The organism is Anaeromyxobacter soli, assembly GCF_022808855.1.
Classification (GTDB): Bacteria; Myxococcota; Myxococcia; order Myxococcales; family Anaeromyxobacteraceae; genus Anaeromyxobacter; species Anaeromyxobacter soli.
Genome location: NZ_JAKZLF010000001.1, coordinates 55,498 through 113,168, shown reverse-complemented (window position 1 = coordinate 113,168; position 57,671 = coordinate 55,498). Strand labels below are relative to the sequence as shown.

Annotated in this window: 37 protein-coding genes (2 of these 37 only partly in view); 26 read left to right on the top strand and 11 right to left on the bottom strand. The window is 72.0% G+C overall.

The genetic code is table 11. From position 1 onward, the window contains the following. Window positions 1–1,015, top strand: the 3' portion of a protein-coding gene (locus MLV88_RS00460) for a hypothetical protein (RefSeq protein ID WP_242352473.1). The gene continues 377 nt to the left of window position 1, outside the view; 1,015 of the gene's 1,392 nt are visible here — the last part of the coding sequence; its start codon lies beyond the left edge, outside the window; it ends in the stop codon at window positions 1,013–1,015. Window positions 1,016–1,058: 43 nt separating this feature from the next. On the opposite strand, the gene MLV88_RS00455 is transcribed toward MLV88_RS00460, so the two are convergent. Together MLV88_RS00455 and MLV88_RS00450 are read right to left on the bottom strand one after the other, a co-directional pair. Then, window positions 1,059–2,675 (bottom strand): hypothetical protein, encoded by a 1,617-nt coding sequence (locus MLV88_RS00455; protein ID WP_242352471.1) that lies wholly within the window; start codon window positions 2,673–2,675, stop codon window positions 1,059–1,061. After that, the gene (locus MLV88_RS00450) at window positions 2,672–4,342 is read right to left on the bottom strand and encodes a glycosyltransferase family 39 protein (RefSeq protein ID WP_242352469.1); all 1,671 of its coding nucleotides are present in this window, start codon (window positions 4,340–4,342) and stop codon (window positions 2,672–2,674) included. The genes MLV88_RS00455 and MLV88_RS00450 overlap by 4 nt, the downstream gene beginning before the upstream one ends. A gap of 261 nt (window positions 4,343–4,603) precedes the next feature. On the opposite strand from MLV88_RS00450, the gene MLV88_RS00445 reads away from it, so the two are divergent. The 13 genes from MLV88_RS00445 to MLV88_RS00385 all read left to right on the top strand — a co-directional run bounded on the left by MLV88_RS00445 (window position 4,604) and on the right by MLV88_RS00385 (window position 25,313). After that, complete coding sequence (locus tag MLV88_RS00445; RefSeq protein ID WP_242370770.1) at window positions 4,604–6,298, top strand: tetratricopeptide repeat protein; 1,695 nt, start codon at window positions 4,604–4,606, stop codon at window positions 6,296–6,298. A gap of 329 nt (window positions 6,299–6,627) precedes the next feature. Continuing rightward, on the top strand, window positions 6,628–7,554 hold the full coding sequence (locus MLV88_RS00440) for an NHL repeat-containing protein (RefSeq protein ID WP_242352466.1): 927 nt from the start codon (window positions 6,628–6,630) through the stop codon (window positions 7,552–7,554). Between the two features lie 117 nt (window positions 7,555–7,671). Continuing rightward, complete coding sequence (locus MLV88_RS00435; RefSeq protein ID WP_243336552.1) at window positions 7,672–9,015, top strand: cytochrome C; 1,344 nt, start codon at window positions 7,672–7,674, stop codon at window positions 9,013–9,015. 148 nt (window positions 9,016–9,163) lie between these two features. Next, complete coding sequence (locus MLV88_RS00430; protein WP_242352462.1) at window positions 9,164–10,579, top strand: beta-propeller fold lactonase family protein; 1,416 nt, start codon at window positions 9,164–9,166, stop codon at window positions 10,577–10,579. After that, window positions 10,576–12,774, top strand: a complete 2,199-nt coding sequence (locus MLV88_RS00425; protein WP_242352460.1) for a hypothetical protein — start codon at window positions 10,576–10,578, stop codon at window positions 12,772–12,774. The genes MLV88_RS00430 and MLV88_RS00425 overlap by 4 nt, the downstream gene beginning before the upstream one ends. A gap of 32 nt (window positions 12,775–12,806) precedes the next feature. Then, complete coding sequence (locus tag MLV88_RS00420; protein ID WP_242352458.1) at window positions 12,807–13,391, top strand: GNA1162 family protein; 585 nt, start codon at window positions 12,807–12,809, stop codon at window positions 13,389–13,391. 175 nt (window positions 13,392–13,566) lie between these two features. Further along, window positions 13,567–14,655: a hypothetical protein gene (locus MLV88_RS00415; RefSeq protein ID WP_243336548.1), complete on the top strand. Its 1,089-nt coding sequence runs from the start codon at window positions 13,567–13,569 to the stop codon at window positions 14,653–14,655. Window positions 14,656–14,922: 267 nt separating this feature from the next. Further along, a complete protein-coding gene (locus tag MLV88_RS00410) occupies window positions 14,923–16,752 on the top strand; it encodes a peptidyl-prolyl cis-trans isomerase (RefSeq protein WP_242352454.1) in 1,830 nt (609 codons plus the stop codon). Between the two features lie 32 nt (window positions 16,753–16,784). After that, on the top strand, window positions 16,785–18,734 hold the full coding sequence (locus MLV88_RS00405) for a cytochrome c3 family protein (protein ID WP_242352452.1): 1,950 nt from the start codon (window positions 16,785–16,787) through the stop codon (window positions 18,732–18,734). Window positions 18,735–18,743: 9 nt separating this feature from the next. Then, a complete protein-coding gene (locus tag MLV88_RS00400; protein ID WP_242352450.1) occupies window positions 18,744–20,012 on the top strand; it encodes a cytochrome c3 family protein in 1,269 nt (422 codons plus the stop codon). After that, window positions 20,012–20,926, top strand: a complete 915-nt coding sequence (locus tag MLV88_RS00395; protein ID WP_242352448.1) for an NHL repeat-containing protein — start codon at window positions 20,012–20,014, stop codon at window positions 20,924–20,926. Before MLV88_RS00400 ends, MLV88_RS00395 begins: the two co-directional genes overlap by 1 nt. A gap of 236 nt (window positions 20,927–21,162) precedes the next feature. Then, window positions 21,163–22,941, top strand: a complete 1,779-nt coding sequence (locus MLV88_RS00390) for a fibronectin type III domain-containing protein (protein ID WP_242352446.1) — start codon at window positions 21,163–21,165, stop codon at window positions 22,939–22,941. A 356-nt stretch (window positions 22,942–23,297) separates the two neighbouring features. Continuing rightward, on the top strand, window positions 23,298–25,313 hold the full coding sequence (locus MLV88_RS00385; RefSeq protein WP_242352444.1) for a CxxxxCH/CxxCH domain c-type cytochrome: 2,016 nt from the start codon (window positions 23,298–23,300) through the stop codon (window positions 25,311–25,313). A gap of 722 nt (window positions 25,314–26,035) precedes the next feature. Here MLV88_RS00385 and MLV88_RS00380 read toward each other — a convergent pair. From MLV88_RS00380 to MLV88_RS00355, 6 genes are all read right to left on the bottom strand, one after another. Further along, window positions 26,036–28,843: a CxxxxCH/CxxCH domain c-type cytochrome gene (locus tag MLV88_RS00380; RefSeq protein WP_242352442.1), complete on the bottom strand. Its 2,808-nt coding sequence runs from the start codon at window positions 28,841–28,843 to the stop codon at window positions 26,036–26,038. 170 nt (window positions 28,844–29,013) lie between these two features. Next, window positions 29,014–30,927, bottom strand: coding sequence for a tetratricopeptide repeat protein (locus MLV88_RS00375; RefSeq protein WP_242335395.1), 1,914 nt, complete (start codon window positions 30,925–30,927; stop codon window positions 29,014–29,016). Window positions 30,928–31,149: 222 nt separating this feature from the next. Next, complete coding sequence (locus MLV88_RS00370; RefSeq protein WP_242335392.1) at window positions 31,150–31,572, bottom strand: hypothetical protein; 423 nt, start codon at window positions 31,570–31,572, stop codon at window positions 31,150–31,152. A 36-nt stretch (window positions 31,573–31,608) separates the two neighbouring features. After that, window positions 31,609–32,034, bottom strand: coding sequence for a hypothetical protein (locus MLV88_RS00365; protein ID WP_242335389.1), 426 nt, complete (start codon window positions 32,032–32,034; stop codon window positions 31,609–31,611). A 318-nt stretch (window positions 32,035–32,352) separates the two neighbouring features. Next, on the bottom strand, window positions 32,353–34,056 hold the full coding sequence (locus MLV88_RS00360) for a tetratricopeptide repeat protein (protein WP_242352440.1): 1,704 nt from the start codon (window positions 34,054–34,056) through the stop codon (window positions 32,353–32,355). 123 nt (window positions 34,057–34,179) lie between these two features. Beyond that, window positions 34,180–34,602, bottom strand: a complete 423-nt coding sequence (locus MLV88_RS00355) for a helix-turn-helix domain-containing protein (protein ID WP_242352439.1) — start codon at window positions 34,600–34,602, stop codon at window positions 34,180–34,182. A gap of 351 nt (window positions 34,603–34,953) precedes the next feature. Here MLV88_RS00355 and hemA point away from each other — a divergent pair, with 351 nt between their 5' ends. The 3 genes from hemA to MLV88_RS00340 all read left to right on the top strand — a co-directional run bounded on the left by hemA (window position 34,954) and on the right by MLV88_RS00340 (window position 39,187). Next, window positions 34,954–36,225 (top strand): glutamyl-tRNA reductase, encoded by a 1,272-nt coding sequence (hemA, locus tag MLV88_RS00350; RefSeq protein WP_242335381.1) that lies wholly within the window; start codon window positions 34,954–34,956, stop codon window positions 36,223–36,225. A gap of 80 nt (window positions 36,226–36,305) precedes the next feature. Continuing rightward, a complete protein-coding gene (locus tag MLV88_RS00345; RefSeq protein WP_242352437.1) occupies window positions 36,306–37,811 on the top strand; it encodes a sensor histidine kinase in 1,506 nt (501 codons plus the stop codon). Continuing rightward, window positions 37,808–39,187, top strand: a complete 1,380-nt coding sequence (locus MLV88_RS00340; protein WP_242352435.1) for a sigma-54-dependent transcriptional regulator — start codon at window positions 37,808–37,810, stop codon at window positions 39,185–39,187. Before MLV88_RS00345 ends, MLV88_RS00340 begins: the two co-directional genes overlap by 4 nt. A gap of 27 nt (window positions 39,188–39,214) precedes the next feature. Here MLV88_RS00340 and MLV88_RS24405 read toward each other — a convergent pair whose 3' ends face one another. Further along, window positions 39,215–40,921 (bottom strand): tetratricopeptide repeat protein, encoded by a 1,707-nt coding sequence (locus tag MLV88_RS24405; protein WP_242352434.1) that lies wholly within the window; start codon window positions 40,919–40,921, stop codon window positions 39,215–39,217. A gap of 137 nt (window positions 40,922–41,058) precedes the next feature. After that, window positions 41,059–41,982 carry an RNA polymerase sigma factor RpoH gene (gene rpoH / locus MLV88_RS00330; protein WP_242335372.1) on the bottom strand — a complete coding sequence of 308 codons (924 nt, stop codon included), beginning with the start codon at window positions 41,980–41,982 and terminating at the stop codon, window positions 41,059–41,061. Between the two features lie 300 nt (window positions 41,983–42,282). Between rpoH and MLV88_RS00325 the strand changes: the two genes are divergently transcribed. From MLV88_RS00325 to rplC, 3 genes are all read left to right on the top strand, one after another. Further along, on the top strand, window positions 42,283–43,005 hold the full coding sequence (locus MLV88_RS00325) for a sensor histidine kinase (protein WP_242335369.1): 723 nt from the start codon (window positions 42,283–42,285) through the stop codon (window positions 43,003–43,005). Next, window positions 43,002–43,379: a response regulator gene (locus MLV88_RS00320; protein WP_242335366.1), complete on the top strand. Its 378-nt coding sequence runs from the start codon at window positions 43,002–43,004 to the stop codon at window positions 43,377–43,379. The genes MLV88_RS00325 and MLV88_RS00320 overlap by 4 nt, the downstream gene beginning before the upstream one ends. 152 nt (window positions 43,380–43,531) lie before the next feature. Further along, entirely contained in the window at window positions 43,532–44,242 is a 711-nt protein-coding gene (rplC, locus tag MLV88_RS00315; RefSeq protein ID WP_242335363.1) for a 50S ribosomal protein L3, read from the top strand. 183 nt (window positions 44,243–44,425) lie between these two features. On the opposite strand, the gene typA is transcribed toward rplC, so the two are convergent. Next, the gene (gene typA, locus MLV88_RS00310; protein ID WP_242335361.1) at window positions 44,426–46,279 is read right to left on the bottom strand and encodes a translational GTPase TypA; all 1,854 of its coding nucleotides are present in this window, start codon (window positions 46,277–46,279) and stop codon (window positions 44,426–44,428) included. Window positions 46,280–46,447: 168 nt separating this feature from the next. Here typA and MLV88_RS00305 point away from each other — a divergent pair, with 168 nt between their 5' ends. The 6 genes from MLV88_RS00305 to MLV88_RS00280 all read left to right on the top strand — a co-directional run. Further along, window positions 46,448–49,768 carry a response regulator gene (locus tag MLV88_RS00305; protein WP_243336547.1) on the top strand — a complete coding sequence of 1,107 codons (3,321 nt, stop codon included), beginning with the start codon at window positions 46,448–46,450 and terminating at the stop codon, window positions 49,766–49,768. Next, window positions 49,765–51,567, top strand: coding sequence for a sensor histidine kinase (locus tag MLV88_RS00300; protein ID WP_242335355.1), 1,803 nt, complete (start codon window positions 49,765–49,767; stop codon window positions 51,565–51,567). Before MLV88_RS00305 ends, MLV88_RS00300 begins: the two co-directional genes overlap by 4 nt. A gap of 4 nt (window positions 51,568–51,571) precedes the next feature. Further along, window positions 51,572–52,531, top strand: a complete 960-nt coding sequence (locus MLV88_RS00295) for a hypothetical protein (RefSeq protein ID WP_242335352.1) — start codon at window positions 51,572–51,574, stop codon at window positions 52,529–52,531. Between the two features lie 141 nt (window positions 52,532–52,672). Next, on the top strand, window positions 52,673–54,265 hold the full coding sequence (locus MLV88_RS00290) for a hypothetical protein (RefSeq protein WP_242335350.1): 1,593 nt from the start codon (window positions 52,673–52,675) through the stop codon (window positions 54,263–54,265). Between the two features lie 11 nt (window positions 54,266–54,276). Continuing rightward, on the top strand, window positions 54,277–56,055 hold the full coding sequence (locus tag MLV88_RS00285; protein ID WP_242335348.1) for a hypothetical protein: 1,779 nt from the start codon (window positions 54,277–54,279) through the stop codon (window positions 56,053–56,055). Continuing rightward, window positions 56,052–57,671 carry the 5' end (the start) of a hypothetical protein gene (locus MLV88_RS00280; RefSeq protein ID WP_243336544.1) on the top strand. Its footprint extends 1,815 nt past the window's final position, so only the first 1,620 of its 3,435 coding nucleotides appear in the window; the start codon lies at window positions 56,052–56,054; the stop codon falls past the right edge of the window. The genes MLV88_RS00285 and MLV88_RS00280 overlap by 4 nt, the downstream gene beginning before the upstream one ends.

Genomic DNA, 57,671 nt, shown 5'->3' with positions numbered 1-57,671 from the left:
GACCGCGCGCCGCTTCTGGGAGCAGTTCCTCCGCAAGGACGGGGAGGACCTGGGAGGCCACGCGTTCCTCGCGGCCCTCACCTCGCCCATCCTGCTCTTCGTCGGCTTCGTGTTCGGGCAGTTCGACCTCTTGCCCTCGGCCGCGACCTTCCTCGGCGCCTACCTCGTCGCGACGCGCCGCCCCTTCGTTGGCGTGCTCGCCCTGTTCTTGGGCATCTGGTTCAAGAACTTCCCGGTCGTGTTCCTCGTCGTCCTCCTGCCGGTGCTCGTGACCGAGTTCGGCTGGCGGCGCGCGCTCGCCCCGCTCGCCGTGGGCGCCGCGGTGAGCGCCGCCATCGTGGCGGCCTTCTGGAGCCCGGGGTTCCGGGAGGGCTACCTCGCGTTCCGCAACCACGGGTACGACGCGATCTTCTGGGACGGTCCGGTGCGCACGACGCTGACGGAGTGGCTGCTCGCCGGGCTCCTCGTCGCGAGCGTCTGGATGAGCCTCTTCCGTGGGTTCGCGCTCTGGCAGAAGGTCGCCATCCTGTACGCCGGCAGCGTGGTGTTCCTGCTCGCGCCGCGCTACTGGTTCCCCCAGTACATGGCGTGGGCCGCGCCGGCGCTCGTCCTCTTCGTGCTGGCGGCGCTGCGGCACCGCTCCGCTTTCTTCCCACTCGCCTACGGCGGCCTGAACGCGCTCTACCTCGCCGCGACGTTCGTGCTCTTCCCGGACAACGTCGACACGAACATGTTCCGCGCGCTCGATCCCGCCGTGCCCGGGCTCACGGCGAGGCTCCACCTCGAGGCGCTCGCGGGTCCGCTCTGGACCGCGATCGCGGTGCTGCTGCTCGCCCTCACCGGGTTCTTCGCCGCCGACGTGGCGCTCGACGATCGCCCGGGCCGCCGCCCCGAGCCGGTGCGCCCGCTTCCGCCGAAGCTCCAGCTCACGGCAGTGGCGGTCGCTTCCATCGCGCTCGTGGCGCTGTACGTCGCCGCCCACGTGGCGAACGTGTTCGCGCCGGTCGCGGGCTGAGCCGCCGGCGTGCCGCCGGTCGCCGGGGGACGTCGCTCGTCCGCTAGGGCCTCGCCCCGTCGCGCTCCGACTCCGCAGCACGCGCGCCGGTGTCGGGCTCCGCGCGCGCTCTCTTCCTGTAGAGCCACCAGGGCCCCTCGCGCGCGGCGAGCTCGAGGGGCTCCGTCGCCTCCCGGAACAGGAACCCGCCGGTGTCCTCGAAGGAGCGCGCGAGGAAGTAGTCGTACCAGCCGTCCGTCGCCCAGGTGAACTGGTCGGGCCGGAGGTTGAGCGTCGGAGTCATGGGGGGCTTCGCGCCGGGCCGGTACCGCACCACCTGCGCCGAGGTCTCGGCGAACGAGTACCCGAGCACGCCGCCACGCCTCGCCTGGATCCACGCCCCGAAGTGCAGGTAATAGGGCGCGCCCGGCAGGGCGTCGCTGTACGAGCGCCACGGCAGCGCGACGAGGCGCGGGGCCGGCGGCACCGCGTCCACGATGCGGTCGAAGCCGCGCGCCTCCGCGTCGAACCTCCGGAAGCGGGCGGTCCACACCGACATGCAGGCGAGCGTGAGGAGCACGAGGCCCGCCCGCGCGAGCGCCGTCCTCCTCCCGGGACGCGCCGGGGCGCTCAGCGCGAGGAGCGCGAAGGGCACCATGAACACGGTCAGCCGCTCGTAGATGAACGAGACCGCGAGCGCGTGGTGGGGCAGCGCGAAGTAGAGCGCGAGCACGAGGGCGAGGGGGGCGAGGCGCCCGAGATCCCGCGGCCGCGGCGCCCGCGCGAGGAGAACTAGCGCGGCGAGGGCGAGCGCGATCGTGACGGAGAGGATCCCGGAGGTCTCGCCGTCCCGCAGCACGTCGGGCGCCGTCCCGAAGATCATCCCGGGGAGATCGGTGATCCGCCTCGCGGTGTCGACCCAGATCGTCGCCTCGTCGGCGTGCCTGGAGGCCGCCGCGAGATCGCCCATCCTCGCGCGCGCGATCCAGATCATGAGCGGGACGGGCGCGGCCAGGGGGAGCGAGCGGAGCAGCGCGAGCCGCCAGCCGGGCGCGCGGTGGACGATGACGGCGAGCGCCGCGCATGCGGCCACGGCGAGCGCCATGGCGTGCGCGAAGAACACGAGCACCGTGAGGAGGCCGAGCTCCAGCGCGCGCCGGGGCGAGGGGCTGGAGGAGCTCCGGATCGCCGCCGCGACCAGCGCGACGGCGAGCGGCGCCGCGACCAGGTACGGGAGGAAGCCCCAGTGGAACGAGAAGCTGAACGCCGCGGGGAACGCCGCGAGCGAGGCCCACGGATCCCCGTCCGCTGCCCGGAGGAGGCGAGCGGCGGCGAGGGGAAGCGCGATCACCGCCAGGCTCACGACGAGGTGCAGCGCCGCCGGGATCCCCGCGAGCTCCGCGAGGGCGCGCACGAGGAGCGGCGAGAGCACGTAGGGCGTCGCGAGGTCGAGCCGGACGCGGTCCGCGAATCCCCACCCCGGGTCGCGCAGGTGCATCCACATCGACGCTCCTGCGGCGTGCTGGGGGAGATCGACCATGGGCAGGTAATCGACCGACCAGATCGGGACCAGCGTCGCGATCGCGCACAGCAGGAAGGCGGCCGGGTAGATCGGCTCGACCCGGATGGCTCGCGGCGCGGGCCGCGCGCCGGCGTCTCCTGCGAGCGGCGGCGTTCTCATGGCCCGGCGCGCAGGCGGCCTCGCACGAGCGCCAGCGCCTCCTCGATCTCCGCGTCCGTCCCGCGCGCGATGCGCGACGCCTCCGCGAGGACGTCCGAGGCCTCGGCGAACCGCCCGGCGCGCGCGAGCGCCGCGCCGAGCCAGTAGCGGTAGTCGACGTTCTCCGGATACCGCCGGACGAGCGGCTCGAGCGCGGCGATCCCCTCCAGCGGCGCGTTGGAGACGGTGAGCATCCGGCCCAGGTCGCGCCGGAACTGGCGGTCGGGCCGGAGGGCGTCGGCGGCGTCGCACTCGGCGACGGCGGCCGCGAACCGGCCGGTGCGGAGGAAGAGCAGGCTCCGGGCGCGGTGTCGGGAGGCGGGACCGCGGACGGTGCGCGACGCCTCCTCCAGGTCCGCCACGGCCTCGGGGAGACGGCCGCGCGCGGCGAGCTCCTCCGAGAGCTGCCAGTGCGCCATGAGGCTCTCCGGTGCTGCGCGCACCGCGGCGGCCCAGAGGGTGAGGTCGTCCTGGAACGCCGCCGCGCGCGTGGCGGTGACGACCGCGAGGAGCGCCGCGACCGCGCCCGCTCCGGCGAGCGTGGCGCGGCGGTGGCTCGCCGCGAGCCTCGCGAGACCCGCCGCGGCGAGCGCGACGGGACCCATCAGCGCGACGTACTGCAGGTGGTTCGAGGCGGGGCCGAAGCGCAGGTACGCGATGTCCACGAGCCCGAGGACGGGCAGGAGCATGAGCGCGTGGAAGCCGAGGGCGAGGAGGACGGGCCGACCCCAGCTCGCGCGGCGCGACCACAGCAGCGCGAAGCCGGCCGCGAGGCCTAGGAGGGGCAGGTAGAACGCGGGCGATCCCGCGGCCACGGGCCACTCGGGGTAGACGAACGCGAGGCGAACGGGGAGGAGCGCCCGCTCGAGATACGACACGAGCGCCCAGCCCGCGCCGCCGAGCCGCTCGCCGAGGCCGCGCTCCGGCAGCCACCCGTCGGTCATCGCCCGGACGCGCTGGAACCAGATCGTCGCGAGCCCGGCCGCGAGGGCCACGGCGAAGAACGGGGCCGTGCGCACGAGGTCGCTTCGATCGATCCGGCCGCGCCGGTACCAGGCGAGGAGGAGGAGCACCACCGGCAGCATGACCACGGACGTCTTCGCGAGGAGCGCGAGCGCGAACAGCAGCAGGGCGACCGCAAGCTCGCGCCGGCGTCCCCTCCGCTCGCCGTGAAGCCACGCGAGCGCGCTCCCGAGGAACAGCGGCGCGGAGAGCGTGTTCTTGAGCTCCGAGAGCCAGGCCACCGACTCGACCGTCACCGGGTGGACCGCGAAGAGGAGCCCAGCGAGCCACGCGCCGGGGATCTCGAGCGCGCGCAGCACGCGCCACAGGAGGATCGCAGTCGCGGCGTGGAGGAGGACGTTCGTGAGGTGGTAGCCGAGCGGTGCGCTGCCGAACAGGCGCGCCTCGACCCAGAGGACCGTGTACGTGAGCGGCCAGTAGTCCTTCGCCGCGGCGCTGAACCAGATGTCCGCGAGCGGCCCGCGGACGATGGGTCCGTCGGGGAGGAACTGGTGGTCGTCGAACACGAACCCGGCGCCGAGCGCGGGGAGGTAGGCGAAGAGCGCCGCGATCGCGATGGCGCCCGCCGCCCAGGCCGCGGCGCTGCGGGTGTTCCTCGGGAGCATGAGGGCGCCGAGTATACCGGCAACGGGACGGGTCGATTTTCTCGGGCGCCGCGCGGAGCGGGCTGCCGCTCGACCGCCGGCGAACCCCCGCGACGCGCCTCCGGTGACCCTGTGCGACTCGGTACGCCGCCGCGAGTCGAGAGCGGATCGCGCTCGGAGGCGAGACGCGCTGCGCCTCGTCCGCCCGGTCGCCACGACCTTGGGGTAAGCTGCGCGCCTTCCAAAGGAAGCTGCGGAGCACGCGCAGCGTTCAGGACGAGGATGGCCCGAACCCAGGAGAGCGCTGGCGGTCGTTCGCCGGCGACCGCCGGCGAGCCGAGCGCCGCGCGACCGCCGCATCGCGCCGACGAGCCCTTCACCGCTTCCGCGGCGCGCCGCTGGGCCGTCCCGGCGCTCCTCGTCCTCGCGATCGCGCTGACGTACGGGAACGCGCTCCGCAACGGCTTCGCGTGGGACGACCGGCAGATCATCGTCGAGAACCCCACCGGCCACTCGCTCTCGAACCTGGGCGCCGTGCTGACCGAGTGCGACACGACCGGCGGCTCGACCCCGTACTACCGCCCCTTGAACCGGGCGCTCTATCTGCTCGATTACCAGCTCTTCGGGCTCGGCGCGTGGGGCTACCACCTCGTGAGCGTGCTCTGGCACGCGGCCGCCGCGCTCCTCCTCTTCGTCGCCGCGCGCCGGCTGTTCAGGGCCGAGCTGCCCGCCGCGCTCGCCGCGCTCCTGCTGGCCGTCCACCCCATCCACGCCGAGCCGGTGAACTTCATCTCCGGGCGGAACAACGTGGTGGCCACCGCGTTGGTGCTGGCGGCGCTCGCCGCGTACCTCCGGGCGCGGGACGAGGGGAGGCGAGCGTGGTACGGCGTCTCGCTCGCTGCGTTCTTCATGGGCCTCCTCTGCAAGGAGCCCGCGATCATGCTCCTGCCGCTGCTTGGCGTTTTGGAGGCGCTCTCGGGAGCTCCCTGGCGCGAGGTGGTGAGGAGGCGGGGCCCCATCCTCTCCGCCTTCGCGGGCGTCGCGGCGCTGTACCTGGGGCTCCGCGCGGTCGTCCTGTCCTCGGCGCTGGGCGCGCAGGTGTCCTACACGCGTCCGGGCGAGGTCCTCTCGAACGTCCTCCACATCGTTCCGAAGTACGCGGCGGTGACGCTGTTCCCGCGCGAGCTCACGGCCGTCTACTCGCGCCCGGGGAGCTATTTCTCCCACCCGCTCGCCCTCGTGCTCGCCTGGCTGCTCCTCGCGATCGGGACGTTCGCAGTCCTGCGCCGCAACAGGCTCGTCACCCGGTTCGGCGTGGCCTGGGCGGTCCTCAGCTTCCTGCCGGTGAGCACGATCGTGTGGTTTCCCAGCGCGGAGCTCGCGGAGCGCTACCTGTACCAGCCGCTCGTGGGCGTGTGGCTCGTCCTGGCGGATCAGGCCTGGCGCCTCTGGCAAGCCCGACCGCAGTTGCGGAGGGCGCTCGGGCTCGCGGCGGTCTTCGTGCTCGTCGCGCTCGCGGCACGCACCGTGGCGAGGAACCCCGACTGGCGCGACGACCGGACGCTCTTCGCGAGCGCCGTGCGGGTGGAGCCGGACAACGCCGACGCTCACTTCGCGCTCGGCGACGCCCACGCGCGCGCGGGCGAGCTGGGGCGCGCGAGACACGAGTGGGACGAGGCGCTCCGCCTCGATCCCAGGAACGTGCTCGCGCTCACGAACTTGGGCACCTACTACGCGCAGCGCGGCGACTCGGCGCGCGCGGAGCAGTACTTCAGGCGCGTGCTCGAGGTGGACGAGCGCGACGACGTCGCCCATTTCAACCTCGCCTTGATCGCGGAGCGGGCCGGGCGGGTCGACGAGGCCGTCGCCCATTACCGGCGTTTCGTGGAGACCGAGCGCAGCGGCCGAGCGGAGCTCGTCGCGAAGGTCCGCGAGCGCATCTCCGCCCTCGAGGGCCGTCCCGCGGCAGACCAATAGGTGCGCAGCGCGCCGACGGCGCCCGGCCGCGTGCCCTCGCGTTCGTTCATGGGTCGCGCGCCCCGGCTCGCGCGGCGACCCCTCCCGACGCGAATGTCCTGTTCTCGGGTCCTCCCAGTGCTCCCGGTGCGTGTGCCGGTCACGTGTACGACATCGCCGCACCTCGTCTTCTGCGGTGGCGCTGGGTGTGGCGCATGCCCCAACCACATGTACCGCTGGGTCAAATGGCGCAGCGCACGCTGTCCCCGAGATGTGGGAGACGCGGATCTGCCTGGATTTTGGCGCTTCCTGGCTCGGTATCGCCCTTGCACAGTGGGCTGCCAACGAACATGGCCCGCCTCTCGACCGCCATCCTCGCCGTCTTCCTCGCCGCCTCCGCCCACGCGGACGCGCCGGCGGGCCTGCGGACCCGGTATGGCTACGACCTGTCGAGCCTGAGCGGCCGGATCGCCTCGAGCTGGGCAGCGCTGTCGTACGACCGCGAGAACCGCGAGCTCTTCATGGTCGACCGCTCGCAGGGGATCGTCCACGTCTTCACCGACCTGGGCATCGAGACCTACAGCTTCGGCGACGAGTCCGACATCGGGACCATCATCGGCGCCGTGCCGCTCGAGAGCGGCGAGCTGCTCGTGCTCACGTCGGTCGGCAGGACGTGGGCGCTGTGGCGCTGCAACTTCCGCGGCGAGCCCATCGCCAAGATCGAGATCAAGGGGCTGCCGGAAGGCTTCGCGAAGGACTTCGCCCCGAACGCGCTCCAGCGCGCGGCCGGTCGGACCTTCCTCGCCGACAAGGGCGGGATGAAGGTGCTGGTGACGGACGACGCGGGCGCGACGGTCGCCACGTACGAGCTGCGCGACCTCCTCCAGTTCGACAAGCGCCACCGCGAGGACGCGATGAGCGGCTTCAACGTCGATCGCGACGGGAGCCTCCTCATCACCGTCTCGCCGATGTTCCAGGCCTTCGTGGTGTCGCCCAAGGGCGAGGTGCGGAGGTTCGGGACGCACGGCAGCGTGCCCGGCAGGTTCAACATCGTCGGAGGAATCGCGACGGACGAGAAGGGCAACTACCTCGTCACCGACCTCCTCCGCGCCGTCGTCATGGTCTTCGATCGCGAGTTCGAGTTCCTGGGCGAGTTCGGGTACCGGGGGGACGACCCGGAGAACCTCCTCGGCCCCATGGACCTCGTCGCCGCGAACGGCAAGGTTTTCGTCGCGCAGTCCGGAAACCGAGGAGTGAAGGTCTTCCGGTACGAGTGACCGAAGGTGTTGCAGCAGGAGTTGCAGTGCAGTGAGCAGAAGTGAGTGCAGGGGAGTGGTACCCGCAGCAGTACGGCCCCGTGAAGTCGCAGAGGGCCACAACACAAAGGGGAAACAATGAAGTTCACCAAGTTTGCCGTTGCAGCGGTCGCCGCGCTGAGCTTCTCCAGCGCGTACGCGTTCCACGACGGTGGCGTCGCGACCTGCGACGGCTGCCACACGATGCACAACTCGAAGGGCAACACTGCGATGGCCAAGAAGGGGGCCAGCACGCAGTTCCAGGGCTTCGCCTACCTGCTCCAGGGTAGCGACCAGAGCTCGACGTGCCTCAACTGCCACGCGGCGGCCGACACGGCGCCGAAGAGCTACCACGTCATGACGACGGGCGGCGGCGTGGTCGAGATGACCCCTGGTGGCGACTTCGCGTACCTGACGAAGAGCTACGTCACGACGATCCGCGGCGCGCCGTACACGAACGCCGCTGACAAGCACGGCCACAACGTCATCGCGGCCGACTACACCCTCGGCGCCGACACGAAGCTGACGACGGCCCCGGGCGGCAACTACGACGCGACGAAGCTCTCCTGCATCTCCTGCCACGATCCGCACAGCCGCGCCCGCATCGTCGACGCGGCCGGCACGATCGCCTCCTCCGCGCTCGGCGCGAAGGTCCTGCCGATCGACGGCTCCGGCTCCTACGGCGCCGCCCCGACCGTTGACGCGGCCGTCGGCGTGTACCGCCTCCTCGCCCCCATTGGCTACGTTCCGATGTCGGTCCCGACCGCCACGGCGTTCACGGCCGACCCGCCCATCGCGGTCGCTCCGTCGACCTACAACCGCTCCGAGGCGACGTTCGACACGCGCGTCGCCTACGGCTCGGGCATGTCCGAGTGGTGCGCGAACTGCCACGGCGCGATCCACAACAACGGCATCAACGCCGGTAACACGAAGCTCATCCACCCGGCCGGCAACGGCGCGCTCCTGACGGCGCAGGCGAACGACCTCGCCGGCAACCCGCTCGGCACGACGATCGCGGCCATCTACAACGCGTACAAGGGCTCGGGCGACCTCACCGGCACGCAGGCCACCTCGTACGACTCGATGATCCCCTACGAGGAGGGCTCGGCGAACGTTGCTGCGCTCGCCGCGCACGCGGTCATCGACGGCACGCAGCTCGGCGGCCCGACGACCGGCACGGAGAACGTGATGTGCCTCTCCTGCCACCGCGCGCACGCCACGGCGTTCCCGCAGCTCTCCCGCTGGAACAACAACGCGCCCTTCGTCGCGGTCGACGGTCAGTGGCCGGGCAAGGACGCGGCTGCGGGCACGGAGATGGCGAACGGCGAGTTCAACCAGGGCCTGACGCAGGCCGAGTACGCGGCGGCGATGTACAACCGCCCGGCGACGCGCTACGCCTTCTTCCAGCGCTCGCTCTGCAACAAGTGCCACGCGAAGGACTAGTCAGCTCGCGCAGCACGCTGGTGTAGTATGAGGAGGGGCCGCGCGAGCGGCCCCTCCTTTCTTGTCAGGGCGATTCATTTCGTCGCGGGTGCGAATAGGTCGCCAGTCCGGTTGTTCGCCGAGGGAAGCTCGCGAGATCGGAGCGCGCATGCGAACACGAACCGTCCTCCAGGCCGTGGTCCTCGCGTCGGTGCTCCTCGCCTGCGCCGCCCGGCCACGGGTCGCGGCCCGCGAGCCGCTCTCGGGCGAGGGCGACCTCTTCGTCTACGTGCAGCCGTTCTCCCCGGAGGCGGAGAAGCTCGCCGTCACCGTCCGCTCCGTCGCCGTCGTGACGCAGCAGGGCGAGAGCGTCGCGCTCGAGCTCGTCCGTCCCGTGCTCTCCGGCCGCGATGCCCGCCACCAGCGCCTCTTCGCCCACGGGCGGCTGGCGCCGGGGCAGTACGCCGGGCTCCTCGTGGACGTCTCCGACGCCAGCCTGCGTTCCGACGGCGGGATGTCGAACCTGCTCGTGCCGCAGGCGCCCACGCGAATCGATGCGCGGTTCGACGTCCGGAGCGGTGGTGCGCGAGTCCTCCTGCTGTACCTCAAGCCGGCGGAGGCGATCGAGCGCAACTACGGCTTCACCCCCGCCTTCGCCGTGGCCACCCCCGAGATCCCCGTGACCACCCTCGCCGGCGCCTCGGCGAGCACTGCCTTGAACGACGTGTTCGTCCTCGACAAGAAGGCGCGGCAGGTGGTCGCGGCAGTCCCCACCGGCCGCGAACCTCGCGGGATCGCCCTCGACGAGCGCCAGCGCCGCGCCTACGTCGCGCTCGCCGGCGACGACGAGGTCGCCGTCGTGGACCTCGTCTCGGCGGAGACGCTGTCGCGCGTCCGGCTCAGCGCGGGAGATCGGCCGGGTCAGGTGGCGCTCGCGCAGAACGGCCAGGTGCTGATCGTGCTGAACGAGGGCTCCTACACGGTGAGCTTCGTCGACACCGTCAGCTGGACGGAGCTCGGCCGCACCGTCGTCGGTCCGGAGCCCGAGTGGCTCGTCCTCGATCCTTCTGGAAGGCGCGCCTACGTCCTGAGCCGGCGCACGAACACGATCACCGTGGTGGACACCGTCGCGCGCACGACGCTCACCACGGTTCCGACGGAGCCGGAGCCGCTGCGTGCCACCCTCAACTCCGCCGGGAACCGGCTCTACGTCACGAACGCGAGCTCTCCCTACGTCAGCGTGCTCTCCGTCCCGGACCTCGCGACGTCGGATCGGATCTTCGCCGGGCTCGGGGCGGGCGCGATCCTGGTCGATCGACGGACGGACCTGCTCTACGTCGCGATGCGAGGGGAGCCCCGCATCCAGGTGTTCGATCCTTTCTCGCTCCTGCCGGTCGACACGCTGGAGCTCCCCGGCGCCGCCTCGTGGATGGTCATCGACGACGTCGAGAACACGCTGTTCCTCCTCATGCCCGAGTCCCGCGCGATCGCGGTCCTGGATCTCGCGAGCCGCTCCCTCCTGTCCGTCATCGACGTCGGCGACGATCCCTACGGGCTCGCGATCGCGGGGGCGCGTGGGCGATGAGGTGGCTCTCGCGAGCCGCGCTGGGTGTCCTGCTCGCGGCCTGGGCGACGGCAGGCCGTGGGGACGGGTGGTCGGCCGTCATCGAGGAGCAGTACACGAAGACGGAGTCCACGGTGACGGATCAAGGTGCGGAGGCGCGCACCTCGTCCGTCGACACGGTGCTGCAGCGATATCGGCTCGCGCTGGACAAGTCGTTCTTCCCTTCCTTGAGCCTCGCAGGAGGTGGCCAGTACGAGGACGCCAAGACCTGGCAGGGCGGGATCGGCTCGGCCGACACCTCGTACTCGAGGCTCGCGAGCATCTTCGGACGGCTGAACGTCGGCGGCCCGACGCTGAATGGCCGCGGAAGCTACGACCGCCGGCAGGAATGGGCGCGCACGCTCGATGTGCGCTCGCCAGCCCTGGTCCTCGAGACGCTCGCTTTCGACAGCGCCTGGAGACCGCTCGACCTGCCCCTCATCACGTTCCGGGCGAGCCGCCAGAACTCGTTCGACGTCGATCGGGCGTCCCAGGATTCGAGGAACGACGCGTTCCTCCTGACCGCCTCGTACAAGGCCTCGAAGTCGCTGCTGGTCGGCTACTCCGCGCGGTACGACGACAACGAGGACCGCCTCCACGGCGCCGAGCAGACCGCCGTCGGGCAGACCGGGCGGGTCACGTACGAGGACCGCTGGTTCTCGCGGCGCACGCTCGTGCACCTGACCTACGACGTGCAGTCGACGTTCGCGAACACCACGGTCCGCGACACCGGGGCGGAGATCCCGACTGCGCGGATCCCGCTGGCTGGGCTGTCGCTGGTGGAGAGCTTCCCGACGCCCGAGACCGCGACGCTCGTCCCGAACCCCGCGCTCGTCGACGGAAACACCACCGCGGCAGCGGGGCTCGACATCGGGTTCTCTCCCCGGACGAAGGGCGACTCGAACGCACGCGAGATGGGCGTCGAGCTGCCCACCGTCCCGGCGACCCCGGTCAACACGATCCACGTCTGGGTCAACCAGCCGCTCCCCCAGCTCGTCACGAGCGCGTTTCGCTTCAGCGTGTACCAGAGCGACGACAACGAGCGCTGGACGCCGGTCGCGCTCGTCGGCCCGGTGGTGTTCGGGATCTTCGAGAACCGCTTCGAGCTCCGCATCGAGGAGATCACCGCGAGGTACGTGAAGGTGGTCACCTCTCCCCTCGACCCCGCGGTCACCATCGATCCCAAGTACGCGGACATATTCGTGACCGAGCTACAGTTCTTCCAGACGGTCCCGGCCGAGGCCATCCGTGGGCACAGCAGCTCACTGCTCAACTCGGCCAGCGCGAGCGCGAGGACGGTCTTGCTCCAGTCGCCGAACCTGTCACATGATTTCTCGCTCCAGGTCGCTCGCTCGGACACGAGGACCCCTGGGCGCGACACCTCCGAGAGCCGGCTGGCGCTCACGAACGGGCTGTCGCTCGCCCACAAGCTCGCGCAACCTCTTGCGTTGAACGCACGAATTGCGCGTCAGGATTTTTTCGCTGAGGAGACGCACAGCGGCATCCTGACCTACGGCGCCGGTCTCGCGTACACGCCGCTCCCGGCGATGAGCCACGCGATCAACTATTCCGGCGCCTGGCGGCAGGGCACGACCGGAAATTCGCTCTCGAACGCCCTCACGATGTTCAGCAGGGCGGAGCTCTATCGCGGCGTCAGCGTCTCCGGCAATGGGGGCTACACCCTGTCGCTCCTCGAGCGAGGTCAGCGATCGACCGGGCTCATCGGTGGAGCGACGGCGAGCCTCCGACCTCACCGGGTCTTTCAGCTCTCCGGGGGTTATCGCATTGCGAGGAACTCCACCTCGGGCGGTGGAGTGCCAGCGAGCACGACCACGCTGGAGCAGGCCGATGCGAGCGCCTCGTTCAGTCCCACCGAGGCGCTCTACGCGAGCGCGTCGGTGACGCGGATCATTCGTGGGGCGCGTCCCACCACGCTCGCGACCTTCGGGCTCGGATGGTCGCCCCTGCAGGGCGGAGATCTCACGCTGCACGCGACGTACTCGAAGACCCTCGACACGTCGGCCGAGGCGGTGACCCAGCTCGTCTCGCCGTCCGCGCGCTGGACCATCCGCCCCGGCACCTTCCTCGATCTCGTGTACGTCTTGAGCGACTCGAGCGCGCCGGCGCAGGACGCGATCTCGCACCTGTTCACCGCGAACCTGACGGTGACGCTGTGACGGTGGCCTGCATATTGCACTGGAGCCGCGACATGCTGATCCCGCGCAAGAATGCGTGCACCCTGATCGCGACCCTGCTCGCGATCTCGCTCGTGGCGTGCTCGGGCCCAGGCGCGCGCCGACGCTATCAGAACGCGGAGATGGACTTCGGCTCGGTGCACACGGTGCTCGTGATGCCGTTCTCGAACCTGAGCCGCGACTCGATGGCAGGCGAGCGCGTCCGGGACGTGTTCGTCAACATGCTCCTCGCGAGCGGCTCGATCTACGTCCTCCCGCACGGCGAGGTGATCCGCGGCGCGAGCCGGGTGGGCGTCGTGAATGCCTCGGCTCCCAACGTCGAGGAGGCGGTCAAGCTCGGCGGTCTCCTCAAGGCGGACGCCGTGATCACGGGCGTCGTTCGAGAGTACGGCGAGCTGCGATCCGGAACCGCGTCCTCGAACGTCGTATCGCTCAGCCTGCAGCTCATCGAGACGCAGACCGGGAAGGTCGTCTGGTCCGCCTCCACCACCAAGGGAGGGGTCGGCTTCGGCGCGCGGCTGCTGGGCGGAGGCGGCGCTCCGTTGAACGACGTGACGGAGGAAGCCGTCGATGACCTCCTCAACAAGCTGTTCAAGTAAGGTCGCCCTCGCCTTCCTGGCGCTCGCGGTCTCCGTCGCGTGTGCCGGCTCTCGGGCCGCGGCGCCGTCGCCCGGAGCGGCGCGCGCTGCCGTGATGGGGGCAGATTCAGCTGTCCCGCGGGCGGAGCCCGAGAAGCCGCGAGAGCGGCCGCGCCTCGCCGGCCGGCGCATCGCGGTGCTCCCCATCGAGAACCTCAGCGGCGGCGTCGTCCCAGGAAAGCACCTCCTGAAGCTCCTCTCGCTCGCGGCTGCCCGCGCGGGCGCCGACGTGGTCGAGGGGAATCCCGTCGACGAGTTCCTCTCCCGCCACCGCGTCCGCTTCACGGGGGGCATCGACGCCGCCACCGCGAGCGCCGCCCGCGACGAGCTCGAGGTGGACGCGGTGCTCGTCACCTCGGTGCTGCTCTATCACGCGGGAGCGCCCCCGAAGATCGCCGTCACGATGCGGCTCGTCGCGACGGGAGAACGACCCGAGATCCTGTGGATGGACGGCGCGGTGCTGAGCGGCAACGACGAGCCGGGCCTCCTGGATCTCGGGATCATCTCGAAGATCGAGCGGCTCGAGCGAAACGCGCTCGCGCGGCTCACGGGCTCGCTCGCGGGGTTCCTCTCCGGTCAGGGCTCTCCCGTCACGACGTGCCCGGCGGAGCGCCGCTTCGAGCCCAGGGTCAGCTTTCGCTCGCGCCGCTTCGCGCCCGGCGCGGCCTCCGTCGCGGTGCTCCCGTTCGTGAACCAGACGGAGCGAAGAGGGGCAGGCGAGGCCCTCGCGGTGGAGTTCGTCCGGCACCTGTCGTCGCTCGGGACCGTCACGGTCGCCGAGCCCGGCGTCGTGCGCGACGCGCTCATCCGCTACCGGATCGTCCTCGAGGGCTCGCTCTCGCTGCTCGCGGTGCGCACCGCGACGGAGGTGCTCGGGACCGATCTCGTGCTGACCGGCGTCGTCCGCGAGTACGACGACGTGGGCCCCGTGCCGAAGGCGGACTTCACGGTGACCCTCATCGACACCCGCACCGAGGAGGTGGTCTGGGAGGCGACCTCCGACCACCGCGGTGACGACGACGTCGTGCTCTTCGATCGCGGGCGGGTGAACACCGCGACCGCGCTCGCGTGCCGCATGGTCCGCAGCGTGGTGGACGGGATCGCCGCCGCGACGAAGCCCGGCCCGCGTGATCGCTCTCCTGCGCTGGAGCGGCGAACCGTGGAGCGCCCGCCGCATGAGCAGCGCGCCGTCGGCGCCGTCCGCCGCGAGCCGCACGAAGGCTGATCGGGCGGATGTCGCGTGGGGCTCTTCCCGGGGCCGAGGCCGGCAGCGAAAAACGATCGAATCATCGAGGGGCCACGCAACGCTTGCGCAGCACGCTTTGCGTGGAGTGGGACAAATCGGGAGCGAATCCACGGAATTGCAGTGGTTAGAGACGGCCCGGCAGGGGGCACACGCGTTGCAGCCACCGGCACGGCCAAGCGGAGCTGGACGGCGGGGAGAGACCGTCGAACGACGTGGCCGCGCCGGAGCGCGGTCGAGAGGAGCGACATGACGACGCGTGCAGTTCTCGCAGCCGTGCTGGCCTCGTTGCCTGCGTGGGCGTTCTCGGCGGCTCCCGCTGCGGCGACGAAGGTGCCGCCGGCGGCCACCGCGCCGAAGACCGATGCCGCCAAGGGTGACTCGGGCGTGGCGAAGAAGAGCGCTCCGACCGCCCCCGCGAAGAAGACCGCCGAGCCGGAGGGGGCGAGCGCCCTCCTCAAGGTGCCGTTCCTGTCGCCCCGGTTCGCCTCGACGCCGGCGGCGGTGGTCGACGGCGACGTCATCACGATGGGCCAGCTCGTGGACACGCTGGCCCTCGAGCACGCGCCGCGATCGCACGAGGAGGGCGAGGCGGGCGAGGAGGCGGCCCCCGCCGCTCCCGCGAGCCGCAGCGACTTCACGCGAGTGCTCGAGCGGCTCATCGACACCCGCGTCGTCGCCTCCGAGGCGCGCGACATGGGCATCGACGATCTCCCCCAGCTCAAGGAAGAGCTGGCGAAGTACGAGGAGACCGCGCTCCGGAAGGTCTTCGAGCAGACGGTCTCGAAGGACGTGAAGGCCGATCCGGCCGCCGTCGAGAAGATCTTCCAGGACTCGGTCCGCGAGTGGAAGCTCCGCTCGATCGTCCTCGACAAGGAGGAGGACGCGAAGGCGGTGGCGCCCCTCGTCCGGGACGCCAAGGCGTTCGAGGAGACGGCGAAGCGACTCGTCGCCGAGAAGAAGGCGCGCGGCAACGAGGAGCCTGTCTTCGTCCCCGAGTCGAAGCTCCTCCCGCAGATCGAGATGGCGGTCGCGGCGCTCAAGCCAGGTCAGGTGAGCCCCCCCGTCAAGATCCCCTCCGGCTGGACGGTCATCAAGGTGGTGGACGTCCGGTACCCGGAGGATCCCGAGGCGCGGGCGATCGCCGAGGAGCGCTCGCTCGCGGCGAAGCGGCGCGAGGCAGTGCTCAAGGCCTACGAGGCGCTCGCGAAGAAGTACGCGACGGTCGACGAGAAGCTCATCGACCGGCTCGACTACGAGGCGAAGAAGCCCGGCTGGAACGCGCTCTACAAGGACAAGCGGGTGCTGGCGCGGATCCGCGGCGAGGCGCCGATCACCGTCGGCGACCTCGCGGCCGGGATCTCGCTCAAGTTCTTCCACGGCATGGAGGGGCCGATCCGCGCGAACCAGGTGAACGTCGTGAAGCGTCAGACGTTCGAGGGGATGCTGATGCGCCGGCTCTTCAAGAAGGAGGCGCTCGCGCAGAAGCTCGACCAGAGCGAGGAGTACAAGGCGGTCGTCGCCGAGTACGAGACCTCGCTCCTCTTCGGGATGTTCGTGCAGCGCGCGGTGGTCCCCTCGGTGAAGGTCACCGAGGGCGAGCTCATGGACTACTACGAGAAGCACAAGGCGGAGTTCAGCACCCCCGCCTTCTACCGGCTCGACGCCCTCGCGTTCCGCAACGGCAAGGCCGCGCAGGCCGCGCTCGACAAGATCAAGTCGGGCACGGATCTCAAGTGGCTGAAGTCGAACGCGGCGGACCTGGTGCCGGCGGAGGAGCGCGACCTCGACTTCGGCGGCACGATCTACAGCGCGAAGGGGTTGCCCGAGGAGCTCGCGAAGCTGCTCGCTGGCGCCAAGAAGGGTGAGTTCCGGCTCTACTCGTCACACGGGGGCCAGGCCTACGTCGTCCAGCTCCTCGACGTCACGCCCGGGAAGGAGCAGCCGTACAAGGAGAGCCGCGAGACGATCGGCAAGAAGGTGTTCGCCAGCAGCGTCGAGAAGGCGCTCAAGGAGTGGGTGGCGAAGCTCCGCAAGGAGCACGACGTCAAGGTCTACATCACGCGCGTCGACGGGTGAGCGCGGTCCACGACTTCAGCGAGGGCACGGCTGTGACCAGCAAGACCAACCGGTGGACGCTCGCGCTCGCGGCCCTGTCGGCGGCGTTCCTCGCCGCCGCGCCGGGCCGGGCGGAGGCGGCGCGACAGTTCAAGTCCAAGGACTGCATCGACTGCCACAAGCCGTTCGCGGAGAAGTACGACTCGGTGAAGTTCACGCACCCCGCGGTCAAGCAGCGGAAGTGCGAGGACTGCCACCTGCGCCACGGCGTGGTGCCGAAGCTCGTGCTGAAGGAGGCCGGCGCGAACCTCTGCTTCCGGTGCCACAAGCGCGAGTCGATCGGCCTCGACAAGCCGAACGTCCACAAGGTGCTCCGCACCGGCGCGTGCGGCCAGTGCCACGACGTCCACGGCTCGAACGCGCCGCACATGCTGAAGGCGGAGGGCAGCCAGGTCTGCTACGCCTGCCACGACAAGTCGGCGTTCGAGCGCAAGAACGTGCACAAGGTGCTCGCGAAGGACGGGTGCCAGGCGTGCCACGTGGCGCACGCGTCCGACCAGAAGAACCTGCTCGTCGCCGAGGAGGGGAAGCTCTGCTCGAAGTGCCACTCGGCGAGCGCCGGCGGGTTCGTGAAGGCGCACGGCGGCTACCCGGTGGCCACCTGCACCGGCTGCCACGATCCGCACTCCGCTGATCGCGCGAAGCTCCTCAAGGCCTCGCTCCATCCGCCCGTCGCGGAGTCGTCCTGCTCCGACTGCCACGCGCCCGCGAAGTCTGCGAAGCCGTTCGCCGTCCAGGAAGCCGGCGCGAAGCTCTGCGCGAACTGCCACGACTCTGGCAAGCTGCTCGGCGGCGGGACCGTGGTGCACAAGCCCGTGAAGGACGGGCAGTGCGTCGCGTGCCATGATCCGCATGCGTCCGGCGCGCCCAAGCTCACGCACGCCCCCGGCGCGAAGCTCTGCCTCGGGTGCCACCCGCAGATGGGCCAGAAGGTCTCGGTCGCGCACGCGCCGATGTCCTCCCCCGGCGCGTGCGGCTCGTGCCACAAGCCGCACGCCACGAAGGAGAAGAAGCTCCTCGCGAGCAACGTCGCGACGCTCTGCGGCGCGTGCCACAAGAAGACGTTCGAGGAGAAGCGCAAGATCGCGCACCAGCCGTTCGTGGACCGGGACTGCGCTGCCTGCCACGACCCGCACGGCTCCAACCTGCCGGGCATGGTCAAGTCCCGCCTCGACAAGGTCTGCTTCGCCTGCCACGCCGAGGAGGAGACGCGCTTCATCAAGACGCACACCCACAAGCCCGTGCTCGATGGGCGGTGCGGAGCGTGCCACTCCGGGCATGGCTCCGACGAGCCGAAGCTCCTCAAGGCCAGGGGCGCGAAGCTGTGCGAGCCGTGCCACGCCGGGATGATGAAGGCGGACGCGAGCGGGACGACGCACGCGCCGTTCGCGAAGGGTGACTGCCTCACCTGTCACGACGCGCACGGCTCGAACACCGCCGGCATGCTGGTCTCCGAGGAGAAGCAGCTCTGCGCGCGCTGTCACGAGAAGACCGAGAAGGCGGTTCAGGGCGCGACGAGCATCCACGCTGCGTTCAGCGCGGGTGACTGCACGAAGTGCCACAGCCCGCACCAGGCGAAGCTCAAGAAGCTGATGCTCGCGCAGACTCCGGACGTGTGCGTCACCTGCCACACGAAGATGAAGGAGAAGCTCGCGGCGGAGAAGCCTCACCAGCCGGTCGAGGACTGCCTGGCGTGTCATGGCCCGCACTCGGCGAAGCAGCCGAAGCTCGCCGTGCAGCGGGCGGCCGAGCTGTGCGGCCAGTGCCACGACGAGAAGGAGGGCAAGTTCACGAAGGCCCACCTCGGCATCGCGGCGTCCGACATGAGCTGCACGAGCTGCCACGATCCGCACGCCTCCAAGGACCCCAAGATGTTCAAGGACCTGCAGCACGCGCCGTTCGCGTCGCGGGACTGCGGCAACTGCCACGTCGTCGAGAAGTAGAGGACAAAGATGAGCGCGAGACCTTTCATCCTCGTCCTGGCGGTCGCCGCCCTGGCCGGGCCTGCGGCCGCGGCGCCACCTGCCCCGAAGTTCAAGCTGAAGCCGGGGGCGGCCGGGCAGGTCTGCCTCGAGTGCCACCCGGACTTCGCCGACCGGCTCAAGAAGCCGTTCGTCCACACGCCGGTGCGCTCGAAGGACTGCGTCGGGTGCCACAACCCTCACGCCTCGGACCACGGCAAGCTCCTCGCGGCGGACGCGAACGCGATCTGCGCGACGTGCCACAAGGACGTGGTCGCGAAGAACGCCAAGAGCACCCACCCGCCGGCCACGCAGCAGAAGTGCGGCGAGTGCCATGATCCGCACGCCTCGAACGCGAAGGCCAACCTCGTCAAGGCCGGCCCGGACCTCTGCGCGACGTGCCACAAGACCCTCGTCGACGGGGCGAAGGCGTCCAAGTTCAAGCACCGAGCGGTCGAGAACGGCTGCGGGAGCTGCCACGAGGCCCACGCATCGGCCACCGGCCTGAAGCTGCTCAAGGCCGACGTCCCCCAGCTCTGCCTGGGTTGCCACAAGGTGGACGGGCCGATCCTGATGAAGAAGCACATGAACTACCCCGTCGCGAAGGCGAGGTGCACGAGCTGCCACGACCCGCACGGCTCGAACGTGCGCGGCATGCTCTACAACACGGTCCACGCGCCGGTCGCGAAGGGCATGTGCGGCCAGTGCCACGAGGCACCGGGGTCTCCCAGGGGCTTCGAGCCGAAGCAGGCGGGGCTGGCGCTCTGCCGCGGGTGCCACGTCCAGAACATCAACAAGATGATGGACAAGAACCGCCTTCACCGACCGGTCACGGAGGGCGCCGCCTGCCTGTCTTGCCACGGCCCCCACGCGTCCAAGGAGAAGGGCCTCCTCAAGGCGGACATGCGGACGGTCTGCGGGAGCTGCCACGCCGACACCATCAAGCGCGGCGACATGTCGGTGACGAAGCACGAGCCCATCAAGAACTCGGAGTGCACGAGCTGCCACGATCCCCACGGCTCGGACGCCGCGCTCATGCTCGTCAAGGCCGAGTCGCCTGAGCTCTGCGGGAAGTGCCACGACTGGCAGAAGCACTCGTCGCACCCGGTCGGCGCGAAGTACGTCGACCCGCGCAACAAGAACCTGACCCTGCAGTGCCTCAGCTGCCATCGCGCGCACGGCACCGAGTTCAAGTCGATGATGCCCTACGCGACGGTCCCCGAGACGTGCACGAAGTGCCACGAGAAGTTCACGAGGTGATGACCGTGCTGAGAGCCATCGACGCGAGGGTGATCGTCTCGCTCGTCGTCGTCCTCGCCGCGAGCGGGGCACGCGCGCAGAGCGTCGCGTTCAAGCACCAGGCCACGGTGTACAGGGACGCGAAGGACGGCAAGCTGTCCGCGCCCGAGGGCGTGGCCTGCAACGACGCCGGGCTGCTCGTGATCGCCGACACCGGGAACGCACGCCTCCTCACCTACTTCGTGAAGGAGGGGGCCGTGACGCCGGCGGCCGAGGTGAAGGTGCCGCAGCTGAAGCACCCGGTGCGCCTGCAGCTCGACTCGAAGGGCAACATGCTCGTGCTCGACCGCAAGCTGCGGAAGATCGCACGGCTCGATGCCAAGGGCGCGTTCCAGGGGTACGTCGACCTGAAGCCCGCCGGCGTGACGGAGGTCGTCCCGACGAGCTTCAAGGTGGACCGCGGTGACAACCTCTACGTGCTCGACACGGCCGCCGCGAAGGTGTTCGTGGCGGATTCCTCGGGAGCGGTCACGGCGACGCTCCCGCTCCCCGCCGACGCCGGGGCCTTCATGGACGTCGCCGTGGACGCGGGCGGGATCGTCTACGTGCTCGACGCGGTGCGCGCGACGGTGTGGTCCGCCGCCAAGGGCGCGACGGCGTTCTCCCCGCTCGGGAAGAGCTTCAAGGACTACGCGAGCTTCCCGACTTATCTCACCGCGAACAACCGGGGTGTCCTGCTCGCGGTCGACCAGAACGGCGCGGGTCTCGTCCTGCTCGGGCAGGACGGGAGCTACCTGGGGCGCCAGCTCAGCCTCGGCTGGACGGACGGGCTGCTTTACTATCCGTCGCAGATCTGCCTGGACGCTCAGGGGGACGCGTTCGTGGCCGATCGCTCGAACAACCGCGTGCAGATGTTCACGAGCATCGCCCAGTAGACGCCTGGTATCGGATCGAAGGGGCGCGCTCCTGCGGGGCGCGCCCCTTCAGTTTTGACGCGCATCAATGAGAGGATTGCGTTGCATCAATTCAGGCAACGCGACCTCGTGCCGCGGCGAACGCCATCAAGCAAGCGCTCGGACCCATGATACCCTCGTGACCTACCTATTTCACGGTACGTCTTGCTGGCCGCCCGAAGTGGGGCGGCGGCTCGTCCGTGAAGAGGAGGGGAACGATGCGATCTCTCCTGGGGCGTCCGATCGCCCTGGCTGCGCTGTCGACCATCCTGGTCATCGCCTGCGGTGAGGATGAACCATCGAGTGGCGCTCCGGCGCCCGCCTCGGTCCGCCGGACACGCGCCGCAGCGACCGCGACCGCCGATGGCCCGGTCTGCCGCGGCACGGGTGCCCACGACAAGCATGGTCTCGTCGGGTTCCAGTGCGCCACCTGCCACGAGTGCGGCGGGCTCATGCAGTTCTCGAGCACGTACACGCTCCCGACGAGCGGAGCGTCGATCTCGGGGCCGGAAAACGTGGTGACCGTCGGCGCGAACGGAACGACGTGCAGCGTGGCGTGTCATAACGTCGGCGGGCTCGCGACGACGCAGCCCGTCGACTGGAGCGCTCCGGGCCCGCTCGCCTGCAGCTCGTGCCACTCGCAGGGTCAGGCTGGAGCGTTCCCGGTGAGGTCGAGCCACGGCGTGGACAGCTCCAGCGCCACGGCGAACCGCGCCGCCTGCCAGAACTGCCACGACACGAGCAGGCACGTCTCCGGGACCGTGGTCATCCAGGGGGTCGGCGCGCTCGACCCGAATGATCCGGCCCAGGTGGACGGTGCGTGCAAGAAGTGCCACGGCGGACGGGGAACCGCGGTCGCGGGCAAGACGCCGCCGCTCCTCGTCGGCTACGCGTCCGCCGATGGGGACTTCCACGGCGCGCGCGCCGGCACGGGGTTCGGAGGGTCGCTCATCGGGTACGCTCGGGGCGCTGGTCCGCTTCCGTGCGTGACCTGCCACGACGCGCACCAGAGCTCGAACGCGTTCCTGTTCGCGTCGAACGTGAATACGTCGCCGGTGGCGGATGCGACGATCAACCGCGCCGGAGTGGGAGCGGAGGCGCTCTGCGAGCGGTGTCACTCCGGCGCGCGCCACGCGGGGTGCAATGCAGCCGGGTGCCACACGACGGACCCCGTCCCCGGCGGCGCGAACAAGCCCTGCTTCTTCTGCCACGGCCATGAAGGCATCGTGAACTTCAAGCTTCCCACCTGGGCGGACCACCCCGTGCCCGGCGTGGCGATCAGCGACCCGAACGCCTACTGCTGGCACTGCCACACCGCGGGATGGTTCCCCGCGGCGCCGGAGTACGTTGCCCCCACGGTGACGAACGTGGTCGTCACGGAAGTCACGGGGACGAGCGCGAAGGTGTCCTGGACCACGAACGAGAAGGCCACCTCCTACGTCGAATGGGGCGTGGGGACGCCTTCGAACGTCGATGGCAACGGCTTGCTCGTGACCCAGCCCTGCGGGCCAGGCGTGAGCACCCCCTGTCGCGAGGTGACGCTCACCGGTCTCGCTCCGCTCACGCAGTACGCGTACCGGGTCCGCTCGTCGGACGCGATGCGGAACGCGACAGTGTCGCAGATCTACACGTTCACCACGCCCGACCCCAACGCGCCTGGGCAGCCTGCGCTCACGCCGGTGGATGACGGCGCCGTTCCGTACCCCGAGACCGCCGTGCCGGTCACGTTCCAGTGGGCCGCCGTCGCGGATCCCAACGGGGATCCCGTCGAGTACCGCATCCAGATCTCCTCGAACCCCGGCTTCACCGCTCCGCTCGTGTTCGACGGGCCCTGGACCCCCTCGACGACGTACGCGAAGACCTTCACGGCCACCGAGTGGCCGGGCGCGACCTATTACTGGCGCGTCCAGGCGCGGGACGCTGCGCACGATCTCCGTTCGCCGTGGTCGAGCGTCGATGCATTCGGGATCTGGTGGTACGACCCGATGCCTTATTGATCAACGTCAACGTCGTTGGTCCGGAACGGGGCTGCCGCGCAATGCGCGGTGGCCCCCCGTTCTTTGCCGAGCGCGGACGTCGCTGGAGCCCGACGCCTGGTCGCGCCTCGTCTCGAGCATCGGAGCGCGGCGCGAGGACGCAGGGATCGCCACCCAAGCGCGTCGCGGCACCACGCCCCCTCATGTACTGAAGGTTGCTGACACACATCAAAGGGATTGTGCGAGATTGAGATCGGGCGGACTAATGGGTTGCGTCCAACACGTGCACCCGAACGCTCTCTCGTCGTGAGCCATCGAAGTTGCTTTCTTTGGCCGAGGCGGTTCAGTCGTTCGCGACCAGGGTCTGGGGGATCCGCATGCGCTCGTGGCAGCTCGACCGAAGGCTCGGATCGGCGATCGTCGCCGGCATCGCCATGCTGTCGTCGCTGGCGTGCGGGAGCGGAGCGCAGGAGGCAGGGCAGGGTGGCCTCGCGAGGACACCGCGCTCCTCCGCCATCACCGCGACCGCTGCGGTGTGCACCGGCACCGGGTCGCACGACAAGCACGCCGCTTACGGGATCGGCTGCGCGGTCTGCCACCCCTGCGGCGGCGCGTACCAGTTCGACGCCTTCACCTATACCCGCGGGACCTCGACATCGGGCGGCACCATCACGCTCACCGGGACGGATCCGGCGACCTGCTCCGTGGCGTGCCACTTCCCGATGGGCACGCAGCCCCACTCGATCACCTGGGGGACGCCCGGTCCGCTCGACTGCACCTCCTGTCACGCGGTGGCTGCGCTCCCGTCGGTCCACCCGACGCTCGTCGTCCAGAACCCTACGCGCGCGGACTGCGAGGCGTGCCACCGGATGGGCGAGCACACGAAGGGCACCGTCGTGCTCGTGAGCCACGGCGTCGATTGGATGAACTCCGCGAGCTCCGGGTTCCACGCGTACTCCGCCAACGCGCGCATCGCGAGCTGCCAGGCCTGCCACGGCGCCGATCTCACCGGCGGCTCCACCAGCACCGGCTGCCGTGACTGCCACGATCGCAACCTCCCGACCGGCGTCACGAGCTGGCGGACGAACTGCGTGATGTGCCACGGCGACAAGGCGACCGGGCAGTCCTCGCCGCCGAGGGCGACGTGGGGAAACAACGTCCCGAGCGACACCGCGAACGTGCGGATCGGCGCGCACGCAGCCCACCTGACCGGCAGCGCCATCGCGCCGCCCTTCGACTGCGCCGTCTGCCACGTGAAGCCCACGGACGCACTGTCGGACGGCCACGTCGACGAGGCGACCGCGAAGGTCGTGTTCAGCGGCCTCGCCGCGAACCGCGGGGAGCCGGCCGCCGCGTGGAGTCGCGACACCGGGACCTGCAGCAGCACGTATTGCCATGGCGCCACGCTCGGCGGCGGGACGAACAAGTCGCCCACCTGGACGCGCGTCGGCCAGGGCGAGGCCGGGTGTGGCACCTGCCACGGCCTGCCTCCTCCCGCGCCGCACCCCTCGGTCTCCGGCGGCCTCTCCGGGTGCGCCGTGTGCCACTCGGACACCGTCGACTCGAGCGGCGCGCTCATCCCGCCGAGCGCCGGCGGGCTCCACCTCGACGGGTTCGTCGAGGGCGGGCATGACAAGGACTGGATGGACAAGACGAGCACGAAGTTCCACGCGTACTCTGCGAACCGCGGCCTCGGCCCCTGCCAGGCGTGTCACGGCGCGGATCTGAGCGGCGGCGCGACGCAGGTCGGCTGCGCGAAGTGCCACGGGGCCGGCTGGGAGCGGAACTGCACCATGTGCCACGGCGACCCGGCGGACGGCACGGGCGCGCCGCCGCGAACGACGTGGGGCAACTCGGGCGACCCGCTTCGGGTCGGGGCGCACACCGCGCACGTCAAGGGGACCTCGGTCGCGGCACCGCTCGATTGCGACCAGTGCCACGTCGTTCCGGCGGACGCCTTCTCCCCGGGTCACATCGACGACGCAGCCGCCAAGCTCACCTGGGGCTCGCTCGCGACCGTCGGTGGGGCCGCTCCTGCGTGGGACCGGACGGCGGGGACGTGCGCCAGCACGTACTGCCACGGCAACTACGCGGGCACGTTCTCGTACTACTACTGGGACGGCACCTACGATGCGCGGTACGCCGGAAAGCGCGCGACGCCTTCGTGGACGGGATCGCCGACGGCGTGCGACTCGTGCCACGGAAATCCGCCCAGGGAGAACCTCTCCTGGCACGGCTATCACAACGGCGGAAACCAGTGCCAGCTCTGCCACCCGGACGCGATCGGTACCGTGGCCGGGGTGGGCATCGGCATCACCAACCGCGCGCGTCATGCGAACGGCGTCGTCGACGTGGAGCCGCAGTGGGACGCCCAGTGCTTCAATTGCCATTGATGCGCTGAGAGAGCGGTGAAGATCCGGCCGCGCCCCGTCGTCCTCGGGGCGCGGCCTTGATCTGCCGGCCGCGTGCGCGAGCGGAACGAACCTCGGGCCCAGGGGGGGGACGAAGTCCTCGGCCGGCATGCGCACGACGCGGAGCTCGGGGATAGGTAACCCCGCGACCCGCGCTTCCTTACGCTCGAGAACGACGCCCGCGTGATGGGCGCCTCCTCGACGCGGCCCGGCCGCGGTTCCTCCCGGTCGAGCGACGCGGTGCATCGGGCCTGTAGACGAATGATGCGGACGGCTGGCGCAGGCAGATGCTGGACGACGTCGAGGGGCGGAGGGAGCGGTCGCGGCGCGAGGCGTGAGGCGGACTGCGCGAGCCCGCGCGCCGACTGGGAGCGTCGGCGGTACCATGCTGCGAAGAGTTCGGAGCGAACCCGACTCGCCGACGGCGGACTCTGAGCCTCGCGCAGAGTCGAAGGATGTCGCAGCCGGTTGCGGCCTGCTCGCACGCTCACCTTCGAGGTGCGCCGCGCTCACGCCCGTCGGAGCAGCCGGCACGGAGCCCGCCCGTCGACGCGCTGCTGAGTTGCGCGTAGTCCGCGGGTACCGGTCCTCAGCCGTTCCAAACATGGAGCCCCTGGTCGCGAAGGTCGCGACCAGGGGCTTGTATCCAGATCAGCAGTGACCACCTCGACCGCCAACGGCGCGGCCCTCGAGGCGGCCTACGACTACCCCGCGCCGTGACACGCCAGCGTGTCGCAGGAGGGCTGCGACGTCCAGCCGGTGTTGATGACCGTCCCGGTGTAGAGCACGACGTCGCGCCTGCCGTTCACGTGCTGCGTGCTCGTCGTGGCGTGGCAGGCGCCGCAGCCGATGCTCAGGACGTTCACGTGGAAGACGTGCCGATCCAGTCCGCCGTCGTTCGGCGGATCCCCGTGACAGCTGCCGCACGTCGCCTGGCCCTGGCCGACCTTCGTCCAGATCGGGGTGGGGTTCGAGCCGCCGTTCGCGCCATGGCAGTAGGTCGACGCGCAGGTCGCCGTCGTACGGTTCCAGCTCGTGCCCGTCACACCCTGCGTGGCGACGCCGGTGAACGTGACCGTGGCGGTCGCGGCGTCGACGTGGCCGGGCGTGAGCGCGTCCGCGGGCTTCGGGTGGCAGACCGCGCAGTCGATGGGCGCCGAGTTCGCGGTGCCCTTCACGTGCGTCGCGTGCGCGCCGATGCGGACGTTCGTCGTGCCGCTCTGGACGTTGTTCCCCCACGTCGCGCGCGGCGGCGCGGCGAGGCCCGTCGTCTTGTCGCCGTGGCACATGACGCAGCTGTTCCAGGCGGGCCGGTTCACGCCGTCGTGGCAGGACGCGCAGCTCACGCCGGTCGAGCCGCCGGAGAGGTCCGCGCCGTGGCACCACTGGCAGGACGCGAGCCCCTGGTTCGCGGAGTACGCGTGGAACTTCGGGCTCGAGGTGTTCATCCAGTCCGCGTCGTGGCCGCTCGCCGCCTGGATGGTGCCGTCGATGTGCTTGCCGCCGGCGCTCCTGGGCACGATCGCGCCGCTCGCGGAGACGGTGTCGGGGTGGCAGGGGTTGCAGCCGGCGAGGTTGCTCGACACAGGCGGATGGACGTCCGCCGGCGGCGGGACGCCGTGGCAGGTCCCGCAGTCGGCCTGGCCCGTGCCGGTGCTCGTCCAGACGGGGGACGTCTTCGACCCGCCCGACAGCGTGGCGCCGTGACAGTACGTCGAGGCGCAGCCCGCGGTCGCGCGGTCGAAGGTGGGGGTCACGCCGGTCGGCACCGCCACGCCGGCGAACCTCACCGTCGCGGTCTCGCCGTCGATGTGGCCGGGCGTGAGCGCGTCGGCGGGCGTCACGTGGCACACGCTGCAGTCGAAGACGGCGCCGTTCGCTCCCTGCGTGACGTGCGCCGTGTGAGCGCCGGTGCGGACCGGATCGGCCTGGCGTCCCCAGGTCGCCTTGGGCGGCGCGCCCGTCGCGTTGTCCGTCCCGCCGTGGCACATCGTGCAGTTCGTGGCCCACGGCTGCCCGGGGCGATCGTGGCAGCGGCCGCACGAGCCGCCGAATCCGGTGCTGCCGTCGAGGTTCTGCCCGTGGCAGACCTTGCACGACGAGAGGCTGCGGACCGCCGTGTTGGCGTGGAAGTTCGACGAGGTCGTGTCCATCCACGAGGCCTCGTGGCCACCGGAGAACTCGATCGCGCCGTCGAGGTGCTTGCCCCCCGACGACGGCGAGATGAGCGCGCCCGTGGCGGAGATCGTCTGGGGGTGGCAGGCGTTGCAGCCGGCGAGATCGGCGGGAACCACCGGGTGCGGCGCGGGCGGCGGCACGCCGTGGCAGGTCCCGCAGTCCGCCTGGCCCTCGCCGACGCGCGTCCACACCGGCGCGTTCGTCGCGTTGCCGTTCTGGAACGCGCCGTGGCAGTAGGCGGTCGCGCAGCTCGCCGAGGCGGGCGCGAAGCCCGGGTCCTTCGCGGAGGTCTTCCAGACGCCGTCGGCGCCCGTGTAGCCCGTGAGCTCGACCTGGCCGTCGAGGTGCGTGGCGTCGAGCACGGTGCCGGGCTTCGGGTGGCAGAAGCTGCAGTCGAACGCGGGCGCGAGCGCGCTGCCCCGCACGTGCTGCCGGTGCGCGCCGACGCCGAGCGCGGTCGTCGCGGTGTTGCCGGCGAGGTCCTGCGGCGGAGCGCCGGAGGGATCGGTGGCGTCGCCGTGGCAGGTGTTGCAGGTCACCGTCCAGTCCTTGCCTCCCGCGAACGCGTCGTGGCAGCTCGCGCAGACCACGCCCGTCACGTGCGGCTCCCCCTTCACCGCATGGCAGGCGAGGCACGCCCGAACGTCCTGAGCGGCGGCGGCGCCGTGGAGCGACGGCGAGGCCCAGCCCTGCGGGTGCTTCGCCTCGGGGCGCACGTCGACCTGGCCGTTCACGTGCTTCCCCGTCTCGACCCGGATCTTCCCGTCGGAGCCGACCGTCTCTCCGTGGCACGCGGCGCAGGACGTGATGTCCGTCGCCGCTCCGGGGGCGAGGCTCGGGTGCGTCGCCGGCACGGGGTTCCCGGGAGTCCCGTGACAGGCGCCGCACGCCACCGCGGCGCCGTCCAGCGCGGTCCAGACCGGGGACGTGGTGGCGGTTCCGCCGTGGCAATAGACGTTGGAGCAGGTCCCGCTCGAGCGGTCGTAGGCCGGCGAGGCGCCTCCCGCGCGCGCGAGCGCGCCGAACGAGACGTCCACCTTTCCGTTGCCGTGCTGCGACTGGTCCGTGCGCGGGTCGAGGTGGCACTCGGAGCAGGCGAGGGCGCCGGCGAGCGCGCCGGCCTCGACGTGCGCGGAGTGCGCGCCCGCACGCGAGGGGTCGGACCCGATCATGCGGGGCGGCGCGCCGGTCTGGTTCTGCTCGCCGCCGTGACAGCGGGTGCACTGGGCGGTCTCGGCGCTCTTGCTCTCCTCGATCGTGCGAGCCTGACACGCGAGGAGGGTGATGAGAGACGCCCCCAGCAACGGGACGATGAACGGGCGCAGCATGGCCATCTCGAAGCCCTCGGAATTACGCAGGCCGTTTGCACGCACCGGCAGCGCTGCCTTTGCGTGTGACCCGGTGGAGGTCGCCCCAGTGTACCTGCCCCTGAGCGCGGTACAACTGGGGCAAATCGCTTGATCTGTGTCACGCGCAGTGCCGACGCCGACCGCCGGCGCGCGGCTCAGCGGTTCGAGAGCTGAGCGACGTAGGCGGAGAGCTGCCGCGCTCGCTCGGGCGCGAGCCGGCTCAGCGCAGCGGTCTCGCGCTGCGCCGCCGCGTAGTTCCCCACCATCGCGTACGACACGCCGAGGTTGAAGCGCGCCTCGGCGTTCTCGCTCAGCCTGGCCGCGGCGGGCTCCAGCCGCGCGATCGCCTCCGCAGGGCGACCGAGCCGGTTCAGCGCCGCCGCATAGTTCGCGTACGCCGCCGCGTAGTCGGGCCGCAGCGCGATGGCTCGCTCGAAGAGGGCCGCGGCCTCGGCGTAATCCCCCGACCTGTCCATCAGCAGCGAACCCAGGTTGAAGTAGGCGTCGGGGTACTCCGGCGCCTGGCGGATCGCGGCGCGGAACCAGTTCGCGGCCTCCTCGTCCCGGCCCAGCTTCCGCAGCGCGGCCCCGATGTCGCTGTAGACGTCCACGCGGGTGGGGTCGGCGCGGTTCGCGTTCGCGAAGGCCTGGAGCGCCTCCTCGTGCCGACCCGCAGCCGCGAGGGCGAGGCCGAGGTTGTGCGCCGGCCGGACCTTTGCCGGCGACTTGAGCGCCGCGTCGCTCCAGAGGGTGATCTCGTCCTTCCAGACGCGGTTCCGCGCGAGCGTGAGGCCCGCGAGCACGACCGCGACGAGCGCGCCCGCCGTCATGAAGGCCCGCGGCTTCCAGCCGAGCCGGCGCGAGAGGAGCGCGCCCGCGGTCGCGACGGCCGCGAAGGCGCCAGCGGAGGGCAGGTAGACCCGGTGCTCGAACATCACGTCCACGATCGGGATGAGGCTCGACTCCACCGAGAGGGCGAGGAAGAACCAGACGATCCCGAACGCCACCAGGCGCCACGCCGGGTCGAGCGGGCGCGCCGCGGCGCGGGAGGTGCGCCGGAGCAGGAAGGCGGCGAGCGCGACGAGGCCGAGGAGCAGCACGCCGCAGCCGACCACGGGGAGCGAGAGGAAAGAGCGCTCGATCGGAACGTCGTGATCCACGTTCTGGCCGAGCGGCAGCACGAGCAACCGGAGATAGCTCGCGACGACCGGAAGCTGGGTGGCGAGGTAGTCCGACCGGGAGAGCTCCGTCTGCACGCGCGCGACGTCGCCCGCGGCCGAGAGGACGTCCGACAGCGGTGTCCCGACCCCGAGCCGTCCGAGCGGGATGATGGGGAGCGTCGCGAGGAGCGGCGCCAGGAACCTCGCGCGCAGGGCCACCGGCGCGTCGAAGAACACGAGCTCGTAGGCGATCACCGCGAACGGCAGCGTGAACGCGATCTCCTTCGTCTTCATCGCCAGGAGGGTCGCCGCGAGGATGCCGGCCCATGCCGCCACGTTCCGCGCGAGGGGCAGGGGACCCTGATCACGCCGCAGGCGCCAGCGCGCGTACTGGAGCGTCGCGAGGAGGCAGAAGAGCGCCGCGAGCGACGTGAACCGCTGATAGACGTAGGTGACGGCCTGCGTCTGTAGCGGGTGGGCGACGAACGCCGCCGCCGCCACGAACGCGATCGCCCGGGACCAGGAGACCACGAGCGACCCGCGGAGGCGCGGGGTTCCGAACGTCGTCGCGACGAGCGCGTAGACGACGAGCGCGTTGACGGCGTGGATCGCGATGTTGACGAGGTGGTACGCGGCGGCGTCGGCTCCGCCGAGCCGCTCGTTCAGCGCGAACGTGAGGTACCCCACCCACCGGTTCTCGTGGAGGATCCAGCCCGGATCCGCTGCGAACGCCGTGAGGTCCCGCCGCAGGCGCCCGTCCCCGATGATGCCGAGATCGTCGAAGACGAACCCCGCGCCGAACGCGTTGGCATAGGCCGCGAGCGCGAGGACCACGAGCATGACGAGCGGGAGCGCGCGCTGCAGGAGGGTCGCCGCGGCGGAGCCAGACGAGTGGTCGGAGGCGGCCATCGGGGAGCGTCTTTCATCCTGCGGGGAGCCGCCGACGAGGACCGTCGTCGAGCGCGACCCGCGGGGCGACGATAGCATGCGCCGGCGCGCGTCCGGAGGTCACTCGACGAGCGCCGGCCCGCATGTCGGGTGATGGAATGCAGCCTCGCGGGCGGGCGCGAAAAAGGCTCGGGCCGGCGGGATCGCTCCCGCCGGCCCTCGCTGCTTCGGTCCCACCCCCGACTACTTCTTCTCTTCCTTCCGGGCGGCGATCTCCTTCTCGAGGCGCTCGAGCTCCGCCGTCGCCTTCTCCTCGTCCGCGCCCTCCTTCTCGCCGGCCTTGCCGGTCAGGTGCGCCTCACCCGGCGTCCACCCCGGCGAGACGGTCGAGGCGAGCTCGGTCGCGCCGCGCTTCACGCCGCCGGTGAGCTTCTTCACGAGGGCGTTCGCGAAGAGATAGAACCCGATGAACGGCAGGAACATCAGGAACACGAGCCCGGCGAGCGGCACCACGGCGAGCACGAGCAGGAACGGCAGCCTCAGGTACCTCGCCGTCGCGTCGCCCGGAAGCCGTCCGCCCTCGGGCGGCACCACCTCGACTCCCCACCGCCTCGGGCTCCAGTAGTAGCCGCTCTCGACCTTCGAACCGCCGGTGTGCCGCGTCATGATCGCCTCCTCGCGTGCTCGGGAACCGTGTCCGCGCTAGCTCTTCCGCTTGTCGCCGATCTCCTTCTCGAGGGCGTCGAGCCGCGCCTCGGCGCCCGTCGGCCCCTTCTCCTCGGTCCCGGCGCCCTCCGCGGGCTTGCCGGTGAAGTGCGCCTCGCCGGGCTGCCAGCCGGGGCTCACGGTGGACGCCAGCTCGGTCGCGCCGCGGTGGAACATGTTCACGATCGGGCTCACGAGGGCGCGGGCGAAGATGACGAACCCGATCATCGGGAGGAACATGAGGAAGGTGAGGCCGAGGATGGGGATGAGCGCGAGGGCGACGACCGTCGGCACCTTCATCCACTCGCCCTTGCCCTCCGGCAGCCGGTCGCCGTCCTTCGCGATGGGCTCGACGTGCCACTTGATCGCGTTGAAGTAGTAGCCGCCCTTCACTGCGCTTCCGCTCTTGAACTTGTTGGCCATGGTGTTTGGCTCCTTTCGATGCTCAATCTCGCTCAATCACGGCCGAACCGAAATGCGGACGAATGCCCAATCGTGAGGGAAATAGTCCGGTCTGCGGCCGGCGCGTCGCCCGAGAAGAGCAGCGCGCGGCGCCGGAACGGGCCGGTCGCGGAGGCCGGAGCGAGGTGGGGTGGCGAACCGGCGTCTTCCGTCGCCCGATGCCGGAGCGGACACGCTCCGACTCCGGAGGAGACGTGGGGCGAATTCCCGATGCGCGGGAGAGCCGCAGCGGCCGCGGCAAGCTGCCACAACGCGAGGCGTGCGGCTCCCTCGGTGGGGTTACTTCCCCTCGGAGCGCAGCTGCATCCCGAGCTGCATGTGCTGCCGTGCGAGGTCGATGCGACCCTTGCGCCCGTAAGCGAGGCCTAGGTTGTACTGGGCGTTCGCGTCGCTCGGCAGCAGCGCCACCGCGAGCTCGAGGTGCGCGATCGCCTCGTCGACCTGCCCCTTCTCCACGAGGGCCACCCCGAGATTGTTGTGCGCCTCCACGTACTCGGGATCGGCGCGCAGCGCGAGCCGGTACTGCGCGATCGCGGCGTCGACTTCGTGCTTCGCCATCAGCGCCTGGCCGAGGTTGAGGTGCGGCCTGGGCTTGTTCGGAGCCTTCGCCGCCGCGTCGCTCCAGAGGGAGAGCTCGCTCCTCCACACCTCGTTCCGCACGAACGTGGTCACGGCGAGGACGAGGACGATGGCGCCCACGACGGCGAGCGCGATCGCTTGCGCTCGCGCGTTCCCGGCGCGGGCCACGACGAGCGCGCCGCCGGTCGCGAGCGCGGCGAAGAGTCCCACCGACGGCAGGTAGACCCGGTGCTCGAAGAACACGTCGCCGATCGGGATGAAGCTGGACTCGACGGAGAGCGTGAGGAAGAACCACGCGATGCCGAGCGCGACGATCCGGGCGGCGGGATCGAGCGGCGCCGGTGCGCTCGCTCGGGAGCGCCGGAGGAGCCACACCGCGGAGCCCGCCACCAGCGCCAGCAGCGCGGCCGCTCCGATGACGGGCGCCGCGAACGAGCTGGTGAAGAGGGGGAAGTCGTGATCGACGTTCTGCCCCACCGGTACGAGGACGAGCCGCAGGTACGTCGCGACGGCGGGGAGCTGCGTGATGAGGTAGTCCCAGCGCGAATGGTCCGTCTGGTTCGTCACCGCCGCCGCCTGGCCAGCGAGGCTCGCGGATCCCCCCAGATCGATCATCGTGAGCGGGATGATCGGGAGCGTGGCGAGGATCGGTCCGACGTACAGCGCGCGCTTCCTCGCGTCGCCCTGGAACAGGACGGCCTCTAGGAGCGCGACGCTCAGGGGCAGCGTGAACGCGATCTCCTTCGTCTTCATCGCCACGATCGTGGCGAGGAGGATCGGGACGTACCCCGCGACCGCTCGGAGCGCGCCCGGCGGCCGCGCCTCCCGCGCGATGCGCCAGCGCAGGTAGAGGACGACCGCCAGGAGGTAGAAGGTCGTCGCGAGCGACGCCATGCGCTGCGCGACGTACGCGACCGCCTGCGCTTGCAGGGGGTGCGCCACGAAGAGCGCCGCCGCGACGAGCGCTATCCAGTGGCCCGAGTCCGCGAGCGCGGACCGCTTCAGGGCGGTCGTGCGAAAGAGGAGGCACACGAGCGCGTAGGCGAGCGATCCGTTGAGGAGATGGATCGCGATGTTCACGACGTGATAACCGGCGGGATCGAGGCCGCCGACCGCATGGTTCAGCGCGAACGAGGCGAAGGCCACGACGCGGTGCGGGCTCGCGCGGTACCCCGCCGAGCTCGCGAAGTAGTTCGAGAGATCGCGGATGACCGGGTTGTCGACGATGAACTGGAAGTCGTCGAAGACGAAGTCACCCCGGAAGGCGTTCGAGTACGCCAGGAGCCCGAGGGTGACGAGCGCCGTGACGGCGACGAGATGGTGACGGGCCGCAGGGAAAATCTTCGGTCGCGGCGGCGTCGAGCCTGGCGTGGCGGCCTCGGAGGTGGGTCGCGAGAGAGTCATCGGTGCGAGGGAATCTGGTCGCAGGAAACGGCCCAGCATACACCCGGGGTCGGGGCTCCGGACCGGCCCGGCGCCCGCCTGGCGCCGCACGCCGCGAGCGAGTGACCCGACTGCCGCGGCCGCTCACCTGAGCCGCTGTCCGCGTTCGCGCCGCGTCAGCCCGAACTGCGTGAGCGTGCGCTCCACGCTGCGCACCGAGACCTCGTGCCCGAGCCCGGCGAGCTCCTCGGCGATCGCGGCCGCGCTCCGCTCCGGCTCTCGCAGGCGAGCGCGGACGATGTGGCGGACGACCTCGAGCGGGCGCCGCCACGCGCTGCGCGGGCCCGGCGGCCGCGCGATGAGCCCCTCGAGCCCGTTCTCCCGGAAGCGGCGAAGCTTCTCGTAGTAGGCGCTGCGGGATCTGCCGAAGCGGGCCAGCACCTCGTCGAGCGGCGCGCCGCTCGTCTCTCCCTCGATCAGCATGAGCAGATCGAGGGAGGCCCCGTCGCTCGCGGGTAAGGAAAGGATCCCGCCGGGGCCGCGGATGACGTTGCTCTCGGGCTTCATGTAACTGGGGCTCCTCCGGTCCGTCCGGCCGATGCTGGCGGCAAACTGCCGCGGGAAAGCAAGGCGGGTGCCGCACCCAGGGTCACGAGATGTCAAGGGAAATCCCGTAACCGATGCGTGACGATTGGGGATCTCACCCACCGTGTTGGGGCAGGTACCCCAGCCGTGCCCCACGCACGCCCCGCGCGCCGGCTGCCCAGCGCGCATGCAGGGGTTTCGCCTCCCTCGGCCGTGTGGGAGGTAGCGCGCAAGGCTTGCGCAGACCGGCTCGGGACTCCTGGGAAATCTGGCGGGGATACGGGGGGCACGGCGCTTGCTCGCGTGGGCCGGAAGATCGCGAAAGGAGCCGCCGTGCTCGTCGCAGTCGGGCTCAACCAGAAGGGCGCAACCGTGGCGGACCGCGAGGTGCTCGCGCTGTCACCGGACGACCTGCAGCCGGCGCTCGCCAGCTACGCGGCGCTCGACGGCATCGAAGAGGTCGCGGTGATGTCCACGTGCTACCGCGTGGAGATCTTCGCCGCGACGCGCTGTCCCGCGGCCGCGACGCTCGCGCTTCGCCAGGCGCTGAACGCCCGCGCCGGCAGGGAGCTGCCGCTGTTCGAGGTCCAGGGCGAGGAGGCGTTCCGGCACCTCGTGCGCGTGGCCTCGAGCCTCGAGTCCGCCATCCTCGGCGAGCCGCAGATCCTCGGGCAGTTCAAGGACGCGTTCCAGCGCGCCATCGAGCTCGGCGTCGCGGGCAAGGAGCTCACCGCGGTCCTGAACCGGGTGCTGGCCGGGGCGAAGCGCGTCCGCACGGAGACCGCGGTCGGGCGCGCGGGCATCTCCTGGGGGAACGCGGCAGCGACCCTCGCCGAGAAGGTGATCGGCCCGATGCAGGGCCGGCGCGTGGTCGTGGTCGGCGCCGGCGAGATGGCGCGGCTCTCCGCGCAGCACCTCCGGGACCAGGGCGCCCGAATCGTCGTGCTGAACCGCACGCTCGCGAACGGCGAGGCGCTCGCGCAGGAGGTCGGCGGTACCGCTCGGCCCCTCGACGCGCTCGAGGAGGAGCTCGCGGAGGCGGACGTCGTCGTGTCGGCGGCCCCGGTCGCGCCCGCCGCGTTCCAGCCCGAGGCCATGGCCCGGCTCTCGCGCGCGCGGCGGCGGCCCATCGTCCTCGTGGACCTCGCCGTCCCGCGGGCGATCCCCGCGGCGACCGGCAACGTGCGCGACGTGTACCTCTGCGACGTCGACGACCTCGATCGGGTGATGAAGGCCGCGATGACCGAGCGCGTGGCCGCGGTCGCCGAGGCCGAGCGGATCATCGCGGACGAGGTCGCGAAGTACGTGCGGGCCGAGGCGGAGCGCCGGGCCGCGCCGCTCATCCAGGAGATGCGCAGCCGCGCGAGCGCGATCGCCCGCGAGGAGGTGGAGCGCACCCTCCGCAGGCTCGGGGAAGATCCGGAGCTCGAAAGGAGGCTCGACGCGATGGCCGGCTCCATCGTCTCGAAGATCCTCCACGCGCCGAGCACCAAGCTGCGCCAGGCGGTGTGCGAGGGATGCGCAGGAGAGGCGCTGGTCGCCGCCGCTGTCGAGATCTTCGAGCTTTCTGCCGACATCCGCGTACATCGCGGAAACGCTGCGTGAACATCCGCCGGGGACGGCGCCTTCCCGTCCGTCGCTGTCCTTGCAATGATGGCGGTGGGCCGAACGTTGTCCCCTAGCGGATGAATCCACTCGAACGCCTCTTCAAGCGGCTCGACTCGAGCATCCGGGCGCGCATCCTGCTCCCGACGGCGCTCCTGTTCGCCTTGACGATGGCGGCGATGGTCGCGGGGGCCGTCCACCTCTACGGCTCGGACATCGAGCGCGGACGCCGCGAGCGCGCCCAGATCTTCACGGAGATGGTGGCGTCGGGCGTCTCGAACACCATGCTCTCGGGCCAGCCGAACGCCGTCCCGGCGCTGCTCGGGACCCTGATGGCGCACAACAGCGAGCTGCTCGCGGCGAGCCTCGTCGCGCCGACCGGCTACATCTCCGTGTCGACCGCGCCGGCCCTGATCGGCGCGGTGCCGTGGCCGGATCTCCGCAAGTTCGAGACCACGACCGTGGTGCAGTCGCCGAACGGGAACGAGCTGGAGTACGCGGTCATCCACCCGATCCCGAACGCCACCGCGTGCGCGCGCTGCCATGGGACCCACTCGCCCGTGAACGGCTGGCTCGACCTCCGCTTCAGCCGCGATCCCATCGAGCTGTCGGAGTCCCGCCTCGCGAAGACCCTCCTGTTCGCGGCGTCCGGAGCGCTCGTCTGCCTGCTCGCCATCCTGCTCTGGCTGCTCGGGCGCGAGGCCGTGAGCCCGCTGCAGCGCCTCGTCGCCGCGATGAAGCGGGCCGAGGCCGGCGAGCTCACGGTGCGCGCCGACGAGGGGCGCTCCGACGAGCTCGGCACCGCCGCCCGGGGGTTCGACGCGATGCTCGCCGCCCTCCGCCGGAGCCAGGCGGAGCTCGAGGCGTTCTACCGCGAGCGGATGGTGCGGGCGGACCGGTTCGCGGCGGTCGGCGAGGTCGCGACGGGCCTCGCCCACGAGATCAAGAACCCGCTCGCCGGGCTCTCCGGCGCGCTCGAGCTCCTCGCGGAGGACCTCGCCGAGGACCCGCAGCACGCCGAGGTGGTCGGCGAGATGCGCCACCAGGTGCAGCGCCTCACGCACACCATGGAGAGCCTGCTCAGCTTCGCCCGGCCTCCGAAGGCGAGGCTCCGCTCCACCGACGTGAACGGCACGCTCGAGAAGGTGCTCTTCCTCATCCGCCAGCAGTCGCGAAACGGCGTGGTCGTGGTCGCCCCGGAGCTCGCGCCGGAGCTGCCCCCCGTGCTGGCCGATCCGTCCCAGCTCGAGCAGGTGTTCCTCAACATCTGCCTCAACGCCTGCCAGGCCATGTCCGCCCAGGGGAAGGGGACGCTCACGGTCCACTCGCGGATGGGCGACGGGAACGTCGTCGTCGAGATCGCCGACACCGGTCCCGGCATCCCCACCGACCTCCGCGCCCAGGTGTTCAAGCCGTTCTTCACGACCAAGCGCGAGGGGAACGGCCTCGGCCTCGCGATCTCCGCCCGCATCGTGGCGGAGCACGGGGGGCACATCGGTTACCGCTGTCCGCCGGATGGAGGGACGGTGTTCACGGTGACCCTGCAGCTGGCGCGCCCCGTGCGCGCGACGGAGCACGCCGCATGACGATCCCCTCGGCCCGCGTCCTCGTCGTGGACGACGAGAAGCTGATCCGCTGGTCCGTGTCGGAGCGCCTGCAGCGCAGCGGCTACGAGGTGCTGTCGGCCGAGTCGGGCGAGCAGGCGCTCGAGATGCTCGCCGCGAACCCGCCCGACGTCATGCTCCTCGACGTGCGGCTGCCCGGGATCGACGGGGTCCAGACGCTGCAGCGCGCGCTGGCGGACAACGCGGACCTCATCGTCCTCATGATGTCCGCCCACTCGACCGTCGACATCGCGGTCGACGCCATGAAGCACGGGGCGATGGACTTCCTCGTGAAGCCGTTCCCGTTCCAGGCGCTCGACGCCGCGGTGGAGCGGGCCATCGCGACCGCGCGCACGCGCCGGCAGATCGCGGCGCTGGCGAGCGAGCGCCGCGGCGGGACCGCGCTCGAGGCGATCGTCGGCGCGTCGAGCGCGATGGAGCAGGTGCGCTCGATGATCTCGCGGCTCGGCGCGTCGGACACGACGACGGTCCTCATCGAGGGGGAGAGCGGCTGCGGCAAGGAGGTCGTCGGCCGCGCCATCCACTTCCAGAGCGCGCGCGCCGAGCGGCCGTTCCTCCAGGTGAACTGCGCCGCCCTCCCGGAGCACCTCCTCGAGTCGGAGCTCTTCGGGCACGAGCGCGGCGCCTTCACCGACGCCCACGCCCAGAAGCGCGGCCTGTTCGAGAGCGCCGAGGGCGGCTCGGTGATGCTGGACGAGATCGGCGACCTCCCCCCCGGCGGCCAGGCGAAGCTCCTGCGCCTGCTCGAGAACAAGACGTTCCGGCGCGTCGGCGGCGTCCAGGAGCTGCGCAGCGACGTGCGCGTCATCGCCGCGACGAACGTCGACCTCGAGCAGCGCGTCGCGGAGGGCCGGTTCCGCGCGGACCTCTTCTTCCGGCTGAACGTCGTCCGGATCGTGGTCCCGCCGCTGCGCGATCACGTGGAGGACGTCGGCGCGCTCGCCGCGCACTTCATCGCCCGCTTCAACTCGGAGATGAAGCGCCAGGTGCGAGGCGTCACGCCCGCCGCGATGGAGCTCCTCAGGGCCTACCGCTGGCCGGGCAACGTCCGCGAGCTGCGCAACGTCGTCGAGCGCGCCTTCATCCTGCACGCAGGGGTCGAGGAGATCCGCCCGGAGCACCTCAGCCCCGAGCTGCGCCGCGCCACACCGGCGAAGCGCACGGACAAGCTCGTCCCGAGCGTCACGCCGGACGGCCTCGTGCTCGACGACGTCGAGCGCAAGCTCATCGTCGAGGCGATGGAGCGCGCGAGCGGCAACCAGTCGAAGGCCGCCCGTCTCCTCGGCGTGTCGCGCGACACGCTCCGCTACCGGCTGAAGAAGCACGGCATCGGGTAGGCACGCCCGAGGTTCCCCCGCCCCCGGTCACTGGCCCATCGCGAGGGCCAGGTTGCGTGCGTACTGGGGATTGCCAGGGTCCAGCCTGACTGCTTCCCCGAAGTGCAGGACGGCGCGGTCCATCCGCCCGAGGTTCGCAACGCATATGGCGAGCCCGTTATGCGCCGCCGCCGCGCTGGGATCGAGCTCGAGCGCGCGTTCGTACGCGGCCGCTGCCTCCGAGAATCGGCCGCTCACCGACAGCGCGTAGCCGAGGACCGTGTGGGCGGAGGCGTTCGCCGGCCGCTCGGTGACCGCCAGCTCCGCAGCGCGAGTCGCCTCCGCTGCGTTCCCCGTGGAGGCGAGCGCCGAGGCGAGGTCGAGCCGCGCTTCGTGGTGCGCAGGGTCGAGCGCGAGGGCGCGCGTCAGGGCCGGGATGGCCCCCGATGCGTCGCCCGACGCGAGCAGCGCGTGTCCCAGGTATTCTTGCGCGGCGGCGCTTAGAGGTTCCTCCCGGGCTGCGTCGCTCCACAGCGAGAGATCGCTCCGCCAGACCTCGTTTCGCGAGAGGGTCCCCGCGGCGAGGAGGCCGATGACCAGCACCGCAGTGGCGGACCTCAGCGCCACCGGCGCTCGACGAGCGAGCGGATGCTCGAGTGCGATCGCGACGAGCAGCGCCGCGCCCGCGAGGGGCAGGTACAAGTACCTCTCCGCGACCAGTCCCTCCCCGAGGACAGGAACGTACAGCGCGGGCAGGAGCGGGAGGACGAGCAGGGCGACTCCCACGACCACGCCGGCGCTGCGGCGGCCGAACCAGGCGATCGCCGCGAGCGCGGCAAGGGTGAGAACGCCCCCCACCACTCCGGGCGTCAGTGTCGTCACGACCCCGCGCGCGTGGACCGCGCTGAGGCGCTGCGGCCACACGAGCAAGGCCGAATAGTCGGCGAGCAGCGTCAACGCCGTCAGGACGCCATCGACGACCCCGACCTTTACCCGATGTGCTCCTCCCGTCCCCATCAGGCCGCCGAGCGCGTTCACGCGGAGCAGCAAGTACAGGAACGTAGCCGCGGAAAGCGAAGCGAGGATTCTCCAGGCTCGGACGCGCTGCGTCGGACACCACAGGTCGCCGCGGATCCCGAATGCCACCACGACGGTGGGGAGCAGCATCACCGCGGGCTCCTTCGCCAGCAGTGACGCCAGGAACAGGACCCCGGCGATGGCAGGGCCCGTCCACGACGACGACCGCCTGCTCGTCGCGACGAGGAGAGCGGCCAGGAAGAAGAAGCCGAACGACAGGTCCACGATCCCCGAGATCCACGCCACCGCCTCGGCGTGGACCGGGTGGACCGCGAAGATGAGCGCTCCGATGGCGGGTCCCGAGATGTACAGGCGACTCGCCGAGATGGCGTCGGGAGCGCACGTCTGCTGCGCGGCGTCCTGACGGGCCCAGCGGACCAGCAGGACGTACACCGCGGCGGATGTCCCGGCGTGCAGGAGGACGTTCGCGGCGTGAAAGCCCCACGCTTCTGGACCGAACACCGCTCGAGACGCCCACAGCAGGACGTGCATCACGGGCCGGTAGTAGCTCGTGTCGAGGCCGGCCGCGAAGCCAGCCATGTGGTGCGTGAACGCGTCGCCGAGAGCGGGGAACGCGATGATCCACGGGTTGTGGAGGACGTTGTAAGCGTCGTCGAACACGAACCCGTTTGCGATGCTGTTGGCGCTCGCGACGAAGGCGATGACGGCGATGCCCACGGCTCGGCTGAGCGTCTGACGCGGCGCGCCCTCGAACATCTCCTGGGTTGTACACGATCCCAGGCTTACGCGGCGTGGCGCCCCTCAGGCGAGGGACGCCGCCGTCTCACGTGCCGCCATGGAAACGATGCCGCGTGTCAGGCGAGCGCGGCGTCGTCGACGTCGACCGGCGTCCCATCCGTCGGCCACTCGATCTCGCTCGCGAGCGCGTGGAGCTCCTGCTTCAGCTTCTCCTTCGCCCGGATCTCCAGCTGGCGGGCGCGCTCGCGCGAGAAGCCGAAGTGCTCCCCCAGCTCCTTCAGCGTGAGCGGGCGATCGGCCATGACGCGCTGCTCGATGATGTAGCGCTCGCGCTGATCGAGGCGCGCGAGGGCCGCGGTCACCTTCGAGGCGACGATCTGCTGCTCCTCGGCGACGGAGAGCTCGTCGTCCTGGGCTGCCGCCTTGCCGGCGACGAAGTCGATGTGCGAGTAGCCGCCGTCGTCGCCCATCGGCGCGTCGAGGGAGAGGTCGCGGCCGTCCATCCGCTGCTCCATCTCCTCGACCTCGGCGGGCTTCACGCGGAGCTTCTTCGCGATCTTGCCCTTGTCCTGCGCGTCGGAGTCCAGACCGTGCTCGACGGACATCTTGTCGAGCTCGCGCTTCGTCCGCGCGAGGGAGAAGAACAGCTTCCGCTGGGCCTGCGTCGTCCCCAGCTTCACGAGGGACCACGACTTGAGGATGTAGTTCTGGATGTAGGCCCGGATCCACCAGACGGCGTACGAGATGAGCCGGATGCCCTTGTCCGGATCGAACTTCTGCACCGCCTTCATGAGGCCGATGTTCCCCTCCTGGATGAGGTCGGCCATCTTGAAGCCGTAGGAGCGATACTCGTACGAGACCTTCACCACGAACCGCAGGTTGGCCGTGACGAGGCGGTGCGCCGCGCGCGTGTCCCCCTGGTCGCGGTAGAGCCGAGCGAGCCGCTGCTCCTCATCCACGGTCAGGAGAGGAAAGCGATTGATCTCCGATAGATACAGCTCGAGGGAGCTGGTGGTCGTCGGGATCGCGATGCGCTTCATTCGGCCTCCGGAAGGTTGCCTAGTGACGGGAGCTGGAGAAAGCAACGGACGTGCCGCAAAGGGGTAGGGAAAAATTGTGCGCGATTCCAACGGCTTGGCTGTTAGGACAGGAGCCGCTCGGAAACCGGGTGGCTGTAGAAATGACAGGCAACGCGCGAGCCCCCGGCCCCGTTGGGTTTTTTCCCTGTAATTCGTTCTGCAAGACCTACGGGGTGGTTGCAGAGCTCACTTGCGCGTGACAGACGGGGTACCCAGGTTGTGGCTGCACGCTCGTCGGGATGGCGGCCAGGCAGGTGGATCGTGGAGCGCGAGCAATCGGAACAGCCCAAGAACGCATCGGACTCGGAGGAGAGGGCGGACGCGAACGAGCGGCGCAGCGGGTATCTCGGCTTCGTCGCCCATGAGGTCCGCAACCCGCTCTCGACCGCGCTCTGGACGGCCGAGCTCCTGGCTCGAATGTCGCCCGAGGAGCGTGGCGGGGCTCGCGGCGACAAGCTCTCCGCGATGTGCCTGCGCTCGCTCTCCCGCGTTCGCCAGCTCGTCGAGGATCACTTCCTCTGCGAGCGGCTCGACGTGGCGGGCATCCCCGTGCGCGCGGAGCCGCTCTCCCTGGGCGAGATCCTCGAGGGCCTGCTGGAGCGGCGTCCCGCCGACGCCCCGCCCGTCACCGTCGAGCTCGACGGGCCGATCACGGTGGCCGCCGATCGCTCGCTGCTCGAGCGGGCGATCGAGGCACTGCTCGCCGTCGCGGGCAGCGAGGGAACGCCCGTCCGCGTGGTCGCACGCACGGGGGAGGACGTCTCGATCTCGGTGTCGGGCCACGCGGTGCCCCCCGAGGCGCTCGAGGATCCGCGCAAGGGCTCCCCCAGTGATCCGAAGGGGCGGGCCCTCGCGCTTCCGGTCGCCCGCCGCGCGGCGGGGGCGCTGCACGGCAGCCTCGCGCTGTCCGAGGATGGTTACCTCCTCACGCTCCCGCGAGTGAGGGCATATACTGCCCCGCCCGATTCACCCCGGGAGCCATGACCGATCCCCTCGTGCTGGTCGTCGACGACGACCCCGACATCCTCGACGCCATCTGCGACATCCTCGAAGGCGAGGGTTATCGCGTGGCGCGCGCGCGTCACGGGGTGGAGGCGCTCGAGCGGGTCGAGGCCGAGAAGCCGGCCATCATCCTGCTGGATCTGATGATGCCCGTGATGGACGGGCTCGCCTTCGCCCAGGCGCTCCGGGAGCGGCCGGGCAGGGCGGAGATCCCCATCGTCGTCATCTCGGCGGACGGCAACCCGCAACGCGCCGCGTCGGTCGGGGCCGCAGGCTACCTGGCGAAGCCATTCGACATCGACGCGCTGCTCGCGCAGGTCGCGCAGATGACCTCGTCGGAGTGCGCCTCGCTCTGACGGCGACATCACCCGACCGCGCCCGGAAAACCGGCGGCGGTACGCGGGCTTCCCTTGACACCCGCCCGCCGGACGGGTAGAAACCGCCCCTTTCCAACGGCACGTCCTCCGCGGCCAGTCGTGACGCGCGGCGGACCAATGCGAGGTGACACATGGCGACAGGGCTTCTGGCGAAGAAGCTTGGGATGACGCAGATCTTCACCGCCGAGGGCGACTGCATCCCGGTGACGGTGATCGAGGCGGGTCCCTGCACGGTGGTGCGGCGCAAGACGGCCGAGAAGGACGGCTACGACGCGGTCGTGCTCGGCTGGGGTGAGGTGGACGAGAAGCACGCCCACCGCCTCACGAAGTCCGAGGTCGGCGTCTTCAAGAAGGCCGGCACGCCCATCTTCCGGCACGTGAAGGAGATCCGCGTCAAGGACGCGAAGCTCCTCGGCGAGCTCAAGGCCGGCGACGTCCTCACGGTCGACAAGGTCTTCAAGGAGAACCAGCGCATCGACGTGGCCGGCATCACGAAGGGCCGCGGGTTCACCGGCGTCATGAAGCGCTGGAACATGAAGGGCGCCGCGCGCGACTCGTCCACGGCGCACGAGCACCACCGGCACGTCGGCGCGATCGGTCAGCGCAAGACGCCGGGCAAGGTCTGGAAGGGCAAGCACCTCCCCGGCCACTACGGCGTCGACAACGTCACGGTCCAGAACCTCACGGTCATGGGCGTCGAGGCCGACAAGAACCTCCTCCTCGTGAAGGGGGCAGTGCCGGGCCACAATGACGGCCTCCTCTTCGTCAACACGGCCGTGAAGGGCCAGCCGCGCGCCAAGCAGGTGCAGGAAGTCCGCGCCCGCGCGAAGCCGAAGGTCTAGCGGCCTCCGCCGCACGCCGGTCGAAGGACACGAGACGCCGCTCCGGGGAGACCGGGGCGGCGTCTTCGTTCGTGGCGATCGCGCTCGCTGTCGGCGCGGGGGGCCGGAGACGTCGACGCCGCCCGCGGGCGGGGCCCGGGGCGGCGTCGGTGACGGCTGGCTGCTCTAGGACGGCCGAGCGCCTCAGGCCTGCGCCGAGGCGGAGCCGCCCTTCTTGCGGTCGCGCTCCAGCTTGTAGCGAAGGGTCGGGTCGAGGAACTTCTTCCGGAGCCGGATCGAGAGCGGCGTCACCTCGACGAGCTCGTCCTCGGCGATCCACTCGAGCGCCCGCTCGAGGCTCATCTCGCGGGGCGGGGTGAGGATCACGTTCTCGTCCCGGCCCGCGGCGCGGATGTTCGTGAGCTTCTTCTCCTTCGAGATGTTGAAGTCGAGGTCGTTGTCGTGGCTGTGCTCGCCGACGATCATGCCGGCGTAGACCTTGTCGCCGGGCTTCACGAACAGCGCGCCGCGCTCCTGCGCGTAGAAGCAGGCGTAGGCGACGACGTCGCCGATGCGGTCGGCCACGATGGCGCCGCTCTTCCGCTTCTCGATGCGCCCCTGCCACGGCTCGTAGCCGTCGAACTGCGAGGACATGATGCCCTCGCCGCGGGTGAGCGTGAGGAACTCGCCGCGGAAGCCGATGAGGCCGCGGGCCGGAACGCGGAACTGGAGGCGGGTGCGGCCCGAGCCGAGCGGCTGCATGTCCACCATCCGCCCCTTGCGCGACCCCATGCTCTGCGTGACGCCGCCGACGCCGTCGTCGGGCAGGTCGCAGACGAGCAGCTCCATCGGCTCGTGGACCTCTCCCTCGATGGTCTTGAGGATGGGCTCCGGGTTCGAGACGGTGAGCTCGTACCCCTCGCGGCGCATGTTCTCGACGATCACCGCGAGCTGGAGCTCGCCGCGGCCGACCACCTTGAAGGCGTCCGGCGTCTCGGTGTCCTCGACGCGGATGGAGACGTTCTTGTACGCCTCGCGGTAGAGCCGCTCGCGGATGTTGCGGCTCGTGACGTACTTGCCTTCCTTCCCGGCGAAGGGGCCCTCGTTCACCTTGAAGACCATCGACATGGTCGGCTCCTCCACGCTGATGCGGGGGAGGGCCACCGGATTCGCCGGGTCGGCGATGGTGTCGCCGATGCCGATCTCCTCGGCGCCGGCGATGCAGACGATCTCGCCCGGGCCGGCGTCCTTCACCTCGACGCGCTTCAGCCCGTCGTAGGCGTAGAGCCGGACCACCTTGGCCGGGACGATCTTGCCCTCCTCGCGCATCACCGCGATCGCGTCGCCCTCGTGCAGCACGCCCGAGGAGATGCGCCCGATGGCGAGGCGGCCCACGTAGTCGTCGTAGTCGAGGTTGTCGACCAGCATCTGGACGTGGGTCCCGTCGCCGCCCGGCGGCGGGGGGACGTGGGTGAGGATGGCGTCGAAGAGCGGCTTCAGCGACTCGGCCTCGAAGGCGCCCTGGACCGTGTGGGCCGCCTTGCCCTCGCGGGCGATGGCATAGATGACCGGGAAGTCGATCTGGTGCTCGTTCGCGCCGAGGTCGATGTAGAGCGAGTAGACGAGGTCGAGGACCTCCTTCGCCCGCGCGTCCTGGCGGTCCACCTTGTTGACGACGAGCACGGAGGGCAGCCCGAGCGCGAGCGCCTTGGAGAGGACGAAGCGCGTCTGGGGGAGGGGACCCTCGGCGGCGTCCACCAGCAGGAGCACGCCGTCCACGAGGCGGAGCGCGCGCTCCACCTCTCCGCCGAAGTCGGCGTGGCCGGGCGTGTCGACGATGTTGATCTTCACACCCTTGTAGGTGACGGCCGTGTTCTTCGCGAGGATGGTGATGCCCTTCTCGCGCTCGAGGTCGTTCGAGTCCATCACACGCTCGACGAGCTGCTCGTTCGCGCGGAACACGCCGGCCTGGCGCAGCATGAAGTCGACGAGGGTGGTCTTGCCGTGGTCGACGTGTGCGACGATGGCGACGTTGCGGATCTGCTCGCGGGGGGTCATGTAGGACTCTTTGCGTAAAAGGCCGGGACTTATAGTCGTTTCCAGCCGCGCAGGGCAAGCTAAACCGCGATGTCGGGCGATAGCGGGAAAATCGGCCAAGCGCCCGCCACGTGGTAGGATGGGCGCGTTCAGCAATTTTTCTCGCTCGCCGGGGGGCGCGCTTCAGGAATGCCTCACGTCATCCTCTTCGTGGACGACGAGCCGGAAGTGCTCGGCCTCTTGCGGCGCACGTTCCCGCCGCAGGATGGCTACGAGGCGCTCACGGCGGGCGGCGCCGAAGAAGCGCTGAAGATCCTCTCCGAGCGGGAGGTCGAGCTCCTCGTCACCGACCAGCGCATGCCGGGCATGAGCGGGGTCGAGCTCGTCTCCGAGGCGCGGCGAAAGCGCCCCGACCTCTGCGCCATCCTGCTCACGGCCTACACCGAGCCGCGCGAGCTCGTCGAGGCGATCAACCGCGGCGAGGTCTACCGGTACCTCGTGAAGCCGTGGGAGAGCGCGGATCTCCGCCAGACGGTGGTCCGTGCCCTCGAGCAGGTCCACCTGAAGCGGGAGCACGCGCGCCTGCTCGCCGAGGCGGAGCGCCGGCTCCAGGCCCTCCAGGTCGCCGCGGAGGTGGCCCGGGAGGCGAGCGTCGCGGAGAGCCACACGAGCCTCCTCGAGAGCGTCGTCGAGCGGCTCCCGCGCATCGTCCCGTGCGACGTCGCCGCCGCGCTCTTCGCTCCCCCCGGCAGCGCCCCCCTCTTGCTCCTCAAGCCCGTGGCGCGGCTCTCCGACTCGGCGCTCCTGCAGGTGAAGGAGGACGCGCTCGCCGCGTACGCGGAGCACTCGGGATCACGCCTCGCCGAGTCGTCGCTGCAGATCCGCGTGCTCGGCGGCGCCGGCCGGGCGAGCGCGTTCGGCTCGCGCCTCGCCGTCCCGCTCCAGGTCGACGGCGCCACGGCGGGTGTCGTCCTGCTCGAGAGCGCCGCCCCCGGCGCGTTCGGCGACGGCGACTCGCGCATCCTCGACGTCTTCGTGAACGAGCTCGGCGCGGCGCTGCGGGCCTTCGGCGCCAAGCACGCCGGCGAGCGGCAGCGGCTCGAGCGCGTGGTCGAGTGCATGGCGGACGGCCTGCTCTTCGCCGCGACCGGGTCCGACGAGGTGATCGCGAACCCCGCCGCGCGCCGCATGCTGGGGGCCGCGCTCGAGGGGCCGCTGCCGGTCAAGTGGCTCAAGGACGCGCTCGGCTTCTACCCGTTCGACCTCGTGCGCGGTCTCGAGCCCGATCCGTCGGGCCGCGCGTTCGTCCAGGAGGAGGTGCACCTCCTCGACCGGACGCTCTCGTCGATCGTCTCGCCGGTCGCCGAGCCGGACGGCCGGCTCGCCGGCGTCGCCATCGCCCTGCGCGACGTCACCGAGCAGAAGCGGCTCGAGGAGCGCAAGGAGGAGTTCGTCCAGGTCGTGAGCCACGAGCTGCGCACGCCGCTCACCTCGATCACCGGCGCGCTCGATCTGGTGCTCTCCGGTCTCGCCGGGGACCTGGAGCCGAAGCAGGGGCGCTACCTCCGCATGGCGCGGGAGTCGACCGAGAAGCTGAACGGGCTCGTCGACGACCTCCTCGACCTCGCGCGCCTCGCGAAGGGCAGGCTCGAGATGTCGCCGGAGGTCACGCGCCTCGACGAGCTCGTGCGCGCGACCGTGGAGCGGTACCAGCCAGCCGCCGCGGAGCGCGGGCAGGAGGTCGCCGTGGAGACCCCGCCCGCCCCGGTGCGGCTCCTCGCGGATCCGGGCCGCGTGGGCCAGGTGCTGTCGAACCTCCTCACGAACGCCATCAAGTTCGCGCCCGAGAACAGCGTCATCCGCGTGCGGCTCTTCCGCTCGCCGGCGCTCCCGGGGATGCTGGGGCTGTCGGTCTGGAACGCCGGCGAGGCGATCTCCGAGCCCGACCTGGAGCGGATCTTCGAAAAGTTCGAGCAGGCGCGCACCGATCGCAACCGGCGCGTGCGCGGCACGGGGCTCGGGCTCTCCATCTGCCGCGGCATCGTCGAGGCGCACGGCGGCGCGATCTGGGCGGAGAGCCCGGGCGACGGCGTGCGCTTCGTGGTCGTGCTGCCGGAGGAGCCGCCCGCGACGCCGGTCGACCGCGGGCCGATCGCGGCCGAGGCGCCGCTCGTCCTCGTGGTCGACGAGCCCGACGCGGCGACGCTCACCCGCGGCGTGCTGGAGGCGCGGGGGATGCGGTGCCACGCGACGAGCGATCCCCACGAGGCGCTCGCGGAGGCCCGCCGCCGCCGCCCGCGCCTCGTCGTGTACGACCCGCGGGTCGTCACGCTCGCGGGCGTGCCCCTCGCGGACATCCTGCGCCACGACGCGGACACGCGGCAGGCGGCCGTGCTCGCCTTCGCCGACCCGAGCCAGCGCGAGGCGGCGTTCCGGGCCGGCGCGGAGGCGTTCGTGACGAAGCCTTCCTTGCCCCCGGTGCTCGCCGCCGCCGCGGAGCCCTTGCTCCGGCGGGGGCGGCCTGCCGGCGGGCGCGTGCTCGTCGTCGACGACGACCCCGCCATCCGCGCCATCTCGGCGGAGGTGCTCGCGAGCCAGGGCTACGAGGTCCTCGAGGCGGACACCGCCGCCGAGGCCCGCCGCATCGTGCAGGAGAAGCGGCCGCAGCTCCTGCTCGTCGACGTGCAGCTGCCGGACGGGAACGCCTTCGCGCTGCTCGAGGGGCTCGCCGAGGAGCGCGCCTCCGAGCCCTTCGCGGTCGTGTTCCTCTCCGCGCGCGGCGAGACCGCCGACAAGGTGCGCGCGCTCCGGCTCGGGGCCGACGACTACCTCACGAAGCCCTTCGACGCGCAGGAGCTCGTCGCCCGGGTCGACGCCGTGCTGCGCCGGCGCGAGGCGACGCTCCACGCCTCTCCGATGACGCGGCTGCCGGGCGGACGCGCCATCGATCAGGAGGTGGAGCGGCGGCTCGGCGGGCGCGTCCCGTTCGCGCTCACCTACGTCGATCTCGACAACCTGAAGGCGTTCAACGACCACTACGGCTACGCCAAGGCCGACGGCGTCATCATCCAGACGGCGGGCATCCTCCGGCACGCGGTGACCGAGCACGGCGGCGAGGCCGCGTTCCTCGGGCACATCGGCGGGGACGACTTCGTCGTGCTCACCGCGCCCGAGCGCGCCGGGGCGGTGTGCCGGGAGATCATCTCCACCTTCGACCGCGTGATCCCGCTGTACTACGACCGCGAGGACCGCGAACGCGGCTTCATCGAGGCGGCCGATCGCTTCGGCGTCCCGCGCCAGTTCCCGATCCTGTCGCTCTCCATCGCGACCGTCGTCGCGCCGCCCGGTCGGTACGCCGCCCACGCGGACGTCGCCCGCGCCGCCTCCGAGCTGAAGGAGCGAGCGAAGCAGGTGCCCGGCAGCGTCCACCTCTGCGACGACCCGGCCGCCACGGCGGGCCCGGTCGTCGTCGCCGGGGGCGCCACGGGCGGCGGCGGGGCGGCGGCATGACGCTGCAGCGCAAGCTCGCGCTCGTCCTCCTCGCAGCCTCGCTCGCACCGGTCGTCGGAGTCGGCTTCCCGATCGCGGCGTGGGCCCAGCGCGAGCTCGTCCGCCGCACGTCCGCGGAGCACCTCGCCCGCGCTCGCTCCGGCGCGGCGAGCGTGGCCGCGGAGCTCGCCCAGATCGACGCGACCCTCGGCGCGGCGGCGGAGAGCTGGCGGCCCGACCGCCTCGACGAGGCCGAGCGGCGCTGGCTCCTCGTCGTCCTCTCGCGCCAGCTCCCGGCCGCGGAGGCGAGCGCCATCGTGGACGCGAGCGGCAGGACGCGCGCGCTGGTCACGGGGTCGGGAGCCGCCGCGGACGCGTTCCTCGCTGCGGTGCGCGCCGCCGGGGAGCGCGCGCTGCCCGGGCTCGTGCTGCTCGCGTACGACGAGCCCGGGGCCGGCGCGCACCTCGCGGCCGTCCGCGCCCTGCCCGTCCGCGAAGGGCGCACCTGGCTCGTGGGCGTGCGGCTCGGGACGGAGCTCGTGCAGCCGCGGCTCGACGCCGCGGTGCCCGAGGGCGGGGCGGTCTACCTCGTCGACGGGGCGCGAGTGGTCGTCGCGTCCGCGGGCGCGCCCCCGCTCGAGGAGGCGGCGCGCGCGGAGCTCGCGGGACGGCTCGATCCCGCGCGCGCAGGGACGCTCCAGGGCCGGAGCGCCCTCGCGGCCTGGGCGCCCCTCCGCAATTCCTCGGGGTGGAGCGTCCTCGTCGTGGTCCCCGCGAAGGTCGCCTACGGCTCGATCGTCGGCCTGCGCCACGCGGCGCTCACCGCCTGCGCGCTCGTGGCACTGGGCGTGCTCGCGATCTCGTTCCTCGTCGTCCGGCGCACGGCGGTCGGGCTCTCGCGCATCGACGCGGCCGCCCGCGCGCTCGGCGCGGGAGAGGTGGCGGTCCGGCTCCCCGCGGACGGGCGCGACGAGGTCGCGGCGGTGTCGCGCACCTTCAACGCGATGGCGGACGAGCTCGGCACCGCCCGCCAGCGGCTCGAGCGCTGGAACGAGGATCTGCAGCGCGAGGTGGAGCTGCGCACGCGCGAGCTGCGCGAGGCCCAGGCGCAGCTCCTCGAGGCCCAGAAGCTCGCCGGGATCGGCCAGCTCGGCGCGGGCGTCGCGCACGAGATCAACAACCCGCTCACGGGGATCCTCGGGAACGCGCAGCTCCTGCTCGAGGCGATGCCCCCCGGGCACCCCGACCGCGAGTCGCTCGAGAAGATCGAGACGCTCGCCCGGCGCTGCCGCGACATCACCCAGAAGCTGCTCCGCTTCAGCCAGCAGCGCCCCGAGCCCGACTTCCGCGACCTCGACGCGAACCGGGTCGTCTCGGAGTCGCTCGCGCTCGTCGAGGGGCACCTCCGCGAGGCGGGCATCCCGATCGACGTGTCGCTCGCCTCGCCCGCGCCGCGGGTGCGAGGGGATCCCGGCCACCTCGCGCAGGTCGTGCTGAACCTGCTCTCGAACGCCCGGACCGCGTGCCTGGGGAGGCCTGGCGGCGCGATCCGGATCGCGACGCGGAGCTCCGGGGGCGAGGTCGAGATCGTGGTGCAGGACGAGGGGAAGGGGATCGCCCCGGAGCACCTGCCGCGCATCTTCGAGCCGTTCTTCACGACGAAGGATCAGTGGAGCAACGTCGGGCTGGGGCTGTCGGTCTCCTACCGGATCGTCGCGGAGCACGGCGGCCGGATCGACGTGGAGAGCCGGACGGGCGACGGGAGCACGTTCACGGTGCGGCTGCCGGCGGCAGGCTCCTCCGCGGCGACGGCGGCGTAGGGTCATGGACGACCGGCGCGAGCGCACGATCTTCTGGATCCTCGTCGCGGCCCTGCTGGCGGCCACCGGCGGCGCCTACGCGCTCATCCTCGGTCCGCCGCCGGGGGAGCGCGACCCCGTCGTCGTCCTCGCCGACGAGCCGCCTCCTCCGCGGGCAGGTCCTGAGGGTCCCGCCCAGGCTCACCCGTCGCCGGGCCGGCTTCGCCTGGCGGTCGCGGAGGTCGTCGGTGACGTCGCGCTCGTCCGCGGCGGCGTCGCGGCCCCCGCCCGGCCTGGCGACGCGCTGCAGCTGGAGGACGCGCTCGTCGCGAGCGCGGGCGCGCGCGTCAGGATCTCGGGGGGATCGTACGGGGTCGTCCTCGAGGAGGCCGGCCAGCTCGAGGTCGGGACGGCGTCGGCCGAGCTCGCGCTGCTGCGCCTGGGCGCCGGATATCTCAGCGCGACCGTCGCGGGAGGCGCGCTGGAGATCGCGGCCGCTCCGGGCGCGTCGGTGCGGAGCGAGCGCGGCACCCTCTCGGTCGCGCGGCAGGGCGGCTCCCTCGCGGTCGCCGTGCGCGAGGGCGGCGCCGTGCTCGGCGCCGCCGGCGGCGCGGTCGCGCTCACGGCGGGTCAGCAGTCGCTCGCGCTCGAGGGGCGACCGCCGCAGGCCGCGACCGCGATCGCGTCGTCGCTGCCCCTCGAGGTGAGCTGGCCCGCCCTGCGCAGGACGAACCGGGGCAGCGTGGTCGTGACCGGCCGCACGGCGCCCGGGGCGATCGTCGTGATCGGCGGCGCCTCCGTGAAGCTCGAGCCGGACGGTCGCTTCACGCACGTGATCGTGCTGCACGAGGGTGAGCAGCGCCTCGCCGCGCATGCGCGCGCGGTGGGCGGGCTGGAGGCGGCGGCGCACGGGCCGATGCTGGTGCTCGACACGCACGCGCCGGACGCCCGCTTCGACACGCAGGATCTCTGGGAAAAGCCGTAGCGCCGGCCTCGCCCCCGCCGTTCGGCGGTATCTCACCTTTCCCCACGAGTCCGGCGAAACCCATCGCCCGGTCGGCGACCTGGGGTGGGTTGGGGCGGACAGGGGGTCGCGATATCCTCCGATATCCACCTCGGGGGAAGCTTGCTCACTCGCAGCCACATCGCCGGCCTCGCGCTGGCGCTCGCGGTGCCGTCCGCCGCGGTCGCGGCGCCCGGCGGAACCTTCACCTGGATCGCGACGGGCCCTGGCGATCAGCGCGACCCGGCCATCGACGGTCGGTTCGTGGTCTACACCGACGCCGGCGGTACGAGCCGCGACGTGCTCGCGTTCGACCTCCTCACCGGCACGACGCGCGCCGTCGCCGCGGGGCCGGGCGACGCGGATTCGCCGGACGTCGCCCGCTCCGTCGTCGCTTACCGCGTGCCCGCCGGCGTGGCGGTCGCGTACCTCGCCACCGGCGCCCTCCTCCGCGCCGGGTCAGAGCCGGGCGCGGCGGCGCCGTCCGTGTCCACCTCCGTGGTGGCCTGGGAGGAGGGCGCGCCGGGCGAGCGGGACATCGGCTTCTTCGCCTTCGGAGGCGGGACGGCTCGCGAAGGCACCCTCGCCGCCGCGGGAGACCAGCGCCAGCCGGCCGTGAGCGGCACCTCCGTCGCCTTCGTCGACGACGCCTCGGGCGGCGCGGTCCGGCTGGAGGACGTCGCGCGGGGCGAGTCGAGCGTCGTCTGCGAGGGGCGAGCGACGGGCGTCGCGATCGACGGCGGCCCCGGAGCGCTCCGGATCGCCGTCGCGCGGGCGACCACGGGCGTGGACGCGGACGTCGAGGTCTACGACGCGGGCGGGGCGCTGCTGGCGGCGCTGCGCCTGCCCGGCGAGCAGCGCCATCCGCGCCTGTCGGGCGACTGGGTCGCGCTCGAGGATCTCTCCACCGGACGCTCCCGGGTGCTGCTCTGGAACTTTCGCACGGCGTTCCTCGACGTGCCGCGTCCATCCACGGCGGAGCAGCTCCTGGGCGACGTCTCGGGCGACGCCGACGCGGTCCGGGTGACCTTCGCGGAGCGCAGCGCGGACGGGCTCGACGTGGGGCTCTACACGCTGCCGCTCGCGCTCGCGGGCGGCGGGGGAGCGACGATCCCGCGTGGCGCGCGCTGCGACGACCCCGCCGCGGAGGTGCTCGCGGAGCTGGCGCTGTCACGCGCCCCCGGCGCGCGCGTCGAGGGCGAGCTCGCCTTCTCGGACCGGGCCGGCGCCGATCTGCCGGTCCTCGTCTGCATCGACGCGTCGCGCATCACCGCCGCGTGGGTCGCGCTGGACGGCGAGCGCCTCGCCGGGACGGCGGACCTCCTCGGCGACCGGGCGCACCTCGAGCGCAGGACCGTCGCGCGCGGGGGCGACGGCCTGCTCTCGGGCGGCCTCTCGGGGAGCCGCGGGGCGTCGCTGCGGGTGCGGGTGCTCGCCGATCGCACGCGCGATCCGAATGACGGCGACGCGGGCCCTCCGGAGCCGCCGCCGCCGCCGGCGCCCGCGGAGCCACCCGTCGCCGGTGAGCCTCCGCCCGACTCCGACCCCCGCCCCGGCCCGGTCGAAACCGGCACCCCGGGGACGGACGGCGGCGGGGCTGGCCCGAAGGCGCCGCCTCCAGGCTCGGGCTGCGCGAGCGGGGGCGGCACCGGTGGGCTCGCGCTCGCGGGCGCCCTGGCGCTCGTGCGGCTGCGGCGCCGCGCGGCGCGAGACTGACGGGAGCCGACGTGGCTGCGCTGCTCGCGCTCGCGCTCGCTGCGGGAGGCATCCTCCTCCCGCCCTGGCCGCTCTCGCCGGACGGAGAGCTCGTGGCGGTCCAGGGCGGCGGCGAGCTGTCCGCGGAAGGCGCCGCCGTCGCGCCTGCCGGAGAGGGCCTCTGGCGCGTCACTCCGGCCGCGGACGCGCGGCGCGTCGCGCTCGCGGCGGGTGGCGCGCGAGCCTCCGCGGAGGTGGGGCCGCCGCCCGGCGAGATCGCCATCAGCGCCGAGCCCGAGCTGCCGGTGAAGGGCAGGGACGCGACCGTCGCGATCGCGCTCGAGGTCCGCGGGCCCGACGGCGCTCCCGACGTCGAGGCGCCCGCGCCCGTGCTCGTCGCCTCGCCAGGGCACGTCTCCGCGCCGGTTCCCGCGGGGCCCGGGCGCTGGCGCGCGACCTACGAGCCGACCGCCGGCGCCGTGCCCGAGGTCGCGGCGATCCTCGCCCTCGCGCCGCGCTGCCCGCTCTGCCCGACGCCCCGGGCGATCGGCGGCGTCGCCATCCCGATCGCCGCGGCGGTGGAGCTCCCCGGGGAGGCCGAGCCCGGCACCCGGACCACGGTCGTCGTCGGCGGCCGGGCGTTCGGCCCGGCGCGGGCGGACCGTCGCGGCCGCTTCAGGATCCCACTCGTCGTCCCCCCGGGCGTGCGGAAGGCGCGCGCGATCACCCTCGATCCGGCGGGGAACCGCAGCCGGACGGAGCTCGACCTGCGACTGCGCGGAGAGGCGCGGCTCGTCTGCCTCGCGTTCCCGCCCGCGCTGCCCGCCGACGGCGCGAGCGAGGCCTCCCTGCACTGTCTCGCCGCGAACCCGCGCGCCGAGCTCGACCCGGAGGCGCCCCTCGCCGCCGCAGCGCGCGCGGGCACGGTGGGTGCCGTCGTGCCATGGCGCGGGGCGCTGCAGCGCGCTCGCTACCGTGCGCCCGCGGGCGGCGCGGGGAAGGACGACGCGGTGGTGGTGCGGCTCGCGCGCGTGGCGGAGACCGCGGTCCCGGTGGCGCTCGTCGCGGGTGCGCCGGAGCGGATCGACCTCGCCCTCGCGCGAGAGCCGGTGCCACTCGGCGCCACCGTGCCCGCCCAGGCGACCGTGCGGGACGCCCGCGGCGATCTGCTGGGCCACGCCGTCGGTCCGCCCCGCGCCGAGGCCGGGCTGCTCGTGTGGGATCGCTTCGTCGCGCCGCGCGCGTCCGCGGACTGGAAGTTCCGGGCGCCGCTGCGCTTCGAGCTCCCGCCCGGACGAGAGGCCGCGACCCTCACGCTGCGGCGCGACGGGAGCCGCTGGATCGCCACCGCCCGGACAGTGGACGCGCGCCCCGCCGCCGGCGTCGCGCTGCGGTTCGGCTCCGGCGAGGGCGCCGTGACGGACGCGCGCGGCGAGGCCAGCGCGCGGGCGCGGGGCCCCACCGAGACCGTCACCGCGCCGGGTGGGGCGCGTGCGGCGGGCTGGGCCGGGGCCGTGCCGGTGGTCCCCACCTTCGCCGTGGCCCGCGAGGTCGAGGTGGCGCTCCGTCCGGCCTCGCCGGTGAACGTGGTGGCGCAGCTCGAGGGACGTACCATCGCCTGGCGGATCGAGGACGCCGACGGTCGTCCGCTCCCCGGACGGCGGGTCGTGCTTCGCGCGCGCGGGGTGACCGTGGGACCGGCGGAGCCCGCGGGCGACGGCGGCCGCGCGGCCATCGCCGAGGGTGCGGGGACCGTGGCCGTCGTGGACACGGAGACCGGCGTCGCGGCCGTGCTGGAGGTCGGTCCTTGATCCGCGCGCTGCCCTGGCTCGCGGCGCTCGTGCCGGCGGTTGCCCTCGCCCAGGCGGTGAGCTTCGGCGCGGCGCGCGAGCCGGGTGGGGCGGTGCTCGGGCGCGTGTGCGTGGATCTCGATGGCGACGGCCGCTGCGGCGCGGACGAGCCCGGGGTGGCGGGCGCGCGCGTGCTCTCCGAGGACGGTGCCATCGCGATCGCCGACGGTCGCGGGGGCTATCACCTGCTGGAGGTGCCCGGCCGGATCGTGCTCCGCGACCGGACCGCGTACGGGGGGCACCTCGTGACCGCCGAGGGGCTCGGCGCGAGCCGCGCCTTCGAGCTCGGGTTCGCGGGCGCCGCCGCGGTCGATCTCGCCGTGCCCTCTCCTCGGGCCGCCGCGCCGACGCTCGAGCCCGCGCCGCCGGACGACCCGCGCGCGTCTCGCGCGCCGCCCCCGCGCCAGGACGGGCGCCTCGGGTGGACGCTCGATGGCCGCGCCGCGCCCGGCGCGACGGTGACGGTCGCGGGCGTGCGCGCCGAGGTCCAGGAGGACGGCACGTTCCACGCCGAGGTCGAGCTCGCTCCCGGCGACAACGCCTTCCCCGTCGTGGTGCGCTCGGCCGACGGCGGGCTCTCGGTGTACTCGTGGACCGTCCAGCGAGTCGCGCGGGCGCGCGGCGGGGACCTCGTCCTGCCCGTCGCGCCGGTGCGCGTGGCGGCGCTGGCGGTCGGCGCCGCCGCGGGCGGCGGCGTGCTCGTGCTCGGGTCCGTCCCGCGGGGAGCGCGGGTGGTCGTCGCGGGGATCGTGCCGGCGCCGCTCCGCTCCGGCGCGTTCGCCGCCTTCGCCCCGCCCGGCGCGGCGGACGCGACGCTCGAGCTGCGAACCGGCCATGCGCCGCCGCTCGTCGTCCCGCTGCCACTCCCCGGCGCGAGCGGGCTTCGCGCAGGGGTGGCGCTCGCGGAGCTGGAGCTGTCGCTCGGCGGCGACGCGGGGTTCCTCGTCACGGCGCGGGGGGCCGGGACGGCGGCGGGCAGGGCCGGCCCGGTGGAGTACGCGGCGGGTCTCGACCTGGACGATCGAGAGGGATCGCTCGCGGACCTGGCGCGGCCTCGCGACGCGCTCGCGGCCGAGCACGCGCTCGATCCGGAGCGGACCTTCCTCACGGCGGGCGACGACTCCGCCGCCGACGACCGGAACCCCGGCCGCGGCCGCATCTGGGCGCGCGTGGAGGCGCCCGGCGCGAGGCTCGACCTCGGCAAGAGCCGCGCCGGGCTCACCGGCGCGGAGCTCGGGCGTTACGATCGCGCGCTCTTCGGCGCGAAGGCTCGCGGCGAGCGGGAGCTCGGGCCGCTGCGCGTCGAGGCGAGCGCCTTCGGCGCGACCCTGCGGACCGACGCCGGCGGGAACGCGCCGCCGCAGGTGGCGCACGACGTGCTCGCCGCCACCGGCGGTGCGTTCTTCTGGCTCTCCCACGGAGAGATCGTCCCGGGGAGCGAGGCCGTGCGCGTCGAGTGGCGCGATCCCCTCACCGGCCTCGCGAGCGGCGGGCGCGTGCTCGTCCGCGGCGAGGACTACGAGGTGGACTGGGCGAGCGGCAGGATCGTGCTCGCGCATCCGCTCTCGTCCGCCGCG

Coding starts and splice junctions, on each gene's coding strand:
- rplC (WP_242335363.1), top strand. CDS start 43,532: ATGGCGACAGGGCTTCTGGCGAAGAAGCTTGGGATGACGCAGATCTTC.
- MLV88_RS00395 (WP_242352448.1), top strand. CDS start 20,012: ATGACCGTGCTGAGAGCCATCGACGCGAGGGTGATCGTCTCGCTCGTC.
- MLV88_RS00425 (WP_242352460.1), top strand. CDS start 10,576: ATGAGGTGGCTCTCGCGAGCCGCGCTGGGTGTCCTGCTCGCGGCCTGG.
- MLV88_RS00445 (WP_242370770.1), top strand. CDS start 4,604: ATGGCCCGAACCCAGGAGAGCGCTGGCGGTCGTTCGCCGGCGACCGCC.
- typA (WP_242335361.1), bottom strand. CDS start 46,279: ATGACCCCCCGCGAGCAGATCCGCAACGTCGCCATCGTCGCACACGTC.
- MLV88_RS00360 (WP_242352440.1), bottom strand. CDS start 34,056: ATGACTCTCTCGCGACCCACCTCCGAGGCCGCCACGCCAGGCTCGACG.
- MLV88_RS00420 (WP_242352458.1), top strand. CDS start 12,807: ATGCTGATCCCGCGCAAGAATGCGTGCACCCTGATCGCGACCCTGCTC.
- MLV88_RS00455 (WP_242352471.1), bottom strand. CDS start 2,675: ATGAGAACGCCGCCGCTCGCAGGAGACGCCGGCGCGCGGCCCGCGCCG.
- MLV88_RS00430 (WP_242352462.1), top strand. CDS start 9,164: ATGCGAACACGAACCGTCCTCCAGGCCGTGGTCCTCGCGTCGGTGCTC.
- MLV88_RS00390 (WP_242352446.1), top strand. CDS start 21,163: ATGCGATCTCTCCTGGGGCGTCCGATCGCCCTGGCTGCGCTGTCGACC.
- MLV88_RS00340 (WP_242352435.1), top strand. CDS start 37,808: ATGACGATCCCCTCGGCCCGCGTCCTCGTCGTGGACGACGAGAAGCTG.
- MLV88_RS00300 (WP_242335355.1), top strand. CDS start 49,765: ATGACGCTGCAGCGCAAGCTCGCGCTCGTCCTCCTCGCAGCCTCGCTC.
- MLV88_RS00440 (WP_242352466.1), top strand. CDS start 6,628: ATGGCCCGCCTCTCGACCGCCATCCTCGCCGTCTTCCTCGCCGCCTCC.
- MLV88_RS00435 (WP_243336552.1), top strand. CDS start 7,672: ATGAAGTTCACCAAGTTTGCCGTTGCAGCGGTCGCCGCGCTGAGCTTC.
- MLV88_RS00380 (WP_242352442.1), bottom strand. CDS start 28,843: ATGGCCATGCTGCGCCCGTTCATCGTCCCGTTGCTGGGGGCGTCTCTC.
- MLV88_RS00400 (WP_242352450.1), top strand. CDS start 18,744: ATGAGCGCGAGACCTTTCATCCTCGTCCTGGCGGTCGCCGCCCTGGCC.
- MLV88_RS00355 (WP_242352439.1), bottom strand. CDS start 34,602: ATGAAGCCCGAGAGCAACGTCATCCGCGGCCCCGGCGGGATCCTTTCC.
- MLV88_RS00450 (WP_242352469.1), bottom strand. CDS start 4,342: ATGCTCCCGAGGAACACCCGCAGCGCCGCGGCCTGGGCGGCGGGCGCC.
- rpoH (WP_242335372.1), bottom strand. CDS start 41,982: ATGAAGCGCATCGCGATCCCGACGACCACCAGCTCCCTCGAGCTGTAT.
- MLV88_RS00345 (WP_242352437.1), top strand. CDS start 36,306: ATGAATCCACTCGAACGCCTCTTCAAGCGGCTCGACTCGAGCATCCGG.
- MLV88_RS00320 (WP_242335366.1), top strand. CDS start 43,002: ATGACCGATCCCCTCGTGCTGGTCGTCGACGACGACCCCGACATCCTC.
- MLV88_RS00410 (WP_242352454.1), top strand. CDS start 14,923: ATGACGACGCGTGCAGTTCTCGCAGCCGTGCTGGCCTCGTTGCCTGCG.
- MLV88_RS00375 (WP_242335395.1), bottom strand. CDS start 30,927: ATGGCCGCCTCCGACCACTCGTCTGGCTCCGCCGCGGCGACCCTCCTG.
- MLV88_RS00295 (WP_242335352.1), top strand. CDS start 51,572: ATGGACGACCGGCGCGAGCGCACGATCTTCTGGATCCTCGTCGCGGCC.
- MLV88_RS00385 (WP_242352444.1), top strand. CDS start 23,298: ATGCGCTCGTGGCAGCTCGACCGAAGGCTCGGATCGGCGATCGTCGCC.
- MLV88_RS00305 (WP_243336547.1), top strand. CDS start 46,448: ATGCCTCACGTCATCCTCTTCGTGGACGACGAGCCGGAAGTGCTCGGC.
- MLV88_RS00365 (WP_242335389.1), bottom strand. CDS start 32,034: ATGGCCAACAAGTTCAAGAGCGGAAGCGCAGTGAAGGGCGGCTACTAC.
- MLV88_RS00370 (WP_242335392.1), bottom strand. CDS start 31,572: ATGACGCGGCACACCGGCGGTTCGAAGGTCGAGAGCGGCTACTACTGG.